We start from the raw sequence: 57243 nt of genomic DNA, 5'->3' as shown, positions 1-57243 counted from the left end.
AGTTCGCGCCTCATTCCGCCCGTGGGCGGCCGCGGGATGCGTGGCTCGCGCACGCCCCCGCCGCCCTCGCCCTCACCGAAGTCGAACCACACGTACACCACGGAGTCCGGCGGCACTTCGGCGCCGGGCTGCGGATACTGGCGCACGACGTAGTCGACCACCGTGTGCGCGAAGTCCGGGCGGTCCGGCGCGTTGAGGAACAGCCCCCGGGCCCGGGCCGTTTCGCGCGCGTCCATGGCCATGAGGCCGACCAGACGAGGAACGCGCGCTTCGGGTGTTTTGGGTGTTATATGCACAGATGTCACCCCCAGCGGTACTCGAAGGGTAACGCGGGCGCGAGTCCTCCGGAAGCGACATGTGTCTTTCTGTGACAGTTGGTTACTCTCGGTCACAGATCAAGTCGGAAGCAGTGCCCCTGGCGTGCCGAGGCCGGCGTCGTGAACGTCTCCGCGAGCCGCATGCCGAGCCGCCGGGTGACCGCGATGGAGCGTTCGTTGCGCGCGTCGACCATCGCCACCACCCGGTCCACCCCGGCCGCCCGCAGCCGGTCCAGCGTCTCCCCGGCGGCCGCCGTGGCGTACCCCCGCCCCCAGTGCGCCCGGCCCAGCCGCCAGCCGATCTCGATCTCGCCCGCGGGCCCCCAGGCGTGCGGCCACGGCTGCGCCCCGGTGAAGCCCACGACGCCGCCCTCGCCGTCCAGCACCGACCACAGGCAGAACCCCCGCTCCGCGTCGTGCCGGCGCTGGCGCGCGGTCAGCTCCTCGTACACCGAGACCTCGGCGGACCGGCCCCCGTGGAACTCCATGACGTCCGGGTCGTCGAAGACCCGGTGCCAGGAGAAGGCGTCCTCGTCGGTGGGCACACGCAGCCGTACAGCGGGGAGAGCTCGGTTCACGGGGCAGCCCTTCAGCCGGGTGATCGGTACCGCTGAATAGACTGCCCATGTCCAGTGCCGGTCGGCACGCAGATTTCGAACTCGGGGAGATCCCGCCGTGACCGTCGTGACTGAGCCCCTCTCCGAGAACACCGCCGATGTGATCGTCGTCGGCGCGGGACCGGCCGGCTCCACCACCGCGTACCACCTCGCCAAGGCCGGACTCGACGTCCTCCTGCTGGAGAAGACCGAGTTCCCGCGCGAGAAGGTCTGCGGCGACGGCCTCACCCCGCGCGCGGTCAAGCAGCTCGTGGCGATGGGCATCGACATCTCCGAGGAGGCCGGCTGGCTGCGCAACAAGGGCCTGCGCATCATCGGCGGCGGCAGTCGTCTCCAGCTCGACTGGCCCGACCTCGCCTCGTTCCCGGACTACGGCCTCGTCCGCAAGCGCGACGACTTCGACGAGCAGCTCGCCCGCAACGCCCAGAAGGCCGGTGCCCGCCTCTTCGAGCGCTGCAACGTCTCCGGCCCGGTCGTCGACGACCGCACCGGCCGCATCACCGGTGTGACCGCCAAGCTCGGTGAGGAGAAGCGCGAGGTCACCTTCCGCGCGCCGCTCGTCGTCGCCGCCGACGGCAACTCCACCCGGCTGTCCCTCGCGATGGGGCTGCACCGCCGCGAGGACCGCCCGATGGGCGTCGCGGTGCGCACCTACTTCACCTCCCCCCGCCACGACGACGACTACCTGGAGTCCTGGCTGGAGCTGTGGGACCGGCGCGGTGCCCAGGAGCGTCTGCTGCCCGGCTACGGCTGGATCTTCGGCATGGGCGACGGCACCTCCAACGTCGGCCTCGGCGTGCTGAACACCTCGGCCGCCTTCAAGGAGCTGGACTGGCGCGAGATCCTCAAGGCCTGGTGCGCGTCCATGCCCGAGGAATGGGGCTACACCCCCGAGAACATGACCGGCCCGATCCGAGGCGCCGCCCTGCCCATGGCCTTCAACCGCCAGCCGCACTACACGAAGGGGCTGCTGCTCGTCGGCGACGCGGGCGGCCTGGTGAACCCCTTCAACGGCGAGGGCATCGCCTACGCCATGGAGTCCGGCCAGATCGCCGCGGACGTCGTCGTGCAGGCCCACGCGCGCGCGACGCCCGCCCAGCGCGAGATCGCCCTGCAGCGCTACCCGCGCGTCCTGAAGGACACCTACGGCGGCTACTACAGCCTGGGTCGCGCCTTCGTGAAGCTCATCGGCAACCCGAAGGTCATGCAGATCGCCGCCCAGCGCGGTCTGACCCACCCCGTCCTGATGAAGTTCACCCTGAAGCTCCTGGCGAACCTCACCGACCCCACGGGCGGCGACGCGATGGACCGCATCATCAACGGCCTGAGCAGGGTCGCGCCGAAGGCGTGAGGGACCGCCCCGGGGACGTGACCGGGGCGCGAGAGGCGCGACGGCGGCCCGGCGGACGAGGTGTGTCCGCCGGGCCGCCGTCCCGCCTCCCGACGGTTCCCGTCGCGGGCCCCGCCTGCCGGGGATCGGCCCACCCGGGCCGGAAGGGCACCTCGGAGCAGCCGGAAGGGCCGCGGCCCCCGAGCGGCCGCGGCCCTTCCTCGCACGGATCGTGGTGCCGGTGTGCTCAGAGCACCCGGACCGCGCCGGTGGGCGGGTCGTACGACAGCGGCTTCTCCTGGACGCCGCTGGAGGGGTTCTGGGCACCGACGAACATACCGTCCCCGACGTACACCGCCACGTGGTACGCGCTGCCCGCGCTGCCCCAGTAGAGGATGTCGCCGGGCTGCAGGTTGCTCAGCGACACCTGGGTGCCGGCCGTCGACTGGTCCTGGGAGACGCGCGGGAGGCTGATGCCGACCTGCTTGAACGCCGTCTGCACCAGGCCGGAGCAGTCGTACGCGGAGGGGCCGGTGGCGCCGGAGACGTAGGCCTTGCCGACCTGTGCCTTCACGAAGGAGACGATGGCCGCCGCCGAACCGGTGGCGGTGGACGTGCTGGTGCTCGTGCTCGTGCTGGTGGAGGCGCCGGTGCTCGCCGTGGTGGAGAGCGTGGTGCGCTCGGCGCTGCGGGCGGCGCGCGCGGCGGCGGCCTTGCGGGCGGCCTCCTGCGCCTTCTTCTTGGCCTCCGCGGCCTTCTGCTTGGCCTCCGCGAGGTCCGACTTGGCCTGCTTCGCGGCGTTCGCGGCGGCCGCGTCGCGCTCGGCCTGCAGTTCGTAGTTGGCCGCGGCCTGCTGAGTGGCGTCCGCGGACTGGGCGACCTGGGCGGCCAGGTCGGCCGTCAGCGTGGGCAGTTCGAGGGTCTGCGTCACCGGCTCGGCAGCGTTCGCCGATCCGGACGCCCCGGCCACTGCCAGGGTGCTGAGGACGCCACCGGCAACTCCGGCCCGCATCGCGAGGGTCGACGCGCTGCGGCGGGGCTTCCGGTGGCTGCGTATGTGAGCGGTGTGGGACATGGGAACAACCGGTACCAGGGGCTCCTTCATATCTTCAAGAAACGTGTGGTGCGCCACAGTTGTTCAATGGGGGCCGTAAAAGCCCGGCGCGTCACTCTTTATTGACGCCGTAACGGACATTGTGGACGCCCGTGATCAAGCCCTTGATCACGGTCTTTGATCATTACGTCCGAATTGCCCTGCGCTTACCACTCGTTCGGGTCGTTGGCCAAGCCCCGTTCTCAGACACCTCTCATCAATGTGGCGGAGGTCACGGAACGGTTACCGGAAGGGTGGCGTCCCGCGCGGGCGGGAGGTGGGTGCGGGGCGGGCGGGAGTTCGTGAACGCGTGCACGCGCCCGGGTCCCGTCCACACCTCGCCCCGAACCTCCCTCCGATGTGTGAACGCGTTCCTCTATCAGGGCTCCGCGTCCAGAGCCAATTTGCATGCAGCGGAATGCTCTTGATATGGAGACGCCCCTCTTCACCTGCGACGACGAGCGAAAATGTCACTTCTGGTGACTGGCTGGACGCTTCGCGTACGAAGATCACTCATCATCCGGCTTCATGATCCTTCGTCAGGTGGTGGAGATCACAAAGGTTGTGGAATACCCCGTGTCGCAGATCACAGAGCGGCAGGCATAGGATGCGAGGCAGTTGGGCTTGTGACCTGCTTCACATGTTCTCGATCTTCGCTCGGGACGAGCGGGGTCCGTGGGACCGGTGGGGCGGACGTGGGCCCAGTGCAACCGCCAGCAGTCAGTGCCGACTGAGAGGAGCGAGGAGCGGTGAACGCGTATGCGCCCATCCTCGTACTGGGAGCCCTCGGGGCAGGCTTTGCGATCTTCTCCGTGGTCATGGCCACGCTGATCGGTCCGAAGCGGTACAACCGCGCCAAGCTCGAGGCCTACGAGTGCGGTATCGAGCCGACCCCCACGCCGGCCGGCGGCGGGCGCTTCCCCATCAAGTACTACCTGACGGCGATGCTCTTCATCGTCTTCGACATCGAGATCGTCTTCCTCTACCCCTGGGCCGTCACCTTCGACGCCCTGGGGATCTTCGGGCTCGTGGAGATGCTGCTCTTCGTGCTCACCGTCTTCGTCGCGTACGCGTACGTATGGCGGCGCGGCGGCCTGGAATGGGACTGAGGGGCCTTTAACGACATGGGACTCGAAGAAAAACTGCCGAGCGGCTTCCTGCTGACCACCGTCGAGCAGGCCGCGGGCTGGGTGCGCAAGGCGTCCGTCTTCCCGGCCACCTTCGGCCTCGCCTGCTGCGCCATCGAGATGATGACCACCGGCGCCGGACGCTACGACCTCGCGCGTTTCGGCATGGAGGTCTTCCGCGGCTCGCCGCGCCAGGCGGACCTGATGATCGTCGCCGGCCGGGTCAGCCAGAAGATGGCGCCGGTCCTGCGGCAGGTCTACGACCAGATGCCCAATCCCAAGTGGGTGATCTCCATGGGCGTCTGCGCCTCCTCGGGCGGGATGTTCAACAACTACGCGATCGTCCAGGGCGTCGACCACATCGTCCCGGTCGACATCTACCTCCCCGGCTGCCCGCCCCGGCCCGAGATGCTGATGGACGCGATCCTCAAGCTCCACCAGAAGATCCAGTCCGCCAAGCTCGGCGTGAACGCCGAGGAGGCGGCCCGCGAGGCGGAGGAGGCGGCGCTCAAGGCCCTGCCCACGATCGAGATGAAGGGGCTGCTGCGGTGAGCGACGCGAACGGCGCCAACGGCGTCAACGGTTCCTCGAACGGGGTGAACCCCGAGAAGGACCTCGCCGCCTCCAACCTCCCCGGCCAGCGCGGCCAGGGCGGCGAGGAGATCCGCGTCCAGCGCGGCATGTTCGGCGCCGACAACGGCGGCGACACCTCCGGCTACGGCGGCCTGGTCCGTTCGGTCCGCCTCCCGGGACCGGCGAACCGGCCCTACGGCGGCTGGTTCGACGAGGTGGCCGACGAACTCGAGGGCGCCCTGGAGGAGCAGGGCCTCCTCCCGGAGAACGCCATCGAGAAGACGGTCGTCGACCGCGGCGAGCTGACCTTCCACATCGAACGCGAGCACCTGGTCCGCGTCGCGCGCACCCTGCGCGACGACCCCGCCCTGCGCTTCGAGCTGTGCACCGGAGTCAGCGGCGTCCACTACCCGCACGACAGGGGCCGGGAGCTGCACGCCGTCTACCACCTGCGCTCGATCACCCACAACCGGCTGATCCGCCTGGAGGTGAGCGCCCCCGACGGCGACGCGCGCATCCCGTCCCTGGTCTCCGTGTACCCGACCAACGACTGGCACGAGCGCGAGGCCTGGGACTTCTTCGGGATCGTCTTCGACGGTCACCCAGCCCTGACCCGGATCATGATGCCGGACGACTGGCAGGGCCACCCGCAGCGCAAGGACTACCCCCTCGGCGGCATCGCCGTCGAGTACAAGGGCGCCCAGATCCCGGCTCCGGACCAGCGGAGGTCGTACTCGTGAGCACGCAGTCAGCATCGGCCCGCCCGTCGCCCGGCCACCACTCCTCGTCGGGTCCCTCCGGGACGGAGAGTTCCTCCCGGGAGACCACCGAGGGCACCGTCTACACGGTCACCGGTGGCGACTGGGACGAGGTCGTCCAGTCCGCGGCCCGCGCCGACGACGAGCGCATCGTCGTCAACATGGGGCCCCAGCACCCTTCCACCCACGGAGTGCTCCGGCTGATCCTCGAGATCGAGGGCGAGACGGTCACCGAGGCCCGCTGCGGCATCGGCTACCTCCACACCGGCATCGAGAAGAACCTCGAGTACCGGACCTGGACGCAGGGCACCACGTTCGTGACGCGCATGGACTACCTGACGTCCTTCTTCAACGAGACCGCCTACTGCCTCGCCGTCGAGAAGCTCCTCGGCATCGAGGACGAGATCACCGAGCGCGCCAAGATCATCCGGGTGCTCCTGATGGAGCTGAACCGGCTCTCCTCCCACCTGGTGTGCATCGCCACCGGCGGCATGGAGCTGGGCGCCACCACGATCATGATCTACGGATTCCGCGATCGTGAAATGATTCTCGACATCTACGAGCTCATCACGGGCCTGCGGATGAACCACGCGTACATCCGCCCCGGCGGACTCGCCCAGGACCTGCCGCCCGGCGCGGTGGACCAGATCCGCGAGTTCGTGAAGAAGATGAAGAAGAACCTCCCGGAGTACGACAAGCTCGCCACCGGGAACCCCATCTTCAAGGCCCGGATGCAGAACGTCGGCCACCTCGACCTGGCGGGCTGCATGGCCCTCGGCGCCACCGGCCCGATCCTGCGCTCCACCGGCCTGCCGCACGACCTGCGCAAGACACAGCCCTACTGCGGATACGAGACGTACGACTTCGACGTCCCGACCGCCGACTCCTGCGACTCCTACGGGCGCTTCCTGATCCGCCTGGAGGAGATGCGCCAGTCGCTCGGGATCGTCGAGCAGTGCCTGGACCGGCTCCAGCCCGGGCCGGTCATGGTCGCCGACAAGAAGATCGCCTGGCCCGCCCAGCTCGCCCTGGGACCGGACGGACTCGGCAACTCCCTCGACCACATCAAGAAGATCATGGGCACCTCCATGGAGGCCCTGATCCACCACTTCAAGCTGGTCACCGAGGGCTTCCGCGTACCGCCCGGGCAGGCGTACGCGGCCGTGGAGTCACCCAAGGGCGAACTCGGGGTCCACGCCGTCTCCGACGGCGGCACCCGCCCCTTCCGGGTCCACTTCCGCGACCCGTCCTTCACCAACCTGCAGGCCATGGCGGCGATGTGCGAGGGCGGCCAGGTCGCCGACGTCATCGTCGCCGTCGCGTCCATCGACCCCGTGATGGGAGGCGTCGACCGGTGACCACCAGTTCTTCGGAGCGGGGCGTCAGTCTGGGCATGCCCCAACTGCCCGCACCCGCGTACCCGGACGACGTCCGGGCCCGGCTGGAGACGGACGCGCGCGAGGTGATCGCGCGCTACCCCGACTCCCGGTCCGCCCTGCTGCCGCTGCTCCACCTCGTGCAGTCGGAGGAGGGCCACGTCACCCGCACCGGCATGCAGTTCTGCGCGGACATGCTGGACCTGACCACGGCCGAGGTCACCGCCGTGGCCACCTTCTACACGATGTACCGGCGCCGGCCCTCCGGCGACTACCAGGTGGGCGTCTGCACCAACACCCTGTGCGCGGTCATGGGCGGCGACGCGATCTTCGAGACCCTCCAGGAGCACCTGGGCGTCGGCAACGGCGAGACCACCGACGACGGCAAGGTCACCCTGGAGCACATCGAGTGCAACGCGGCCTGCGACTTCGCTCCGGTCGTGATGGTCAACTGGGAGTTCTTCGACAACCAGACCCCCGGCAGCGCCAAGCGCCTGGTCGACGACCTGCGTGAGGGGCAGCCCGTGCAGCCCACGCGCGGGGCGCGCCTGTGCACCTTCAAGGAGACCGCGCGGATTCTGGCCGGCTTCCCCGACGAGCGGCCCGGGGCCGTCGAGGAGGGCGGCAGCGCGGGACCCGCTTCCCTGGTGGGCCTTCGCCTGGCACGGGGAGAGACCGCACCCGCGCGCGTGGTCCATCCGCGCGACGGCGGTCCGCACGACGAACCGCAGCACCCGGCGCACCGGCCGCCGACGGCCGAGCACCCGAGTTCTCATGACGCGCCGCAGCAGACGTCGGCCTCCGACCCGGCCCACCCGGCAGGGCCCGCCGCCGAGGAGGGGGAGTGATGACCGTGGCACCCGAACTCAAGGACACCAGCCCCGAGAAGCTGCTCGCACCCGTGCTGTCGGCCTTCTGGGACGAGGACCGGTCCTGGTCCCTGGACGTCTACCGGAGGCACGAGGGGTACGAGGGGCTCCGCAGGGCGCTCGCCATGTCACCGGACGACCTGATCGCCTACGTCAAGGACTCCGGTCTGCGCGGCCGGGGCGGCGCGGGATTCCCGACGGGAATGAAATGGCAGTTCATTCCCCAGGGAGATGGAAAACCGCACTATCTGGTCGTCAACGCCGACGAATCGGAGCCGGGGACCTGCAAGGACATCCCGCTCCTCTTCGCGAACCCGCACAGCCTCATCGAGGGCATCGTCATCGCGTGCCACGCCATCCGGTCCTCGCATGCCTTCATCTACCTGCGTGGTGAGGTCGTTCCCGTTCTGCGGCGGCTGCACGAGGCCGTGCGCGAGGCCTACGCGGCGGGCTACCTCGGCGAGAACGTCCTGGGCAGCGGACTCGACCTCGACCTCACCGTGCACGCCGGCGCCGGCGCGTACATCTGCGGTGAGGAGACCGCACTGCTCGACTCGCTCGAGGGCCGCCGTGGCCAGCCGCGGCTCCGTCCCCCCTTCCCGGCCGTCGAAGGGCTCTACGCCTGCCCGACTGTGGTGAACAACGTCGAGTCGATCGCGTCGGTTCCCGCCATCCTGAAGAACGGGAAGGACTGGTTCAGGTCGATGGGCAGCGAGAAGTCCCCGGGCTTCACGCTCTACTCGCTCAGCGGCCACGTCGCGAGCCCCGGCCAGTACGAGGCGCCGCTCGGCGTCACGCTCCGCCAGCTCCTCGACATGAGCGGCGGAATGCGCCCAGGCCACCGCCTCAAGTTCTGGACCCCGGGCGGCTCCTCGACCCCGATGTTCACCGACGAGCACCTCGACGTCCCCCTCGACTACGAAGGGGTCGGCGCCGCGGGCTCCATGCTCGGCACCAAGGCCCTGCAGTGCTTCGACGAGACGACCTGCGTGGTGCGGGCGGTGACCCGCTGGACGGAGTTCTACGCCCACGAGTCCTGCGGCAAGTGCACACCCTGCCGCGAAGGAACGTACTGGCTGGTGCAGTTGATGCGGGACATCGAGGCCGGCAAGGGCGCGATGTCCGACCTCGACAAGCTCGCCGACATCGCCGACAACATCAACGGCAAGTCCTTCTGCGCCCTCGGCGACGGCGCCGCATCCCCGATCTTCTCCTCGCTGAAGTACTTCCGCGAGGAGTACGAGCAGCACATCACGGGCCGGGGCTGCCCCTTCGACCCGGCCAAGTCGACGGCCTGGGCGGACCGCCCGGAGGTGAACGCATGACCGTGACCACCAGTGCTCCCTCCGGAGGGGGAGAGGCGGCGGTCCCGCCGGAGGACCTCGTCACGCTGACGATCGACGGCGTGGAGATCAGCGTGCCCAAGGGCACCCTGGTCATCCGGGCCGCCGAGCAGCTCGGCATCGAGATCCCGCGGTTCTGCGACCACCCCCTGCTGGACCCGGCCGGCGCCTGCCGCCAGTGCATCGTCGAGGTCGAGGGCCAGCGCAAGCCCATGGCGTCCTGCACCATCACCTGCACGGACGGCATGGTGGTGAAGACCCAGCTCACCTCGCCGGTCGCCGAGAAGGCCCAGCACGGCGTGATGGAGCTGCTGCTCATCAACCACCCGCTGGACTGCCCGGTCTGCGACAAGGGCGGCGAGTGCCCGCTGCAGAACCAGGCCATGTCGCACGGCAACGCGGAGTCCCGCTTCGAGGGCCGCAAGCGGACCTACGAGAAGCCCGTGCCGATCTCCACGCAGGTGCTCCTCGACCGCGAGCGGTGCGTGCTGTGCGCCCGCTGCACCCGCTTCTCCAACCAGGTCGCGGGCGACCCGATGATCGAGCTGATCGAGCGGGGCGCGCTGCAGCAGGTCGGCACCGGTGAGGGCGACCCGTTCGAGTCGTACTTCTCCGGCAACACCATCCAGATCTGCCCGGTGGGCGCGCTCACCTCGGCGGCCTACCGGTTCCGGTCCCGCCCCTTCGACCTCATCTCCTCGCCGTCGGTGTGCGAACACTGCTCGGGCGGCTGCGCGACGCGTACCGACCACCGGCGCGGCAAGGTCATGCGGCGGCTCGCCGCCGACGACCCCGAGGTCAACGAGGAGTGGATCTGCGACAAGGGGCGCTTCGCCTTCCGGTACGCGCAGGCGAGGGACCGCCTCGACGTCCCGCTGGTGCGCAACGCCGAAGGCGTTCTGGAGCCCGCCTCCTGGCCGGAGGCGCTGGAGGCGGCCGCGCGCGGGCTGACCGCCGCCCGGTCCCGGGCCGGTGTCCTCACCGGCGGCCGGCTGACCGTCGAGGACGCCTACGCCTACAGCAAGTTCGCGCGCGTGGCCCTCGACACGAACGACATCGACTTCCGCGCGCGCGTGCACAGTGGTGAGGAGGCCGACTTCCTCGCGGCCCGGGTGGCGGGCCGCGGCCGTGACCTCGACGGCACCGGTGTCACCCACACCGCGCTGGAGAAGGCGCCCGCCGTCCTGCTCGCCGGGTTCGAGTCGGAGGAGGAGGCGCCCGGCGTCTTCCTGCGGCTGCGCAAGGCCTGGCGCAAGCACAGGCAGCGGGTGTTCGCCCTGGCCACCCACGCGACGCGCGGCCTGGAGAAGGCGGGCGGCACACTGCTGCCGGCCGCGCCCGGCACCGAGACCGAGTGGCTGGACGCCCTCGCGAGCGGCGTCGGCCTCGATGAGCCCGGTACGCAGGCCGCCGAGGCCCTGCGCGCCGACGGCGCGGTGATCGTCGTGGGGGAGCGGCTCGCCTCGGTGGCGGGCGGCCTCACCGCCGCCGTGCGTGCCGCCGCGGCCACCGGCGCCCAGCTCGTGTGGATCCCGAGGCGGGCGGGTGAGCGCGGCGCGGTCGAGGCCGGCGCGCTGCCGTCCCTGCTGCCGGGCGGCCGACCGGCGACCGACCCGCGCGCGCGGGAGGAGGTCGCCGCCGTCTGGGGGCCGGCCGAGCTGCCCGCCCGCCACGGCCGGGACACCCACCAGATGATCGAGGCGGCCGCCACCGGCGAACTGGCCGCGCTCGTGGTCGCCGGTGTGGAGGTCGACGACCTGCCCGACCCGGCACGCGCGCGGGAGGCGCTCGCGAACGTCGGCTTCCTGGTGTCGCTGGAACTGCGGACCAGCGAGGTCACCGGCCACGCCGACGTGGTCCTGCCGGTCGCGGCGGTCGCCGAGAAGGCGGGCACCTTCCTGAACTGGGAGGGCAGGGTGCGCTTCTTCGAGGCCGCGCTCAAGCCCGACCAGATGACCCGCCGCCTCGCCCCCACCGACGGGCGGGTGCTGCAGATGCTGGCCGACGCCATGGACGTCCACCTCGGCCTGCCGGACCTGCGTACCGCGCGCGCGGAGATCGACCGGCTCGGCCCCTGGGACGGCCCGCGGGCCACCGATCCCCTGGAGAGGGGCGGCGTCCTGCCCCGGCCCGCCGTCGGCGAGGCCGTGCTCGCCGGGCACCGGCTGCTGCTCGACCAGGGCGTCCTGCAGGAGGGCGACGAGGCTCTCGCCGGAACCCGGCACGCCGCACGTGCGCGCGTGTCGGCGGCGACGGCCGCCGAGGCCGGCGTCGCGAACGGCGGCGTCCTCGCCGTCACCGGTGCCTGCGGAACCGTCGAACTCCCGCTCCAGATCACCGAGATGCCCGACCGGGTGGTGTGGCTGCCGCTGAACTCCGCCGGCGCGGGCGTCGCCTCCGACACCGGTGCGCAGCCCGGCTCCCTCGTCCGTATCGGCCCGGCGGCACGCGCCGAACAGGCCCCCAAGGAGGTGGAGGCATGAGCCCGTACCTCGCGGCTGAAGACCTCTCGATGTTCGGCCGGGACCCCTGGTGGCTGGTCGTCGTCAAGGCCGTCTTCTGCTTCGCGTTCCTGATGGTGACCGTGCTGTTCTCCATCGTGTGGGAGCGCAAGGTGGTCGCCTGGATGCAGCTCCGCATCGGCCCGAACCGGCACGGCCCCTGGGGCATGCTCCAGTCGCTCGCCGACGGCATCAAGCTGATGCTCAAGGAGGACGTCGTCGTCAAGCGCGCGGACAAGGTGGTCTACGTCCTCGCACCGATCGTCGCGGCCATCCCGGCCTTCATGGCGATCGCGGTGATCCCGTTCGGCCCCGCCGACAACGAGATCTCGATCTTCGGCACACGGACCGCGATGCAGCTCACCGACCTGCCGATCGCGATGCTCTACATCCTCGCGGTCGCCTCGGTCGGCATCTACGGCATCGTGCTGGCGGGCTGGAGCTCCGGATCCACCTACCCGCTGCTCGGCGGCCTCCGCTCCTGCGCCCAGATGATCTCCTACGAGATCGCCATGGGTGCGGCGTTCGCCTCCGTGTTCCTCTACTCGGGGTCGATGTCGACGTCGACCATCGTCGAGCAGCAGCACGACCGCTGGTACATCCTGCTGCTGCCGGTCTCCTTCATCCTCTACGTCGTCACGATGGTCGGCGAGACCAACCGCGCCCCCTTCGACATGCCGGAGTCCGAGGGCGACCTGGTCGGCGGCTTCAACACCGAGTACTCGTCCATCAAGTTCGCGATGTTCATGCTCGCCGAGTACGTGAACATGGTGACGGTGTCGGCCGTCTCGACCACCCTGTTCCTCGGCGGCTGGCGGGCTCCCTGGCCGATCAGCGGCTTCTGGGAGGGCGCGAACCACGGCTGGTGGCCGCTGCTCTGGTTCGTCATCAAGGTCCAGCTGCTGCTGTTCTTCTTCATCTGGCTGCGCGGCACACTCCCCCGGGTCCGGTACGACCAGCTCATGAAGCTCGGCTGGAAGGTCCTCATCCCGGTCTCGGTGACCTGGCTGATGCTGGTCGCGACCGTGCGGGCGCTGCGCAACGAGAACTACGACTTCGCCGACATCGCCCTGTACGTCGGCGGCGGTGTCCTCGCCCTGCTGCTGCTCTCCTTCGTCGCCGACCTGTTCCGCGAGAAGGCGAGGACGGACGAGCCGGCCCCCGGCCCGCGGCCCGGCTTCGACCCGATGGCGGGCGGATTCCCGGTGCCGCCACTGCCGGGACAGGAGCTGCCGCCGGTACCCAGGCGCCGTCCGCGCCGCGAGCGGGAACTGATTGTCAGTGGTGGACCGGACACTGTCAGTGACGGATCTTCGGATGGAAAGGAGGCGTCCGATGGCTGAGGAGCCGACGGATTCCGGGCAGATCAAGCCCGGCTTCCAGAACCCGGTGGCCGGCTTCGGCGTGACCTTCAAGGCCATGTTCAAGAAGCGGCTCACCGAGCAGTACCCCGAGCAGCAGAAGACCACGGCTCCGCGGTTCCACGGACGGCACCAGCTCAACCGCCATCCGGACGGCCTGGAGAAGTGCGTCGGCTGCGAGTTGTGCGCCTGGGCCTGCCCCGCCGACGCCATCTACGTGGAGGGCGCCGACAACACCGACGAGGAGCGTTACTCGCCGGGTGAGCGCTACGGCCGCGTCTACCAGATCAACTACGCCCGCTGCATCCTGTGCGGGCTGTGCATCGAGGCGTGCCCCACGCGCGCGCTGACGATGACCAACGAGTTCGAACTGGCCGACTCCAGCCGCGCCAACCTCATCTACACCAAGGAGCAACTGCTCGCCGGTCTCGAGGAGGGCATGGTCGACACACCGCACGCGATCTTCCCGGGCACGGACGAACAGGACTACTACCGGGGCCTGGTGACGGAGGCCGCGCCGGGCACGGTGCGCCAGGCCGCCGTCTCCAAGGGCGAGGCGGCGCGGGAGGGCGACAGCCCCTCCGAAGAGAGCGCACCGGCGTCGGAGAAGGTGATCGGCCGATGAGCGCACTGCAGCTTGCCGCCTACACCACCTCCACCGGTGAGGCCTTCCAGTTCTGGGTCCTGGGCACGTTCGCGGTGATCGGCGCCCTGTGCACGGTGCTCATGAGGAAGGCCGTGCACAGCGCCCTCTGCCTCGCCGGCACCATGATCATCCTGGCGGTGTTCTACCTCGCCAACGGCGCCTACTTCCTGGGCATCGTGCAGATCGTCGTCTACACCGGCGCGATCATGATGCTGTTCCTGTTCGTGGTGATGCTCGTCGGCGTCACGGCGGCGGACTCGCTGAAGGAGACCATCAAGGGCCAGCGCTGGCTGGCCCTCGCCTGCGGGGTCGGCTTCGGCGTCCTGCTGTTCGCCGGCATCGGCAACGCCGCCCTGACCGAGTTCGCCGGCACCGGCCGGGCGAACGCGAACGGCAACGTGGAGGGGCTCGCGGCCCTCATCTTCACCAAGTACGTCTTCGCCTTCGAGGTCACCGGCGCACTGCTGATCACGGCCGCCGTCGGCGCGATGGTGCTCACCCACCGCGAGCGCACCGAGCGCGCCAGGACGCAGCGCGAGATGGCCGAGCAGCGCATCCGGGAGGGCCGGCACATCCCGCCGCTGCCCGCCCCGGGCGTCTACGCCCGGCACAACGCCGTGGACGTGGCGGGCCTGCTGCCCGACGGCACCCCCTCCGAGCTGACCGTCAACAAGACGCTGCGCGAACGCGGGCAGATCCGCGACGTGTCGGCGGAGGCGCTCAACGACCTGCGGGCCCTGGAACAGCGCGCCGCGGAGCGACTGGAGCGGACCGCGATCGAGCCGGCGACGTTCAAGCGGCCCGAGGAGGCGTCGAAGTGAACCCCGTCAACTACCTCTACCTCGCGGCCCTGCTGTTCACCATCGGTGCGACCGGGGTGCTGATCCGGCGCAACGCGATCGTCGTGTTCATGTGCGTCGAGCTGATGCTCAACGCCTGCAACCTCGCGTTCGTCGTCTTCTCCCGGATGCACGGCAACCTCGACGGCCAGATCATCGCCTTCTTCACGATGGTCGTCGCCGCCGCGGAGGTCGTGGTGGGTCTCGCGATCATCGTGTCGCTGTTCCGCACCCGCCACTCGGCCTCGGTCGACGACGCCAGCCTGATGAAGCTGTAAGGGGTCGGAAGAATCGTGGACAACCTGATCGCGCTGCTCATCGCGGCGCCCCTGCTCGGAGCGGCCGTCCTCCTGGTCGGCGGCCGGCGGCTGGACGCCGTGGGCCACTGGATCGGCACGCTCCTGTCGACCACCTCCTTCGTGCTCGGCCTGGTCCTCTTCGCCGGCCTGCTCGGCAAGGACGCCGAGAACCGCACCCTGACCCAGCACCTGTGGACGTGGATCCCGGTCGGCGGCTTCCAGGCGGACGTCACCTTCCGCCTGGACCAGTTGTCGATGACGTTCGTGCTGCTGATCACGGGCGTCGGCTCGCTCATCCACCTCTACTCGGTCGGGTACATGGAGCACGACGAGCGGCGCCGCCGCTTCTTCGGCTACCTGAACCTGTTCCTCGCGGCGATGCTGCTGCTGGTCCTCGCCGACAACTACCTGCTGCTGTACGTCGGCTGGGAGGGCGTCGGCCTCGCCTCGTACCTGCTCATCGGCTTCTGGCAGCACAAGCCCAGCGCCGCGACGGCCGCGAAGAAGGCCTTCCTGGTCAACCGGGTCGGCGACATGGGCCTGTCGATCGCGATCATGCTGATGTTCACCACCTTCGGCAGCTTCGCCTTCGGTCCCGTCCTCAGCCACACCGGTGACACCTCCGAGGGCAGGCTCACCGCGATCGGCCTGATGCTGCTGCTCGCCGCGTGCGGCAAGTCGGCCCAGGTCCCGCTGCAGTCCTGGCTCGGGGACGCGATGGAGGGCCCGACCCCGGTCTCGGCCCTGATCCACGCCGCGACCATGGTGACCGCGGGCGTCTACCTGATCGTCCGCTCCGGCGCCATCTTCAACGCGGCGCCCGACGCCCAGCTCGCCGTCACCGTGGTCGGCGCCGTGACGCTCATCTTCGGTGCGATCGTCGGTTGCGCCAAGGACGACATCAAGAAGGCGCTGGCCGGTTCGACCATGTCGCAGATCGGCTACATGGTGCTGGCCGCGGGCCTCGGCCCCATCGGCTACGTCTTCGCGATCATGCACCTGGTCACCCACGGCTTCTTCAAGGCCGGGCTGTTCCTGGGCGCCGGTTCGGTCATGCACGGCATGAACGACGAGGTCGACATGCGCAAGTACGGCGCCCTGCGCACGTACATGCCGATCACCTTCGTCACCTTCGGACTGGGATACCTCGCGATCATCGGCTTCCCGTTCCTGTCCGGCTTCTACTCCAAGGACGCGATCATCGAGGCGGCCTTCGCCAAGGGCGGCACCCAGGGCTGGATCCTCGGGGGCGTGGCCCTGCTCGGCGCGGCCATCACCGCCTTCTACATGACGCGCGTGATGCTGATGACGTTCTTCGGGGAGAAGCGCTGGCAGCCGGACGCCCAGGGCCACGAGCCGCACCCGCACGAGTCCCCGAAGACCATGACGATCCCCATGATCGTGCTGGCCGTGGGCTCGGTCTTCGCCGGCTTCTTCTTCCACCTCGGCGACCGCTTCCTGCACTGGCTGGAGCCGGTCACCGGCCACAGTGAGGGCGACTCGCCGATCGGTGCCACGACGATCACCGGTGCGACCTTGGTCTGCCTGGTCGTCGGCGTCGGCATCGCCTGGGCGCGGTACGGCCGCAAGCCCGTCCCGGTGGTCGCCCCGCGCGGCTCGCTGCTCACCCGGGCCGCCCGGCGCGACCTGCTGCAGGACGACTTCAACCATGTCGTCCTGGTGCGCGGCGGCGAACACCTCACGCGCTCCCTGGTGTACGTCGACCACACCCTGGTCGACGGCGTCGTCAACGGCACGGCGGCCGGCGTCGGAGGCCTGTCCGGACGGCTGCGCCGGGTCCAGAACGGCTTCGCCCGCTCCTACGCGGTCTCGATGTTCGGCGGCGCGGCACTCCTGGTCGCCGCGACCCTGCTGATGAGGGCGGTCTGATACCGATGTCCTTTCCCCTGCTGACAGCGACGGCGGCGCTCCCCGCCCTCGGGGCGGTCGCCACGGCCGCCGTGCCGGCCGCGAGGCGCACCGCCGCGAAATGGCTGGCGCTGGTCGTCTCGCTCGCCACGCTCGCCCTGGCGATCACCGTCCTGATCCGCTTCGACCCGGGCGGCGACCGCTACCAGCTCACCGAGTCCCACGCCTGGATCGCGGACTTCGGGGTCAGGTACGAGCTGGGCGTGGACGGCATCGCGGTGGCGCTGCTCGCCCTGACCGCACTGCTGATCCCGTTCATCATCCTGGCCGGCTGGAACGACGCCGATCCGCTGGAGACCGGGAGCCGCCGCTGGCGGCCCACCCAGGGCTTCTTCGCGCTGATCCTCGCCGTCGAGGCCATGGTGGTCATCTCCTTCGAGGCCACCGACGTCTTCCTCTTCTACATCTTCTTCGAAGCCATGCTCATCCCGATGTACTTCCTCATCGGCGGCTTCGGGGACCGGGCCCACGAGCACGGCGAGGCGGCGGCCTCCACCCAGCGGTCCTACGCGGCCGTGAAGTTCCTGCTCTACAACCTGGTCGGCGGCCTGATCATGCTGGCCGCGGTGATCGGCCTCTACGTGGTCGCCGGGAACTTCAGCCTCCAGGAGATCGCGCAGGCGCGGGCGAACGGCTCGCTGCACATGGTGACCGGCACCGAGCGCTGGCTGTTCCTCGGCTTCTTCTTCGCCTTCGCGGTGAAGGCGCCGCTGTGGCCGCTGCACACCTGGCTGCCCAACGCCATGCAGGAGTCCACCGCCCCGGTCGCCGTGCTCATCACGGCGGTCGTCGACAAGGTGGGCACCTTCGCGATGCTCCGCTTCTGCCTCCAGCTCTTCCCGGAGGCCAGCAAGTGGGCGACGCCCGTCATCCTCGTACTGGCGCTGATCAGCATCGTCTACGGCGCGCTGCTCGCCGTCGGCCAGCGGGACATCAAGCGGCTGGTGGCCTACGCGTCGATCTCGCACTTCGGCTTCATCGTCATGGGCATCTTCGCGATGACCAGCCAGGGTCAGTCCGGCGCGACGCTCTACATGGTCAACCACGGCATCTCCACGGCCGCCCTGATGCTGGTCGCCGGCTTCCTGATCTCCCGGCGCGGCTCGCGGCTCATCGCCGACTACGGGGGTGTGCAGAAGGTCGCCCCGGTGCTCGCCGGCACCTTCCTGATCGGCGGCCTCGCCACCCTCTCGCTGCCCGGCCTCGCGCCGTTCGTGAGCGAGTTCCTGGTCCTGGTCGGCACCTTCACGCGCTATCCGGTGATCGGCGTCATCGCCACCTTCGGCATCGTCCTCGCCGCGCTCTACACCCTCGTCCTGTACCAGCGGACGATGACGGGCCCGGTGAAGCCCGAGGTGTCGGCGATGCCCGACCTGCGCGTGCGCGAACTGGTGGTCGTCGGACCGCTGATCGTGCTGCTGATCCTTCTCGGCGTCTACCCGAAGCCCGTCACGGACATCGTCGACCCGGCGGTCAGACAGACCATGTCCGACGTACACACGACCGACCCCAAGCCCGAGGTGGAGGCGGCCAAGTGAGCGCAACAGCCGTCCACAGCCTGTGGACAACCGCGGCCGACCCGATCTCGAAGATCGACACGCCGAAGATCGAATACGGACAGCTCGCGCCGACCCTGATCGTGCTCGGCGCGGCACTGGCAGGGGTGCTCGTCGAGGCGTTCGTCCCGCGCAGGTCCCGCTACTACGCGCAGGTGTTCGTCTCCGTCGTGTCGCTGTGCGCCGCGTTCGCCGCGGTCGTCGCGCTCGCGGCGAACGGCTACGGCACCACCAAGGCGCACATCGCGGCGATGGGGGCGATCGCGGTCGACGGACCGTCCCTGTTCCTGCAGGGCACGATCCTGCTGGCCGGCCTGGTCGGCCTGTTCACCTTCGCCGAGCGGCGCCTGGACCCGGAGGCGCACGGCAACCGGGTCGACTCCTTCGCCGCGCAGGCCGCCTCCGTGCCCGGCAGCGACAGCGAGAAGGCCGCGGTGCGGGCCGGGTTCACCACCACCGAGGTCTTCCCGCTGCTGCTCTTCGCCATCGCGGGCATGCTGGTGTTCCCCTCGGCCAACGACCTGCTGACGCTGTTCGTGGCCCTGGAGGTCTTCTCCCTGCCGCTGTACCTGCTGTGCGCGCTGGCCCGCCGCAAGCGGCTGATGTCGCAGGAGGCCGCGGTCAAGTACTTCCTGCTCGGCGCGTTCGCCTCCGCGTTCACCCTGTTCGGCATCGCCCTGCTCTACGGCTACGCGGGCTCGATGTCGTACGGGCGCATCGCACAGGTCGTCGACGGCACGGTCACCGGCGTCGACCCGGCGCTGGCCGGCACCATGGGCAACGACGCGCTGCTGCTGATCGGCAGCGCCATGATCGTGATGGGGCTGCTGTTCAAGGTCGGCGCCGTGCCGTTCCACATGTGGACGCCCGACGTCTACCAGGGCGCGCCCACCCCGGTGACCGGCTTCATGGCGGCGGCCACCAAGGTCGCGGCGTTCGGCGCGCTGCTGCGCCTGCTGTACGTCGTCCTGCCCGGCCTGCGCTGGGACTGGCGGCCGGTCATGTGGGCGGTGGCCGTCATCACCATGCTGGGCGGCGCGATCGTCGCGATCACGCAGACCGACATCAAGCGGCTGCTGGCGTACTCGTCCATCGCGCACGCCGGGTTCATCCTCGCCGGTGTCATCGCCACCTCGAAGGACGGGGTGTCGTCCGTCCTGTTCTACCTGGCCGGGTACTCGTTCGTGACGATCGGCGCCTTCGCGGTGGTGACCCTCGTGCGCGACGCCGGTGGCGAGGCCACCCACCTGTCCAAGTGGGCCGGGCTCGGCCGCCGCTCACCGCTGGTGGCGGCCGTGTTCGCGGTGTTCCTGCTGGCCTTCGCGGGCATCCCGCTGACCTCCGGGTTCGCCGGCAAGTTCGCCGTGTTCAAGGCGGCGGCGGACGGCGGCGCGGCCCCGCTGGTCGTGGTCGGTGTGATCTCCTCGGCGATCGCCGCCTTCTTCTACATCCGGGTGATCGTGCTGATGTTCTTCAGCGAGCCCAGGCCCGAGGGGCCGACCGTGGCCGTGCCCTCGCCGCTGACCATGGCGGCGATCGGCGTGGGCGTGGCGGTCACGCTGGTGCTCGGTGTGGCGCCCCAGTACTTCCTGGACCTGGCGAACCAGGCGAGCGTGTTCGTGCGCTGACGCCCGCCACGCCCGTCGCCGGGGCCCGGTCCTCACGCGGACCGGGCCCCGGCGCGTGCGGGCGGCGCCGGCCGGCGGACCGCGGCCGGCGAGCGGGACGGTGCACGATCCGCTTGTGGACAACCGCGGAGGTGTCGGTGCGGGCGCCTATCGTGGACGCAGTGGTCGAAGGACCACGCACGGGGGACAGGACACGGGGACCGGGCGATGGGCGCGACGGGCGGGATCAGGGAGATGCCACACATGACCGAGGGGCCGGGCACGGCCGACAGCGAGGCGCTGGCCACACTGCACCGGGTCTTCGGGTACGGGGCCTTCCGGGGCGAGCAGGAAGCGGTCATCGAGCATGTGGTGGCGGGCGGCGACGCCGTCGTGCTCATGCCGACCGGCGGCGGCAAGTCGCTGTGCTACCAGATCCCGTCCCTGGTCAGACCAGGTACGGGCGTGGTGGTGTCGCCGCTGATCGCGCTGATGCAGGACCAGGTGGACGCCCTGCGCGCGCTCGGCGTGCGAGCGGGCTTCATCAACTCCACCCAGGACTTCGACGAGCGGCGCGTGGTAGAGGCCGAGTTCCTCGCGGGTGAGCTGGACCTGCTGTACCTGGCACCGGAGCGGCTGCGCGTGGCGGCCACGCTCGATCTGCTCTCCCGCGGCAAGATCTCCGTCTTCGCGATCGACGAGGCGCACTGCGTCTCCCAGTGGGGCCACGACTTCCGCCCCGACTACCTGGCCCTGGCGATGCTCGGTGAGCGCTGGCCGGACGTTCCGCGGATCGCCCTCACGGCCACGGCCGCGCACGCGACCCACCAGGAGATCACCCAGCGCCTGGGCATGCCGGACGCCCGCCACTTCGTGGCGAGCTTCGACCGGCCCAACATCCAGTACCGGATCGTGCCCAAGGCCGATCCCAAGAAGCAGTTGCTCGGCTTCCTGCGGGAGGAGCACCCGGGCGACGCCGGCATCGTCTACTGCCTCTCCCGCAATTCGGTGGAGCGCACCGCCGAGTTCCTGAGCGGCAACGGAATCGAGGCGGTCCCGTACCACGCGGGCCTGGACGCCGCCACGCGCGCGGCCCACCAGTCCCGGTTCCTGCGCGAGGAGGGCCTGGTCGTGGTCGCGACCATCGCCTTCGGCATGGGCATCGACAAGCCGGACGTGCGCTTCGTCGCCCACCTCGACCTGCCCAAGTCCGTCGAGGGCTACTACCAGGAGACGGGCCGCGCGGGCCGCGACGGACTGCCCTCCACCGCCTGGATGGCCTACGGCCTCAACGACGTCATACAGCAGCGCAAGCTGATCCAGTCCGGTGAGGGCGACGAGGCGTTCCGCCGCCGGGCCGCCGCCCACCTCGACGCGATGCTCGCCCTGTGCGAGACCGCCCAGTGCCGGCGCGGCCAGCTCCTGGCCTACTTCGGGCAGGAGCCCGGCACCGCGGGATGCGGCAACTGCGACACCTGCCTCACCCCGCCCGAGACCTGGGACGGCACGGTCGCCGCGCAGAAGGTGCTCTCCACGGTGGTGCGGCTGCAGCGGGAGCGCGGGCAGAAGTTCGGTGCCGTGCAGATCGTGGACATCCTGCTCGGCAAGAGAACCGGCAAGGTCATCCAGTTCGACCACGACCAGCTCTCCGTCTTCGGCATCGGCGAGGACCTCACCGACGGCGAATGGCGGGGCGTCATCCGGCAGTTGCTCGCCCAGGGACTGCTCGCGGTCGAGGGGGAGTACGGCACGCTCGTCCTCACCGGGGCCAGCGGATCCGTGCTGCGCCGCGAGCGGGAGGTGCCGCTGCGCAAGGAGCCGAAGAAGCCGGCCGCCTCACGCGGGGGCTCCTCCTCGGGCCGGGGTGAGCGCAAGGCCAAGGCCGCCGCGGCCGAGCTGCCGGGCGAGCTCCTCCCCGCCTTCGAGGCCCTGCGCGCCTGGCGCGCCGAACGGGCCCGGGAGCAGGGCGTCCCGGCGTACGTCATCTTCCACGACGCCACACTGCGGGAGATCGTCACCTGCCGGCCCGGCTCGGTGCGGGAACTGGGCACGGTGGGCGGCGTCGGCGAGAAGAAGCTGGCGACCTACGGGGAGGGCGTGCTGGAGGTGCTGAACTCCCTGCGGGAGCCCGGCTCGGCGGGTACCTCCGCGGCGGCCGCCGTCCCCTCCGCCGCGGCCGAGGAGGCCCCCGAGGACGACTGGGCGGAGCGGGCGGAGGAGCCGGAGCCCGACGACTGGGCGTAGGGCGCACCGGGTGCGGCGGCCGTCGTACCGCGGCGCGTCCCCGGACCCCGCGTCCGGGGACGCCGGCCGCTGGTGCGCCGGACACCTTGTGCCGCCGCTGTTCCGCTCCGGTGCGGCCACGGGTCCGCCGCGGTCAGGACAGCGCCGTCAGTCCCGGGGCGAAGGTGATGAGCAGCGGCAGCAACGGCACCAGCGCGGCCACCGTGGTGGTCAGCGCCCGGTGCCGGCGCAGCAGCCGCGGCGGGGGTTCCAGGAGCCGGTCCACCCGCTCGCCGAGGAGCCGGTGGCTGGAGGCGCAGGACAGCACGCCGCGGTGCTGGTTCAGCTCGATCAGGGCGAGGGCGGTGGTGAGGTGCCCGCAGCGGCGGGAGGCGGTGTCGTCGGCGGCCAGTTCGACCAGGCGGTGCGTCTGGTCGCAGAAGTGGGCGAAGAGCGGGACGCCCGGGAAGCCCGCGGCCAGCGCGGTGGACAGGTGGAGCAGCCAGTCGTGGTGGGCGCGGGCGTGGCCGCGCTCGTGGGTCAGGACGGCGTCCAGTTGCCGGCCGGTGAGGCGGCGCAGCGCCCCGGTGGTGACGACGAGCTGGGGCGGGTGTCCGGGCATCCACCAGGCGTCCGGGTACTCGTCCTCCAGCACCAGCATCGGGCCGCGGGTCGCCGGCAGCCCCGCGGGCAGATCGGGCGCGCGTTCCCGCAGGTGCGCCCGGGCCTGGCCGCGGCGCCTGCGGGCCTCGGCGAGTTCCCGGGCGAGCATCGCCGTCGTCCAGGCGGCCCCGCAGGCCAGCAGCAGCGTGAGGGCCACGGCCCAGACCGGCGCGGTGGACAGGTCGTAGGCGGCGGTGACGGCGGGCGGCGCGGGGGCGAACACATGGTCGCGGACGGTGTGGAAGACGGCCGCCGCGCCCAGGACCAGCGCGGTCAGGCAGCACAGCAGGACCGTGGCGACCAGGCACTGCCACACCCACAGGGCGACCACGGGCTCCCGCTCGGTCCAGTCGGCCCGGGTCAGCGCACGCGGTGCCGGTACGGCGGCCGTCAGGGCGACGACGCTCAGCAGGAGCAGGCAGACCGTCATGCCGGGGCTCCGGTTCGTCTCGGAGAGATGCGGGTGTCGGGTGGCGCCGGGGACGTGCCCGGGGCGCCTCGGGTGAAGCCGTGTCCCCGCCAGTATGACGGGGACACGGGGTTCTGGTCAGGTGTCCGGCGGGGATCGCCTCCGGCGGGTCCAGTTGGCCCCGTTCCCGCGGGCACGTGGTCCCGCCGGCCCCCGCGGGCCGTGCCTCAGCCCGACACGATCCGCCCGGCGACCTCACCGAGCCCGACCCGGCCGCCGTCCGGACCCGGCGCCCACGCCGAGAGGGTCACCACGTCCCCGTCCTCCAGGAAGGCGCGCTTGCCCTCGGGGAGTTCGAGCGGTTCGCGGCCGTTCCAGGTCAGCTCGAGCAGCGAGCCGCGCTGGTCCTGCGCCGGGCCGCTCACCGTGCCCGAGCCGTACAGGTCGCCGGTGCGCAGCGAAGCGCCGTTCACCGTCATGTGCGCGAGCTGCTGGGCGGCGGTCCAGTACATGGTGGAGAACGGCGGCTCGGACACCGCGTGACCGTTGATCGTGACGGTGATCCGCAGGTCGTAGCCGCCGGGTTCGATGCCGGGTGCGGCGTCGTCCAGGTAGGGCAGCAGGGGGTGCGTGCGCTCGGGGGGCGTCACGCGGGCGTGCTCCAGCGCCTCCAGGGGGGTGATCCACGCCGACACCGAGGTGGCGAAGGACTTGCCGAGGAAGGGGCCGAGCGGGACGTACTCCCAGGCCTGGATGTCACGCGCCGACCAGTCGTTGAGCAGGCACAGACCGAAGACGTGCTCCTGGAAGTCGCCGAGTGCGACGGGCGTGCCTTGTTCGGAGGGCGTGCCCACCACGAAGCCGACCTCGGCCTCGATGTCCAGCCGGACCGAGGGCCCGAAGACCGGCGCCGGGTCGCCGGGGCCCTTGCGCTGCCCCGACGGGCGGACGACGTCCGTGCCGGAGACGACCACCGTGCCGGAGCGGCCGTGGTAGCCGATCGGCAGGTGCTTCCAGTTGGGGGTCAGGGAGTCCTCGGCGTCCGGGCGGAAGATCTGGCCGACGTTCCGGGCGTGGTTCTCCGAGGCGTAGAAGTCGACGTAGTCCGCGACCTCGAAGGGCAGGTGGAGGGTCACCGACGACAGGGGGTGGAACAGCGGCTCGATCGTCGACCGGTGCGAGGGGACGGTCACCCACGCCGTCAGCGCGCGCCGCACGTCCGACCAGGCCGTGCGGCCGGCGGCCAGCAGCGGGTTGAGGGTGGCCTGCGCGAGCAGGGAGACGTACGGCGAACCGAGGGCGGCGGCCGCGGCGCCCGCGTCGAGGACGTGGTCACCGAGCCGGACACCGACCCTGCGCTCCGTGCTGCCGGAGGGTGAGAACACACCGTAGGGAAGGTTGTGCGGGCCGAAGGGGTCGCCCTCGGGGACGTCGAAGGGGGGCATGGGGTGCTGCCTCACTCTCATCCGGGCCATGCGTGGCGATGCGTTCCATGTGATCGCGCCACACGTTACGGCCGGGACGGGTGTCTTGGGCAGTGCCGCAGGGGGTGTCCGTCCGATGTCCGAAGAGTTCGCAATGCCCGCATGCCCCTGTCGAGGGTGGCGCTCACGGCGCGGTGCCCTTCGGGTGACGCGGGCGGGGCCCGAAGGAGAGGCACCCGGCCGCGGCTCGCGGCCGGGACCCGAGGAACGGTCACCGCCGGGGGGTGGCGCCCCGGGAGGGGGCGCCAAGTCCCGCGGGAACCGGGTGAGTCGGCGAGGAGCGCGGTCCGTATTCTCTGATCATGGCCGCACCTCCCGCATACGCACTGATCGCCACCGACCTGGACGGGACGCTGCTGCGCGGCGACGACAGCGTCTCCGACCGGTCGCTGGCGGCGCTGGAGCGGGTGGCGCGGGCCGGTGCCCGGCACCTGGTGGTGACGGGCCGCCCGGCCCCCCGGGTGCGGCCGCTCCTGGCCGCCCTCGGCTGCACGGGGCTCGCGGTGTGCGGCCAGGGAGCGCAGGTGTACGACGCCGGCACCGGTCGCCTGCTGTGGTCGGTGCGGCTGGACCGGGAACTCGCGGAGGCCGCGATCGGCAAGATCGAGGCCGAGGTGGGGCAGGTCTTCGCGGCCGTGGACCAGGACGGCGTGGACGGGCTCACCCTGATCGAACCCGGGTACCTGATGCCGCACCCGACCCTGCCCGCCGTACGGGTAGGCCGGCGCGACGACCTGTGGCGCGAGCCCATCAGCAAGGTGCTGCTGCGCCATCACGCCCTGTCCGACGACGAGTTGGCCGCGACCGCGCGCGCGGCGGTCGGCTCGCTGGCCACGGTCACCATGTCGGGGCCGGGCACGGTGGAACTCCAGCCCTGCGGGGTCACCAAGGCGACCGGTCTCGCACTGGCCGCCGGGCATCTGGGGATCGCCGCCGAACGGGCCCTGGCCTTCGGTGACATGCCCAATGACATCCCCATGTTCGAGTGGGCGGGCCGGGGGGTCGCCATGGCCGACGCGCATCCCGCGCTCAAGGCGGTCGCGGACGAGGTCACGACGTCGAACGAGGACGACGGCGTCGCCGTCGTCCTCGAAGGACTGTTCCCGGCCGGCCGACCGGGACACGGGTAGCGGCCCGCGGCGGGCGCCGGTCAGGTGGCGCCCGCCGCGGGTGCCGGTCAGTAGGCGCCGAAGACGTTGTCGATCGATCCGTAGCGGGCGGCCGCGTAGTTGCAGGCGGCCGTGATGTTGGCGACCGGGTCGTAGGGGTCGAACGCCGTCCCGGCCACGTGGTACGTGTTGAAGGTCGGGTCGATCACCTGGAGCAGGCCCTTGGACGGGGTGCCCTTGGCCGCGTTGGAGTCCCACAGGTTGATGGCGCGCGGGTTGCCCGAGGACTCGCGGATGATGTTGCGGTGGATGCCGTTGTAGGTGCCCGGGATGTGCTTCTCCGCCATGATCGCGAGGGACTCGCGGATCCAGCCGTCGAGGTTGTTCGGGTATCCGGCCAGCGTGGTGCCGGTCGAGCCGGTGGAGTCGGCCGCGGAGGCGCTGGTCGCGCCGACCACGGGAAGGGCGAGCACGGCGGCACCGGTGCCGAGGACGGCGAGCTTGCGGACGAGGCGGCTGGTGCGGACGCGGCGGGGCAGGGCGAAGGCAGGCATGGGGACGTTCCTCTCCGTCGCCTGCGAGGTGAGCTGTCGGGTTCGGGCGGGGAGGTGCCCGGCCGTGCCGCCCCCGAGGCGGCACGACTTCACCCCTTGCCGTTCCGGTGACGACATGGGTCGTCCGGTCCGGCGAACTTACCTGGGTCCCCCGCTCCTGCCGTACGAATTGGTTCGTCGATGGGTGGTGCCGGGCGGCGGCAGGATTCGGCGTTCCGCTCGGCTGGCCGGGAACGTATGCGAGAGCACATGTCCGGAACAAGTGTCGGATTCACGTAAAGGCCAAGTTGACCTTGTTCTGTTCCGTTTTGGGTGCTTGATCCTTTGCTACTGCCAACGCTCAACTCGCCCATGGGGCAAGGGGAGGTGGGGGGAGGTCGGGCCCTGTGCGCCGACCGGGGCGCGTGACCCAATTCACGAAATAGCAAAGTATTCCAAATCAGACATGAGGGATTTGGGGGCGGGAGGGGGAAACGGGGGCGGGGTGCCTCGCGAGATGCCGTATGGCCGATTTGCTACGCGTCGTAAAAGGAATATTAAGGGGCCTAATGTCCGTATTATCGGGTGGTCGGCGGTGTGCCGACCTCGGTCCGATGCCCTCCGTGCCGGACCGGTGGGCGCCCTCGGTGATCGAAACAGGACCGGATACGCTGACTTGAGTGAGGGCAGCGACCTATCGACAAACCGTGTAACCGCCATCAGACAGCAGCAGACAGGAGACCCCTCGTGACCGTCGTCGGGCCGTTCGGGCTGAGCGTGCGGGACCAGGCTCTGGAAGCCGATGTCCAGGCCGGATTGACGGCTGTCGAGGAAGGCTTGCTCGAGGCCACCAAGAGCGAGGTCCCGTTCATCACGGAGGCCGCGCAGCACCTCGTACGGGCCGGCGGGAAGCGGTTCCGGCCGCTCCTCGTGATGCTCGCCGCGCAGTTCGGGGACCCCTACGCGCCCGGCGTGGTGCCGTCGGCCGTGGTCGTGGAGCTGACCCACCTGGCCACGCTGTACCACGACGACGTCATGGACGAGGCCTCCGTGCGGCGCGGGGTGGACAGCGCCAACACGCGCTGGGGCAACTCCGTCGCGGTCCTCACCGGCGACTTCCTCTTCGCCCGCGCCTCCCAGATCCTCGCCGACCTCGGCCCCGAGGCGGTCCGGGTCCAGGCCCTCGCGTTCGAACGGCTGGTCACCGGCCAGATCCTGGAGACCGCGGGCCCCTCGGACGGCCGCGACCCGGTCGAGCACTACCTGGACGTGCTGGGCGGCAAGACCGGCTCCCTGGTGGCGGTGTCCTGCCGGTTCGGCGCCATGATGTCCGGCGCCGACGAGAGGGTCGTCGACGTGCTCACCCAGTACGGCGAGCGGCTCGGGGTCGCCTTCCAGCTCGCGGACGACGTCCTGGACATCGCCTCCGACGCGCGCGAGTCCGGCAAGACCCCGGGAACCGACCTGCGCGAGGGCATCCCGACGCTGCCCGTGCTCCGCCTGCGCGAGCGCGCGGCCCGACGGGGGCTGCCCGAGGACACCGCGCTGTGCGAACTGCTCGACTCCGACCTCGGCGACGACGCGCGGCTCGAGGAGGCGTTGGCCGCGCTCCGCGCCCACCCCGCGCTGGAGCAGGCCCGCCGCGACACCGTCCGTTACGCGGAGGAGGCGCGCGCCGCGCTGGCCCCGCTGCCGGAGTGCGACGCCAAGGCGGCGCTGCTCGAACTGTGCGACGCGGTGGTGCACCGGGCCGGCTGAGCCCCTGACCGCGGCCGAGGGCGGTGCCTCCCCCGACCCCTACGGGTCGGGGGAGGCACCGCCCTCGGGTGTCATACCCCAGGCGTACACGGACTTGGTGCCACGGTCTGACGCTTCCTCACGGCCGATTTGGTCATATGGAAACCACGGAAATCACCACTCCTCACCGATTCGGGTGAGAATGGCGGCTCAGGTGGACCAGTGTGGGGACAGCCGCCGCCGACGACGGAGGTAAGGCACAGATGGCACCGTACGAATCCGACGACGCGATGGGCGCCGCACGTGACGAGGACCTGCCCACCGGACGCCGCAAGGCCGCCCGGTACGTGGTCCCGGTCGCGGTGGTGGGGGTCGCGGCGGCCACGATCGGGCTGGTCCCGGCGCTCGCCGACTCCGGTGACCCCGATCTTCCGAAGATCACCGCGCAGCAGCTCGTCGACAGGATCGCCAAGTCGGACGTGCAGCGGTTCTCCGGCACGGTGAAGGTCAGCACCGACCTCGGGCTGCCGAACCTCGGCGGCCTGGCGAACGGGCTGGCGTCCGGCGCGGCCGGAGGCGGCGACGGCTCCTCCGCCGACCCGCGGTCCAAGCTCACCGAGCTGGTATCGGGCACGCACACGCTGCGCGTGGCCGCCGACGGACCGGACCGGCAGAAGCTGTCGCTGCTGGAGAGCGGCTCCGAGTACAGCCTCATCCACGACGGCAGGGACGTCTGGGGCTACGACAGCAAGAGCAACGAGGTCCACCACTCCACGACCGCCGGCTCCCGCGGGCAGCACCGGGCGGAGCGGCCGCCGGCCACGCCCGAGGACTTCGCCGCCGAGGCACTGAAGGCGGTCGACGACACCACCTCCGTGACCGTGGACGGCACCGCGCAGGTAGCCGGACGCGACGCCTACAAGCTGCTGATCAAGCCCCGGCAGTCCGGCACCACGGTCGGCGCCGTCAGCATCGCCGTGGACGCGAGGACGGGCATGCCGCTGAAGTTCACGCTCACTCCGAGGAGCGGTGGCGCCGCCGTGCTCGACGCGGGCTTCACCCAGGTCTCCTTCGCCAGGCCGGCCGCCTCCACCTTCGACTTCACCCCGCCCGAGGGCGCGAAGGTCACCGAGGAGAAGGGGCACGGAAGGGCACCGGAGCACGCCCCCGAGGGCGGTGGCGACCTCGCCGACGGCCTGGGCGGGGCCACCGTGCTCGGCGAGGGCTGGACGTCCATCGCCCGCTTCGACACGGGCGGCCGGGGCGGCGCGCCGTCCGGCGACCGGGGCGGTGCCCTCGGCGGCTTCCTCGACTCGCTCGGCGACCAGGTCTCCGGCAAGTTCGGCAAGGGCACGGTGTTCTCCACCCGCCTGGTCAACGCCCTGATCACCGACGACGGCAAGGTCTACGCCGGCGCGGTGACCAAGGACGCGCTGGTGAAGGCGGCGAACGCGGGCAAGTGATCCTCCCGGGCACGGGCGGGCAGGAGCGGGCACGGGAGACCGAGAGGGAGCCGATGGGCGAACAGTCCGCCGCGGGGCGTCCCGCCGGGGACGCGCCGGAGCAGGTCATCGCCACGCACGGCCTCACCAAGCGCTACCGCGGCGGACAGCTCGCCGTCGACGGTCTCGACCTGACCGTCCCGGCGGGCAGCGTCTTCGGCTTCCTCGGTCCGAACGGCTCCGGCAAGACCACCACCATCCGGATGCTGCTGGGCCTGATCGAGCCGACCTCGGGCACGGCCCGCGTCCTGGGCCGGCCCATGCCCCGGTCCGCCCGCACCGTGCTGCCCCGGGTCGGCGCGCTGATCGAGGGCCCGGCGCTGTACGGCTTCCTCTCGGGCCGGGACAACCTGCTGCGCTACGACGCCGCGGACCCGACGGCCGACCCGCGCACCCGGCGCGCCCGCGTCGCGGCCGCCCTGGACCGGGTGGGTCTGACGGCCGTGGCCGGCAAGAGGGCGAGGGCGTACTCGCTGGGCATGAAGCAACGCCTCGGCCTGGCGGCCGCCCTGCTCCGGCCGCGCGGACTGCTCGTGCTGGACGAACCCACCAACGGGCTCGACCCGCAGGGCATGCGGGAGATCCGCGCCCTGGTGAAGGAACTGGCGTCCGACGGTACGACCGTGTTCCTGTCCTCCCACCTCCTCGACGAGATCGAGCAGGTCTGCACGCACGCGGCGGTGATGGCGCAGGGCCGCCTGATCATCCAGGGCGCGGTCGCCGACCTGGCCGCCGGGGCGCGCGGCCGGCTGGCGGTGAGCACCCCCGATCCCGCCGAGGCGGCCCGGGTGCTGAAGGAGCAGGGCGTCGCGGCCGTGGTCGCCGACGGCGACCGGGTGACCGGCGAGCCGCCCGAGCGGGACCTCGCCGAGGTGAACGCCGCCCTGGTGGCCGCGGGCGTCCGGGTGCGGGGCTTCACCCTCGAACGGGCCTCGCTCGAGGACGCGTTCGTGGCACTGACCGGGGAGGGATTCGATGTCGCGGGCTGAGGCCCCCGGGGCGCCGGCGCGGCGTGGACCGGGTCCGCTGTGGAGCGTCGGACTCCTGCGCAGCGAACTGGTCACCACCCTGCGCCGCTGGCGCACGCTCGCGCTGCTCGCGGTGCTGGCGGCGGTGCCGGTACTGGTCGGGATCGCGGTGCGGATCGAGACGCGGGGCGGTCCGGGGGCGGACGGCGGGGGCGGCGAGGGGCCGGCGTTCATGGCCCAGATCACCAACAACGGCCTGTTCCTGGTGTTCACGGCGCTGGCCGCGACCCTGCCCTTCTTCCTGCCGATGGCGGTCGGCGTCGTCGCGGGCGACTCGATCGCCGGTGAGGCCGGTGCCGGCACCCTGCGCTACCTGCTGGTCGCCCCGGCCGGCCGCACCCGGCTGCTGCTCGTCAAGTACGCGACCGTCCTGGCCTTCTGCCTGCTGGCCACCCTGGTCGTGGCCGTGTCCGCGCTGGCCGTCGGAGCGCTGCTGTTCCCGCTCGGTGACCTCACGACCATCTCCGGCACGAGCATCACCTTCGCCGAGGGCCTCGGCCGGGCGCTGCTGATCGCGCTGGTCGTCGCCGCCTCACTGGTCGGTGTCGCGGCGCTCGGCCTGTTCGTGTCCACCCTCACCAACAGCGGCATCGCGGCGATGGCGACCACCGTGGGCCTGCTCATCACCGTTCAGATCCTCGACCAGATACCCCAGCTCCACGCGGTGCGGCCGTACCTCTTCCCGCACTACTGGCTGTCCTTCGCCGACCTGGTGCGCGACCCCGTCTACTGGGACGACCTGGTGAGGAACCTCGGCCTCCAGGCGCTGTACGCGGCCGTGTTCGGCTCGGCGGCCTGGGCGCGGTTCACGACGAAGGACATCAGCGTCTAGTGCGGTGTCGGCCAGGATCCGCCCCCGGGCGCCGCGGCGGGTCGAACCCCGGCCGATGCGGCACCAGCCGTGTTCGGCGGGGGTCCGCCCCCTCGCGCGGACCGCGACCGACGCGGCACCGGCTTTCCTCGGCCGGCTCAGGCCTGCTGATAGGGGAAGCGGGCGAGGGGGGCCTCCCGTGCGAAGAAGGTCTTGGCGCGGGTGAGCGCTTCGGCGTCCCCGGCCACGTCCCCGGGCGCGCTGCCGTTGCCGAGCAGCACACCGCCGAAGCGCATCCCCAGGTAGGCGGCCGAGTTGTTGAGCGTGCCGACGAGCGGGTCGGCGACCGACGGCTCACGGTCCGCCCGGGCCGAGACGCCCCACAGGGTGCGCCCGGCCATCGTCGCCCTGAAGTCGATCCCCGGAGTGCGCAGCCAGGCCGACCAGTGGTCCAGATAGCGCTTGGTGTGACCGGAGACCGAGTACCAGTACAGCGGGGAGGCGATCACCAGGTCGGTGGCCCCCAGGGTGGCGTCCAGCAGCAGACCGGCCGGGGTGTCCGGGGCCGGCCGTACGTGCGCGGTGTCGTGCCGCAGGTCCGTGAAGTCGGGCAGCGGGCGGTCGATGAGGCGGATCCAGCGCTGCTCGACGTCGTCGGGGAGCTGCTCGGCGGCCGCACGGGCCAGCAGCTCGGTGTTGCCGTCGGGCCGGGCACTGCCCAGGACGAAGAGGAAGCGGCGGCTCATGGATCCCCCGTGATGGCTGATGTCGGACCGCGAATAAGGGCGTGTGCATTTTATGCATACGCAAGCAGTTGGTTTCAAGAGCCGGTTCCGGGGTTCCGGGCCGCGGCTGGTGCGAGGCTGTGACGCCGTGGTGACGCGGGAGCCGGGCCGAACGGACACACTGGTCGGCAGGACGCGTACGGACCGGATCGTGGCGCCGGGGGAGTGAGGGAACCGATGTCTCGACTCAGCTTCGAGAAGAGGCGGGCGCAGCAGCCCGTGGCACACCCCGCGGCGGTGGCCGTCCGGGTGTCCGGCACGGGCAGTGCCTCCGTGGGCGGGACGGCGGTCGTCGCGGAGCCCGGTCAGGAGATCCAGCAGGCCGTGCTGAACCACCTCCAGCGCCTCGCCATCAGCCTGGGCACCCCGATACGCGCCACGATCCACAACGACCGGGCCGGCTGCGTGGTCCCGCTCGAAGTCTCGGCGGACGGCTCCAGCCGCGTCGCGGGGGACCCCGTGCGCATCGCCGCGGGGACCGGCGCCGACGGCCCCGGTGCCGGGGTGGCCGGCCCGGTCGTGGTGGCCCCCGCTCCGGCGCGGGCTCCGCAGGGCCGGTTCGGACCGCCGCCGGTCATGGGTGCCGTACCCGGCGCGCGGACCGCGTCCGGAACCCGGGCACCGGCTCCCGTCCCCCCGTACGGGCCCCAGACCATGCCGCCTGCGCCTGCGCCTGCGCCCGTGTCCGTGCCCGCGCCTGCTTCCGAGCCCGCGCAGCGCCCCGAGCAGGCGGACCCGGCATCCGCGCGGCACCCCGGGGGAGTGCTCGCCGTATCCGCGCCTCACTCCGGGCCGGCCGGGTCACGGCCCGTCCGGGCGCTCCTGCCCGCGGCGGCGACCGGGTCCGTCCCGGCGGCGCCCGCGCACGACCCCGAGTCCGCCCCGGCCTCGTCCCCCACCCCCACCCCCACCCCCGCCCGCGGCTTCGACGCCGTGGCCGAGGAGGTGCTCGGGGACACGCCCGTGACCGAGACCGCGGAGGGGGCCGAACTGCTCACCGAGCCGATGGCGCGGATCAACGAGGCCGTACGGGAAGGCCGTATCGAGGCGGCCGCGGAGCTCGCCGACCGCACGGTCGCCGAGGCCTCCGCGGTACTGGGCCCCCACCACCCCGAGGTGCTGCACCTGGGCGAGCTGACCGCCTACATCGCCTATCTCGCGGGCGACCCGGTGCGCTCCTTCCAGCTCTCCCTGGACCTCGCGCGGCTGCGCCGGCAGGCGTACGACGCGGAGGCGGCCTACGGCAACGTGCGCAGCGCGGCCACCGCCTGGCGCGCGGTGCGCGACCCCGAGGCTGGGCTGCGGCTGGGCCGCGACCTCATCGGCCTGTGGACGGACCTCACCACGGAGCCCGGACCCGCGTCCGGCGACCCGGAGCCGCTGGAGTCGGCGCGCTCGCGCATGGTCCGCCTGGCCGACCGCGCGGCCGGGGCGGCGCGGGCCTAGTCGCGACGCCCGGAGGACACTGTCGCCGCACCGGACGAGAGCCCGAGTGCACCCGGTACGAGGGCTTCCGGCCGGCACGCCGGGAGAGCGCCCACCGGACACCGCTCCTCGACGGGCTGACCCCGGCCTACGCGGCTGGACGGCCGCCCGGACCGACGGCGGCTAAGCGACGCAGAACTCGTTGTCCTCCGGGTCGGCCAGCACGACCCACTCGCCGGCGGGCTCCTTCACCTCGCGGAGCACCCGCGCGCCCAGGGCCTCCAGTCGGGCGACCTCGTCCGCCCGGCGCCCGTCAGCGGCGTGGACGTCGATGTGCAGCCGGTTCTTGACCGTCTTCGCCTCCGGGACACGCTGGAAGAGCAGCCGCCGGCCCTTCCCGATGCCGGTGTCCGGGTCGTAGGGGTCCTCGGGGTGCCGTACGGCGATCAGGTCCCGGAAGGCGGGCCGGCCGTGGTATTCGACGGTGGCCGCGCCGGGCAGCGCGCCGAGGGCCAGCAGGCGTTCGACGAGCGCGCTGTTGTCCTCGGCCTCGTAGTGCAGCGCGGCGGCCCAGAAGTCCGCCTGGGTGTGCGGGTCGGCGGCGTCGATGACGAGCTTCCAGTGCAGCGGGGCCGGAGCGGGTGCGGATGCGCGCGTGTCTGTGGACATGCCCACCACTTATAGCCGCCCGCGCGGGCCCGCACCGGTGATCGGCCTCAACCGACGCGGGGGACGTCCACCCGAGCGGGGTCGGCGGCCTCGACGAGCGGCGACACGGCGACCACCCGGGACCTCCGGGCGGTGTGCAGGGCGTCCCAGGTGAGCAGGCCCAGCGCCAGCCACACCAGGGCGAAGCCGGCCCAGCGCTCGGGCGGCATCGCCTCGTGGAAGTAGAGGATGCCGAGCAGGAACTGGAAGACCGGGGCCAGGTACTGCAGCAGTCCCAGCGTGGACAGCGGCACCCGGATCGCCGCCGCGCCGAAGCAGACCAGTGGCAGCGCGGTGACGACGCCGGTCGAGGCGAGCAGCAGGGAGTGGCCGGCGCCGGCGGTCGTGAAGGTGGACCCGCCGTTCGCACCGAGCCAGACCAGGTAGCCGAGCGCGGGCACGAACTGGACGGCGGTCTCGGCGGCCAGCGACTCGACGCCGCCGAGGGCCACCTTCTTCTTCACCAGCCCGTAGGTGGCGAACGAGAACGCCAGGCAGAGCGAGATCCACGGCGGCCGGCCGTAGCCGACGGTCAGGACCACGACGGCGGCGAGGCCGACCCCGACCGCGGCCCACTGCGCGGGCCGCAGCCGCTCCTTGAGGAGCAGCACGCCCATCGCGATGGTCACCAGGGGATTGATGAAGTACCCGAGGGACGCCTCGACCACGTGGCCGGAGTTCACGGCCCATATGTAGACGCCCCAGTTCACGGTGATGACGGCGGCGGCCACCACGACCAGCGCCAGCCGCCGGGGCTGCCGCAGCAACTGACCGGCCCAGGCCCAGCGGCGCACGGCGAGCAGGGCGGCGCCGACGAGGACGAGGGACCACACCATGCGGTGGGCCAGGATCTCCATGGCTCCGGCGGGCTTCAGCAACGGCCAGAACAGGGGGACCAGGCCCCACATCCCGTACGCGGCGAAACCGTTCACCAGGCCTGTCCGGTGCTCTCCGCTGGACGTCCCGGCCATGGGCCCCTCCTTCTCGCCTCAGCCACGTGTGCGAGGAAGAAGGTAGCGCCGGGCGGGCCCGTCTGTCATGCCCGTATCGCCATACGGTCATGACAGACGGGCGCGCCGGTCTCGTGGGGATGCGTGCGGCGGGGTTCAGGCCGCCAGAGCGGCGGCGACGGCCTCGGCGAGCGGGGTGGTCGGACGACCCGTCAGGCGGGAGAGGTCGCCGGTGGGGACGACCAGTTCGCCCTTCTCGATCGAGGCGTCCACCCCGGCCAGCATCGCGGCCAGCGGCCCGGGCACCCCGGCGCCGGCCAGGACGGACTCCAGCGTCTGCACCGGAACCGGGGTGTAGCCGATCTCCCGGCCGGTCTGCCGGCTCAGCTCGGCCGCGTACTCGGCGAAGCTCCACGCCTCGTCGCCGCCCAGCTCGTAGGTGGAGTTCTCGTGCCCTTCGCCGGTCAGCACCGCCACCGCGGCGGCCGCGTAGTCGGCACGGGAGGCCGAGGAGACCCGGCCGTCGCCGGCGGCCTGGACGACCACGCCGTGCTCCAGCACCGGGGCGAGGTTCTCGGTGTAGTTCTCGTGGTACCAGCCGTTGCGCAGCAGGCTGTAGGGCAGGCCGGAGGCGAGCAGCGCCGCCTCGGTGGCGCGGTGGTCGTCGGCGAGCGCCGCCGAGAGGGTGCCCGGGGCGCTGGTGTACGCCAGCAGCGCGACGCCGGCGGTCCGGGCGGCGTCGATGACGACCTGGTGCTGCCGGGCCCGGCCCCGGTCGAACTCGGTGCCGGAGACCAGCAGGACCCGGTCGCCGGCCTGGAACAGGCCGTCGAAGGTCTCGGGTGCGTTGTAGTCGGCCACGGCGAGCCGGACCCCGCGGCCGGCGAGGCCGGCGGCCCTCGCCTCGTCGCGCACGACGGCGGTGATGTCCGCGGCGGGAACCCTCTCCAGCAACTGCTCCACGACGTGGCGGCCGAGGTGTCCGGTGGCTCCGGTGACGACGATGCTCATGGTGTGCGGTCTCCTTGTGGGTGCGTCCGTCGGTGACTCCGTATGTCTGCCACTAACCCTAAGAAAGGCGCTAACCAAGCGAAAGTACCCACTTTGGAGTAAGGTACTGGCATGGGAGTAAGTGAGAGGGTGGCCGCCGCGGAGGCCGAGGCCCAGTGCCCGTACCGCCTCGTCCTCGAGCACCTCACCAGCCGCTGGGGAGTTCTCGTGCTGATCGAGCTGCTGGAGCGGCCGTACCGCTTCGGCGAGCTGCGCCGGGCGATCGGGCGCTACGGCGGCCGGGGGGTGAGCGAGAAGATGCTGACCCAGACCCTGCAGACCCTGGAGCGCGACGGACTCGTCCACCGGGACGCCAAGCCGGTGATCCCGCCCCGTGTGGACTACTCGCTCACCGGTCTCGGACAGGAGGCGGCGCGGCAGGTCCGTTCCCTCGCCCGGTGGACGCACGAGCGCATGGACGAGGTGGAGCGGGCCCGGCTGGCATACGACGAGGCCCGGGACCTCGGGTCCCGGGCCTCCTAGTGCCCGAACGGGACGCTCGTCACCCGACGACCGTCCAGGTGTCACCGCCGGCCAGCAGGGCGGACAGGTCGCCCTTGCCGTGCTGCTCGATCGCCGAGTCGAGCTGGTCGGCCATCTCGGTGTCGTAGACCGGCCGCTCGACCGAGCGGAACACGCCGATCGGGGTGTGGTGCAGGGTGTCGGGGTCGGCGAGCCGGGAGAGGGCGAAGGCGGTGGTGGGGGACGCGGAGTGGGCGTCGTGCACCAGGACGTCCGCCTCGTTCTGCGCGGTCACCGTCACCACCTTCAGATCGCCGGTCTGCCCGTCGCGCACGACCCCGCGCGACCCGTCGGCGCCGAAGCGGATCTGCTGCCCGTGCTCCAGGCGGATCAGGGCCTCCTCGGCCCGCTGCCGGTCCTTCAGGGCGTCGAAGGCGCCGTCGTTGAAGATGTTGCAGTTCTGGTAGATCTCGATCAGGGCCGTGCCCGGGTGGTCGGCGGCCGCACGCAGCACCTCGGTGAGGTGCTTGCGGTCGGAGTCGATGGTCCGGGCGACGAAGGACGCCTCCGCGCCGATCGCCAGGGAGACGGGGTTGAACGGGGCGTCCAGCGAGCCCATCGGCGTCGACTTGGTGATCTTGCCGATCTCGGAGGTCGGGCTGTACTGGCCCTTGGTCAGGCCGTAGATCCGGTTGTTGAACAGCAGGATCTTCAGGTTGACGTTGCGGCGCAGGGCGTGGATGAGGTGGTTGCCGCCGATCGAGAGGGCGTCGCCGTCACCGGTGACCACCCACACGCTCAGGTCGCGGCGGGACGCGGCGAGGCCGGTGGCGATCGCCGGGGCGCGGCCGTGGATGGAGTGCATCCCGTAGGTGTTCATGTAGTACGGGAAACGGGAGGAGCAGCCGATGCCGGAGACGAAGACGATGTTCTCCCTGGCCAGCCCGAGTTCGGGCATGAAGCCCTGGACCGCGGCCAGGATCGCGTAGTCGCCGCAGCCCGGGCACCAGCGCACCTCCTGGTCGGACTTGAAGTCCTTCATCGACTGCCGCGCCTCGGCCTTGGGGACCAACTGCAGCAGTCCGTTGGTGGCGTCAGTCATCGATGGCCTCCTTCAGCGCGGCGGCGAGCTGTTCCGCCTTGAACGGCATGCCGTTGACCTGGTTGTACGAGTGGGCGTCGACCAGGTACTTCGCCCGGACCAGGGTGGCGAGCTGTCCGAGGTTCATCTCGGGGATCACCACCTTGTCGTAGCGTTCGAGCACCTCGCCCAGGTTGCGCGGGAAGGGGTTGAGGTGGCGCAGGTGGGCCTGCGCCACGGCCTCGCCGGCGGTGCGCAGTCTGCGCACCGCCGCCGTGATGGGCCCGTAGGTGGACCCCCAGCCGAGGACCAGGGTGCGAGCCCCGTCCGGGTCGTCGACCTCGATGTCCGGGACGTCGATGCCGTCGATCTTGGCCTGGCGGGTGCGGACCATGAAGTCGTGGTTGGCCGGGTCGTAGGAGATGTTGCCGGTGCCGTCCTGCTTCTCGATGCCGCCGATGCGGTGCTCCAGGCCCGGTGTGCCCGGGATCGCCCACGGCCGGGCGAGGGTCTGCGGGTCGCGCTGGTACGGCCAGAACACCTCGGTGCCGTCGTCCAGGGTGTGGTTCGGGCCGGTGGCGAACCGGACCCGGAGGTCGGGCAGTTCGTCCAGGTCCGGGATGCGCCAGGGCTCGGAGCCGTTGGCGAGGTAGCCGTCGGAGAGCAGGATCACCGGCGTGCGGTAGGTGAGCGCGATCCGGGCCGCGTCCAGGGCCGCGTCGAAGCAGTCCGCGGGGGTCTTCGGCGCGACCACGGGAACCGGGGCCTCGCCGTTGCGGCCGTACATCGCCTGCAGCAGGTCGGCCTGCTCGGTCTTGGTCGGCAGGCCGGTCGACGGGCCGCCGCGCTGGATGTCGACCACCAGCAGCGGCAGTTCCAGCGACACGGCGAGACCGATCGTCTCGCTCTTGAGGGCGACCCCGGGACCGGACGTGGTCGTCACGGCCAGCGAGCCGCCGAAGGCCGCGCCCAGCGCCGCGCCGATGCCCGCGATCTCGTCCTCGGCCTGGAAGGTCCGGACACCGAAGTTCTTGTGCTTGCTCAGCTCGTGCAGGATGTCCGAGGCCGGGGTGATCGGGTACGAGCCCAGGAACAGCGGCAGATCCGCCTGCTGGGAGGCGGCGACCAGGCCGTAGGCCAGGGCCAGGTTCCCGGAGATGTTGCGGTAGGTGCCGACCGGGAACGCCTTGGTGGCCGGGGCGACCTCGTAGGAGACCGCGAAGTCCTCGGTCGTCTCGCCGAAGTTCCAGCCGGCCCGGAAGGCGGCGATGTTCGCGGCGGCGATGTCCGGCTTCCTGGCGAACTTGCTGTTCAGGAACTTCTCGGTGCCCTCGGTCGGCCGGTGGTACATCCAGGACAGCAGGCCCAGGGCGAACATGTTCTTGCTGCGCTCGGCCTCCTTGCGGGAGAGGTCGAACTCCTTGAGCGCCTCGACCGTGAGCGTCGTCAGCGGCACGGGGTGCAGGTGGTAGCCGTCGAGCGAGCCGTCCTCCAGCGGGGAGGCGGCGTAGCCGACCTTCTGCAGGGCGCGCTTGGTGAACTCGTCCGTGTTGACGATGATCTCGGCACCGCGCGGCAGGTCGCCGATGTTGGCCTTCAGGGCCGCCGGGTTCATCGCGACCAGCACGTTCGGCGCGTCGCCCGGGGTGAGGATGTCGTGGTCGGCGAAGTGGAGCTGGAAGGAGGAGACGCCGGGCAGGGTGCCCGCGGGGGCGCGGATCTCGGCGGGGAAGTTGGGGAGGGTGGAGAGGTCGTTGCCGAAGGACGCGGTCTCCGAGGTGAAGCGGTCACCGGTGAGCTGCATGCCGTCACCCGAGTCCCCCGCGAACCGGATGATCACCCGGTCCAGGCGCCGCACGTCCTTCGCTCCGCCCGGTTTGCGCTGCTCTCCCACGACGGCCGCGTCGGCCTGCTCCGCTGGGCTGCTGACCTGGCTGGTCACTGAACTGGACCTCCTTCGAGGCGGCTGTCCGGGGAATGGTCGTCCCACGGACCATCCCAGAATCAACCCTACGTCGCTCAGGGTCGCCCTCCGGCGGCCATCCGCATGATGGACGGCGTTTCAAGACGTCCCGTCGCGCTGGATTCTCATGGTTCCTCGCGCCGCTCAAGCAACGGTCAACCGGCTCGCCCGTGCCTGTGCGCCTTTCGGGTTCCTTCCTTCGGCCCTCCTCCACCCGGGTACCGACTCCACAGAAGCCGGACCGACTGACACCCTGCTGACAAGTGTCGGTCCGTCACGAGTTCAGATAGGTCAGAACGGCCAGAACACGCCGGTGGTCGCCGTCGCTCGGGGACAGCCCGAGCTTCAGGAAGATGTTGCTGACGTGCTTCTCCACGGCCCCGTCGCTGACCACGAGCTGCCTTGCGACGGCCGAGTTCGTCCGGCCCTCCGCCATCAGGCCCAGCACCTCGCGTTCCCGCGGGGTGAGCCCGGCGAGCACGTCCTGCTTGCGGCTGCGCCCGAGCAACTGCGCGACGACCTCCGGATCCAGCGCCGTACCGCCGCCGGCGACCCGCACCACCGCGTCGACGAACTCCCGCACCTCGGCGACCCGGTCCTTGAGCAGGTAGCCGACGCCCCGGCTGGAGCCGGCCAGCAGTTCGGTGGCGTACCGCTCCTCCACGTACTGCGACAGCACCAGCACACCGAGCCCCGGATGCGTCCTGCGCAGCCGAACGGCCGCCCGCACCCCCTCGTCGGTGTGGGTCGGCGGCATCCGTACGTCCGCCACGACCACATCGGGCAGGTCACCCTGCGCGTCCAGGTCGGCGATGGTCTTGAGCAGCGCCTCCGCGTCCCCGACGCCGGCCACGACGTCGTGCCCGCGGTCGGTCAGCAACCGGGTCAGGCCCTCCCTGAGCAGCACCGAGTCCTCGGCGATGACCACCCGCACCCTGTTCTCCACGATCTCCCGGCCCCCCACAGCCCGACCTTCCGACGGCGTCTCGTTCGGGGGTCAAGCATTCCAGCTTTCGGGGCGGCGCGCCCAGGAGCGGGGCGAACAGCCCTGCGCCGCGCGGTCGCCGCCCCGCCCGCGTCCACAGCGCCCCCGCGTCCACGGCGCCCGTCCCGCCCGGAGCGACCTCCTTCGCCCGGCCCGGCCGTGACCGCCTTCGCCGGGCCGCCCGCTCCCGCCGGGCCGCCCGCTCCCGCGCGGCCGGGCCGCGACCGCTCAGCCGCGCCAGGGCAGCTCGGCGATCACCCGGGTGGGGCCGCCCACCGGTGAGTCCACGACCAGGACACCGTCCACCGCGTCCAGGCGGCCCGCCAGTCCGGCCAGTCCCGAGCCCCGGACCGCGTCGGCGCCGCCGACGCCGTCGTCCCGGACCTGGACGAGGAGCCGGTCCTCGGCCCGCCAGACGTCGACCGAGGCGGAGCGGGCCCGGCTGTGCTTGCTGATGTTCTGCAGCAGCTCGGAGACGGTGAAGTAGGCGATGCCCTCGATGGCCGGGGCGGGCCGGGTCGGCAGGTCGACCTCCACCCGCACCGGGACCGTGCAGCGGGAGGCGACGGCGGACAGGGCCGCGTCCAGGCCGCGGTCGGTCAGCACCGCGGGGTGGATGCCCCGGGCCAGGTCGCGCAGCTCCTGCAGGGCCGTCTTCACCTCGCCGTGCGCCTCGTCCACCATGCGGGCCGCCTCCCGCGGGTCCTCCCGCAGCTTCTCCTTCGCCAGCCCCAGGTCCATCGCGAGGCTGACCAGCCGGGCCTGCGCCCCGTCGTGCAGGTCGCGCTCGATGCGGCGCAGGTCGGCGGCCGCGGTGTCGACCACGACCCCCCGGTCCGACTCCAGCTCCACGACCCGCGCCGACAGCCGCGACGGCCCCAGCAGCCCGCGCACCAGCAACCCGTCCACCGTCACGAGGCCCCGCACGATCCACGGCGTGGTCAGGGTGAGCACCAGACCCACCAGGGCCGTCACGATGATCTCGAAAGCGTTGTCGAGGTAGACGCTGTGGTGCGCGTCGCCGTAGAGCTGGAGGCCGCCCTGCCCGGCGTACATCGGGAACACCCAGAACCACAGCGGATACGTCAGCAGCGCCCAGCCCGCCGTCCAGAGGGGCAGCGCCACGACGAACGAGAACACCGCCCAGGGGAACTGCAGCAGCGCGTACAGCAGGTGGCGCCACGACGCACCGCTCTTCAGCACCGCGCCCATCCACGCGAACGCCCCCGGACCGGCCGCCCGCAGCGGCCCCGGGTCGGCCACCTCCAGCCCCAGCAGCGCACGCGCGCGCGTGCGTTCCAGGACACCGAAGCCGCGGCAGCCGGCGAGCGCCGCCGCCAGCACCGGGACCCCGAGGAAGGTGATGAGCAGGCCCGCGCCGAGCGACACCATGGTGACAGCCCAGGAGAACAACACGATCGCGATCGGCAGGCTCAGCAGCACGTAGCCGAACTCGCACCGGCTCCGCGCCTCGACGGGCGCCCGCAGAGCGGCGGGCAGCCGGTGGCGCCGCTCCCCGTCGTGGGCGGGGAAGCCGGATCCGGCGGGGTGCCCGTGTCCCCGCCCGTACCCCTGTCCGTACTCCGTGGCCATCGGTGTCGTCCGTTCTCCTCGTCCTGGCGGCGCTGCTGCGACCGTGTGTCCACAGTGACGGGCCGCGGCCCCGGGGACCATGCGGGCCGTCGGCGTCTCGAACCGGGGGTTTTCCCCACCACGCCGCGCGGGTGCGGGCCCGGCGGGGCGCCGCGGCACGGCACGGCGGTCGGGACGTGGCGGCTATTCCTCGCGGTCCCGCCAGGGCAGCTCCGCGGTGACCACCGTCGGGCCGCCGGCGGGGGAGTCGACCACGAACAGGCCGTCCACCGCGCCCAGCCGCCCCGCCAGCCCCCGCATGCCGCTGCCCCTCTCCAGCCGGGCGCCGCCGACGCCGTCGTCCCGGACCTGGACGAGGAGCCGGTCCTCGGCCCGCCAGACGTCGACCGAGGCGGAGCGGGCCCGGCTGTGCTTGCTGATGTTCTGCAGCAGCTCGGAGACGGTGAAGTAGGCGATGCCCTCGATGGCCGGGGCGGGCCGGGTCGGCAGGTCGGCCGTCACCTTGACCGGGACCGTGCAGCGGGAGGCGACGGCGGACAGGGCCGCGTCCAGGCCGCGGTCGGTCAGCACCGCGGGGTGGATGCCCCGGGCCAGGTCGCGCAGCTCCTGCAGCGCGAGCTTCACCTCGCCGTGCGCCTCGTCCACCATCGCGGCCGCCGAGTCGGGATCCTCCAGCAGCTTCTCCTTCGCCAGACCCAGGCCCATGGCGAGGTTGACCAGCCGGGCCTGCGCCCCGTCGTGCAGGTCGCGCTCGATGCGGCGCAGGTCGGCGGCCGCGGTGTCGACCACGACCCCGCGGTCCGACTCCAGCTCGGCGATGCGCCGCTCCAGCTCGTCCGAGGGCGACAGCAGTCCCCGCACCATCGCCCGGTCCACGTTGGTCAGCCACCGCGCGACGAACGGCAGCACCGGCCACAGCACGAACAGCGAGGGCAGCACGGCGCAGAAGGTGAGGATGCCCCAGGGCAGCCGGATGAGGTCGTACAGCAGCGTCCGCCAGCCCACCGGGTCCTTCAGCGCCAGCCACAGCCGCTGGAACATCCCTCCGCCCCGGCCGAGCGGCAGCGGCGACGGCTCGTCCACCCGCACCCCGAGCAGCGCCCGGGCCCGGCTCCGTTCCAGCTTGCCGAGCTGCCGGGCCCCCAGCAGGCAGACGGCCAGCAGCGGCAGCCCGACCACCGTGAGGGTGAGGACTCCACTGACGAGCACCACCGTGAACACGTACGTGAAGCCGAACAGCGCCACCGGCAGGTTCAGCAGGAGGTGCGCGACCTCCTTCCAGGTGCGCGCGTCGAGGGCGACACGGGCGGGCGGCAGGCGGTCGGACGCAGGCCGGCCGGAACCTTCGGTCCGGTCGGTGGCGGAGGCGGAAACGGTCATGCCGGCCAGCCTGCCGTGCCGGGCATCCCTCGTGCCATGCGGTCCACCGCCCCCGTTCCCTGGGGAAAACCCCACCTCCCCGCCCGGTCCCCGGGTCCCATACCGTGACGGGCTGCTTACCGTGTCTTTATCAGGGCCTAGACTCCCGTGCGTACAGATCCTCGAATCAGGTCGCGGCGCAGGGGTGCACTGCACCGGGTTCACCAAGGTCATGAGGTCAGGGAGCGAGGCGGACGGTGCGGGAGACGTTGGGGGACTCGACGGTCGCCGCGGCGGACGTCGCGGCCGGCTACTTCCGGTCCTACTCGGTCGTGGGACTGCTCGCGCTCATCGGCGTGCTCTTCGTCGCGGTCGCCTTCGGCGCCGGCCGGCTGCTGCGCCCGGTGGTGCCCACCCCGGAGAAGCTGCTCACCTACGAGTGCGGCGTCGACCCCGTCGGCGAGGGCTGGGCCCACACCCAGGTCCGCTACTACGTCTACGCCTTCCTCTACGTGATCTTCGCGGTCGACTCGATCTTCCTGTTCCCGTGGGCGACGATCTTCGCCGCCCCCGGCTACGGCGCGACCACCCTCGTGGAGATGTTCATCTTCCTCGGCTTCCTGGCCGTCGGCCTGCTGTACGCCTACAAGAAGGGGGTGCTGGCATGGACGTGAACCCGTCCGCCACGGAGAACCCGACCGCCGCGGAGCCCGTCCTGCTTCCGGAGCCCAAGCGGCTGGGCGCCCTCGCCCGGCTCGCCCCCGAGCCGATGAAGGTGGTCCTGAACTGGGGCCGCCGCTACTCGCTGTGGGTGTTCAACTTCGGCCTCGCCTGCTGCGCGATCGAGTTCATCGCCGCGTCGATGGCCCGCCACGACTTCATCCGCCTCGGTGTCATCCCCTTCGCGCCGGGCCCCCGCCAGGCCGACCTGATGGTCGTCTCGGGAACGGTGACGGACAAGATGGCCCCCGCCGTGAAGCGCCTCTACGAGCAGATGCCGGAGCCGAAGTACGTCATCTCCTTCGGTGCCTGCTCCAACTGCGGCGGCCCCTACTGGGACTCCTACTCCGTCACCAAGGGCGTCGACCAGATCATCCCGGTCGACGTGTACGTACCGGGCTGCCCGCCGCGCCCCGAGGCGCTGCTCCAGGGCATCCTCAAGCTCCAGGAGAAGATCGCCCGCGAGTCGCTCGAGCACCGGTACGGGACCCCCCGGCCGTCCGCGGCCGCGCTGGGCAGCGACCTGGTGAAGCCCCCGGCGCCCGCCCTGGAAGGGGACGCGCGATGAGCACGGCCGGCTGGCTGCCTGCATCCGCCGGGGACCTCTTCGGCCCCGACGCCACGGCCGAGGAGTCGTACGCGGTCCTGACGGTGGACGTACCGCCGTCCTCCTGGCTCGACGCCCTGGAGACCGCCCGCACCACCCTCCAGTGCACCTACTTCGACTGGCTGAGCGCGGTCGACGAACCGGGGGCGGGCTTCCGCGTCTCCGCCCACCTCGTGGCCCTCCACCCGGTCCGCCGCCTCCTGGTCCGCACGACCGTGCCGCACGAGGCGCCGGCGCTGCCGTCCGCCGTCGGCGTCTACGCGGGCGCGGCGTGGCACGAGCGCGAGACGCACGAGATGTTCGGGGTCGTCTTCGAGGGCCACCCGGGCCTGGAGCACCTGCTCCTGCCGGAGACCTTCGAGGGGCACCCCCTGCGCAAGGACTTCGTCCTCGCCGCCCGGGTGGCCAAGGCCTGGCCCGGCGCCAAGGAGCCGGGGGAGTCCGAACACGGCGGCCCCAAGCGCCGCCAGATGCTGCCGCCGGGCGTCCCCGACCCGAACGAGTGGGGCCCGCTGAAGGGCCGGCTCCCGGCCGCCCCGGAGCGCCCGGCCCGGGGCGCGGGGCGCGCGGCGGGCGAGCGTCCGGCACGCGCGGCGGGCGAGCGCCCGGTGCGCCGGACCCGCACGGCGTCGGAGGGTTCCGCCAGCCAGGCGGGCGAGGCTGCCGCCGGAGCCGCCGGAGCCGCCGGAGCCGCCGGAGCCGCTGGGGCCGCTGGGGCCGCTGGGGCCGCCGGAGCTGCCGGAGCTGCCGGAGCTGCTGGGGCCGTTGGGGCCGCTGGAGCTGCCGGAGCTGCCGGAGCTGCCGGAGCTGCCGGAGCCGCCGGAGCCGGGGCGCGGCCGCGTCGGACGCGGACCGCCGGCCAGGGCTCGGTGAGCCAGTCGGCGGCGCCGGCCGGGACCGCGGCCGTGCACGAGCAGGGCGCGGCGGAGGGCGACGCCGTGCAGACGGGCGACGCCGCGCGTACGGGGGCGGGGCCGGCCTCTCAGGCCCCGGCGGACGCGGTGGCGCACGAGCCCGCGACGGCGCCGGCCCGGCCGCGCCGTGCGCGCAGCGCGTCGGCAGGCTCGGCCTCACAGCGGACCCCGGCACCGGCCGAACGGGTGGAACCGGCGGCACCGGCCGAACCGGCGGACCCTGGAAGCTCCGCCCCCCGAGGCACGGCTCCGCGCAGCTCGGACGCCCCGTGGCACCACGCGCGCCCGGCCTTCGACGACCGGTCCCAGGCCGCCCGGGAACCGGAGCGGGCCCATGAGGAGGCGGCGGCCGAACCGACCCCGGCGGCCGGGCCGGCCCGGGAAGCCGGAGCCGAGCCCGCCCCGGAACCCCAGGACGCCCCCGACGCCCAGCCCGCCCGGGACACCCAGGACGCTCCCGACGCAGAGCCGGCCCGGGACCCGCGGGAAGCTCGGGACCCCGAGCCCCGCAGCCCGCGAGTACCCCCCACCCCCGAAGACCCCACAGGAGGCCCGCGGTGAACGACGCGCTGGACGTCGTCCTGCGACTCCTCGTCGTGTTCGGCGTCTTCCTCACCTTCCCCCTGATCGTCGGCCAGACCGAGCACAAGGTGATGGCCCACATGCAGGGCCGCCTCGGCCCGATGTACGCGGGCGGCTTCCACGGCTGGGCCCAGCTCATCGCCGACGGCGTGAAGTTCGCCCAGAAGGAGGACGTGGTCCCGGCCGGCGCCGACCGCCGCGTCTTCCAGCTCGCCCCGGCCGTGGCCCTGCTGCCCTACCTGCTCGTCCTGCTCGCCATCCCGATCGGGCCGGGCGAGGGGGCCGTCGGGCAGGTGCTGGACGCGGGGGTCTTCTTCGTGCTCGCCGTGATGGGCGTCGGTGTGCTCGGCTCGCTCATGGCGGGCTGGGCCAGCGCCAACAAGTTCTCGCTGCTCGGCGGCCTGCGCACGGCGGCCCAGCTCCTCGCCTACGAGCTTCCCATGCTGCTCGCCGCGGCCTCCGTCGCCATGGCGGCCGGCACGGTCTCCCTCCCGGGCATCGTGCACGCCTTCCACTGGTGGTGGCTGCCCTGGCAGATCGTCGGCGCGATCGTGTTCTTCGTGGCCGGCCTCGCCGAGCTGCAGCGCCCGCCCTTCGACATGCCCGTCGCCGACTCGGAGATCATCTTCGGCGCGTACACGGAGTACACCGGTCTGCGGTTCGCGCTGTTCCTCCTCGCCGAGTACGCCGGCATCGTCGTCCTGTGCGGTCTGACCACCGTCCTCTTCCTGGGCGGCTGGCACGGCCCCTGGGGCGCCGACGGCCTGGGCTGGCTGTGGACCCTGCTGAAGACCGCCGTCCTCGCCTTCGTCGTCATCTGGCTCCGGGTGACCTACCCCCGCCTGCGCGAGGACCAGCTCCAGAAGCTCTCCTGGACCCTCCTCGTCCCCCTCTCCCTCGCCCAGATCGCCCTCACCGGCATCGTCAAGGTGGTGATCCGGTAACCATGGCTCCGATTCCCGGCAGCGGCCTGGCCAAGGGCCTGGCCGTCACCCTGCGCACGATGACGAGGAAGACCGTCACCGAGCAGTACCCGGACGCACTGCCCGAACTGCCGCCCCGCACGCGCGGTGTCATCGCCCTGTTCGAGGAGAACTGCACGGTCTGCATGCTGTGCGCCCGCGAGTGCCCGGACTGGTGCATCTACATCGACTCGCACAAGGAGACGGTCCCGGCGGCCGCCCCCGGCGGACGCGAGCGCAGCCGCAACGTCCTCGACCGGTTCGCCATCGACTTCTCCCTGTGCATGTACTGCGGTATCTGCATCGAGGTATGTCCCTTCGACGCCCTGTTCTGGTCCCCGGAGTTCGAGTACGCCGAGACGGACATCCGTGACCTCACCCACGAGCGCGACAAGCTCCGCGAGTGGATGTGGACCGTGCCGGCCCCGCCCGCCCTCGACCCGGGCGCGGAGGAGCCGAAGGAGATCGCCGCGGCCCGCAAGGCCGCCGACAAGCTCGCCGCCCAGCAGGCCGCCGGGCAGGGGGAGGAGCGCCCATGAGCCTCGCCGCAGCCCAGCACGGCTTCCTCTCCCCGACCGGAGTGGAGATCGCCTTCCTCCTGGTCGGCCTGGTCACCCTCGGTGCCGCGCTCGTCACCGTCACCACCCGGCAGCTCGTGCACGCCGCCCTGTGGCTCGTGGTGGCGCTCGGCGGCCTGGCCGTCGAGTACCTCCTGCTCACCGCCGAGTTCATCGCCTGGGTACAGGTCCTCATCTACGTCGGCTCCGTCGTCGTCCTCCTCCTCTTCGGCCTGATGCTCACCAGGGCCCCCATCGGCCGCTCACCGGACGCCGACTCCGGCAACCGCTGGGCCGCCCTGGCCGTCGCGGCCGCCGCTGCGGCGGCCCTGGTGTGGGTGGTCGTCGACGCCTTCCGCACCACCTGGATCGACCTGGACGGCCCGGCGGCCGGCACCACCCGCGTCACCGGCCAGAGCCTGTTCCAGAACTGGGTGCTGCCCTTCGAGGCGCTGTCCGTCCTGCTCCTCGCGGCCCTGGTCGGCGCGATCGTCCTGTCCCGCAAGGCGGCGGCGGACCCGCCGCCCGGCGCCGCTCCCGCGGCCCGCACCTCCGGCGAGAAGGAAGGCGCCCGCTGATGCACCTCGCCTATCCCGCCGTACTCTCCGCCCTCCTGTTCTGCACCGGGCTGTACGGCGTCCTCGCCCGCCGCAACGCGATCCTCGTCCTGATGTCCGTCGAGCTGATGCTCAACGCCGTCAACCTCAACCTGGTCGCCTTCGACGTCTGGCTCAGCCGGGCCGCCGAGGAGACCCTGCACTCCGGCCAGGCGCTCACCCTGTTCACCATCGCCGTGGCCGCCGCCGAGATCGGCATCGGACTGGCGATCGTGCTCGCCGTGTACCGCAACCGCGGCACCTCCGACATCGACAGGCTCCGTGACACCGCCGAGGGCCACGGCGACGACACCGAAGGCCCCGACACCGACGCCCCCGCGGCCGAGAAGGCTGAGGCCACCGCGTGACCACGACCACCCTCGCCGTCCTCGTCCCCCTCCTGCCCTTCCTGGCAGCCGCCGCCGGACTGCTGCTCGGCCGCACCACCCCCGGTCTCGTCCGCCCGCTCGCCGTACTGCCCACCCTCGCCGCCCTCGTGCTGGCCGCGCTGGTCGCCGTACGGCAGGGCGGCGGCCGGGCCCTCGAGGCCCACACCGAGCTGACACCCACCGGCTCGGTCCCGATCGACCTCGCCCTGGACATCGACGGCTTCGCCGCGCTCGTCGCCGTCCTGGTCGCCTTCGTGGCGACCTGCGTGCAGATCTACTCGACCGGCTATCTGCGCGACGACCCGCGCTACCCCTCCTACGCGGCCCTCGTCTCCCTGTTCACCTCCGCGATGCTGCTGGTCGTCTACTCCGGCGACCTGATCGTGCTGCTGGTCGGCTGGGAAGTCATGGGCATCTGCTCCTACTTCCTGGTCGGCCACTACTGGGAGACCCCCGAGGCCCGCGCCGCCTCCCTGAAGGCCTTCCTGGTCACCAAGCTCGGCGACGTGCCGTTCCTCATCGGCCTGTTCGCCCTGGGCACCGACGCCGGATCGTTCGACATCCGCCGTGTCCTCGGCGCCGTGGCCGACGGCGGCATCGGCCACCCGACGGTCATCGCCCTGCTGCTGCTCGCGGGCGTCGCCGGCAAGTCGGCGCAGTTCCCGCTGCACACCTGGCTGCCGGACGCCATGGCGGGCCCCACACCCGTCTCGGCGCTCATCCACGCCGCGACGATGGTCGCCGCCGGTGTCTACTTCGTCGCCCGTCTCCTCCCGCTCTTCGAGGCCTCACGGGCCGCGATGGTGGTCCTCGCCGTCATGGCCGCCGTCACCATGACCGGCTCCGGTCTCGCGGCCCTCGCCCAGGACGACATCAAGCGCGTCCTCGCCTACTCGACGATCGGCCAGCTCGGCTACATGACCGGCGCCCTCGCTGTCGGCGACCGCGGCGCCGCCGTCTTCCACCTCCTGTCGCACGGCGCGTTCAAAGCGCTGCTGTTCCTCGCCGCCGGCGTGATCATCCACGCCGCCGGCACCAACTCCCTGGCCGCCATGTCCCGGATGGGACACCTGCGCGAACGCGTCCCCGACGCCTACTGGACGATGACCGTGGCCCTGCTCGCGCTCGCCGCGGTCCCGCCCTTCAGCGGCTTCTTCTCCAAGGAGTCCGTCCTCGGCGCCGCCGAGCACGTCGCCACCGGCCACACCGCCCAGGCCCCCGGCGCCGCCGGCTGGCTCGTGCTCGTCGCCGGGCTGCTCACCGCCCTGCTCACCGCCGCCTACGCCACCCGGCTGTGGCTGCTCGCCTTCCGCGGCCGGGGCGCCGAGGCACCCGACCACGGCCGCCAGCCGCTGACGATGACCGTGGTGCTGTGGGTCCTCGCCGTGCCGTCCCTGGCCTTCGGCGGGCTCGCCTACCGCGTGCTGCCCGGCTGGCTCGACGGACGCGACCTGACCCCGACCGCGCTCACCTCCATCCTCGGCACCGGCCTCGCCGTGGTCGGCGGACTCCTCACCTACGGCGCCTGGCAGCGCACCACCGCGCTCGCCGCCCGGGTCCCGCTGGGCGCCGTCGCCGCCCACCCCGAGGGCGACGCCGGGCTGGTCGAGGCCGAGGCCATCGCCAGCCACGAACCCGCCTACGGCGACATCGCGCGGGCGCCCGACCCGGCGGACCCCGGACGGCTGCTGCTCGGCCCGCTGCACCGGCACGCGGCCGCCGGCTTCCACCTGGACGCCGCGTACTCGGCGCTGTTCGTCCGCCCGGTCGAGGCCGGCGCACGTCTCGTCCGGTTCCTCGACCGCGAGGTCGTCGACACCTACGTGCGCGGCGCGGCCGCCCTGCCCCGGCTGCTCGGGGCCGCCGTACGGCGGGCGCAGACCGGAAACGTGCAGACCTATGTGAGCGCGCTGCTCGCCGGCACCGTCGTCCTGGCGGTCGCCGTCCTCCTCGTCGCCACGGGAGCGTGAGCAGGCGTGATCGATATCAACGAGTCCGTGATGCGTATTCTCCTGGCGCTCGTCGTCGCCGGCCCCCTCCTCGGCGCCGCCACCGCCCTCCTTCCGGCCCCGCCCGGACTGCGGGGCAGGTCGCCCGCGCAGGCCGTACTGCGGCACGGCGTCACCGTGACCGGCGTGATCCTGGTCGCCGCCGTCGCCCTCGCGCTCGGCTTCGACCACGACCATCCGTCGAAGATGCAGGCCACCACCGACATCAGCTGGATCCCCGCACTCGACGTGCGGATCCACCTCGGCATCGACGGCATCTCCCTCCCCCTTCTGGTCCTGACCGCGCTGCTGGCCTTCCTCTGCGCGCTCTACTCCTACTTCAAGCCGCCGTCGGGCCCGTCCCCGAAGGCGTTCGTCGCCCTGCTGCTCCTGCTCGAGACCGGCACCCTCGCGACCTTCGCCGTCCTCGACCTGGTGCTGTTCTTCCTCGCGTTCGAGACGGTGCTCATCCCGATGTACTTCCTCATCGCCCGCTGGGGCGGCGAGGACCGTACCCGGGCCGCGTGGAAGTTCATCCTCTTCACCCTGCTCGGCTCCGTGGTCATGCTGCTCGGCCTGCTCCTGATCGGAATCAAGGCGGGCACGTTCGACATGGTGGCACTCGCCACTGACAACGGCCGGTCGCTCACCACGTCCGTGCAGGTCATCGCCGTTCTGGCGATCGGCGTCGGGCTCGCGGTCAAGACGCCGATGTGGCCGCTGCACAGCTGGCTCCCCGACGCCCACACCGCCGCCCCGACCGTCGGCTCGGTACTGCTGGCCGGCGTCCTGCTGAAGATGGGCACGTACGGGTTCGTCCGCATCCTGCTGCCGGTCGCGCCGGACGGCTTCCGCACCTTCGCGCCGTACCTCGCCGCCTTCGCGGTGGTCGGGATCGTCTACGGGTCCCTGGCCTGCCTGGCCCTGGCCAAGCAGGGCGCGAAGGGCGACCTCAAACGGCTCATCGCCTACTCCTCCGTCGGCCACATGGGCTTCGTCCTGCTCGGCATCGCCACCATGACCCCGACCGGCGTCAACGGCGCCCTGTTCGCCAACATCGCCCACGGCCTCATCACCGGTCTGCTCTTCTTCCTGGTCGGCGCGCTGAAGGACCGCACCGGCACCACCGACCTCGACACCCTCTGCCTCCCGTCGCCCGACCACCGCCCCGCGCCGAGCGGGACCGCGGCGCCGACCGCGTCCCTGGCCGGCGCCGCCCTCTACGCCAGGGCCCCCCGCCTCGGCGGCCTGCTCGCCTTCGGCGCCGTCGCCTCGCTCGGCCTGCCGGGCCTCGCCGGATTCTGGGGCGAGATGCTGGCCCTCTTCGGCTCGTTCAGCCCCGCCGCCGGCCTCAGCCGGCCCGCGTTCCTCACGTACATGGCGATCGGCGCGTTCGGCACCCTGCTGACCGCCGCGTACATGCTGATCGTGGTCCGCCGGGTCTGCATGGGCGCCGTACCGCAGCAAACCCCGACCACCCTCGCCGACGTGCACGGCTACGAGTTCGCGGCCTGGACCCCGCTCGTCACCCTCACCGTCCTCGCCGGACTGTGGCCCCGGGCCCTGCTCGGCCTGACCGACCCGGCCGTCCAGCAGCTCCTCGCAGGAGGCACCCGATGAGCGCCCCGGCCCAGCCCCTGGCCCAGTCGCTGGTCCAGTCCGTCGACTGGCTCGCGATCGCGCCGCCCACCATCGCCGCGGTCGCGGCGCTCGCGGTCCTCGTCGCCGACCTGTTCCTCCCCGAGTCCCGCAAGCCCCTCCTCGGCTGGACCTCCGTGGCCGGCCTGACCGCGGCCGCACTGATGCTGCTGCCGCTGCTGGACGGCGACCGCAGCACCTTCTGCCTGCCCGCCCCCGCGCGCGCGTGCAGCTACACCGCCGACCACTTCACCCTCGTCGTCCAGTTCCTCGTCCTCGGCGGCGCCCTGCTGACGGCCCTGCTGTCGATGACCAGCCTCGGCGACGAGCGGCGGCGCATCCCGGCCGGGGAGTACTGGTTCCTGCTGCTGTCCTCGGCGGCCGGCGCCGCCCTGCTGCCCGCCTCCCGTGACCTGGCCACCCTCGTCGTCGCCCTGGAGGTCGCCTCCCTGCCGGCCTTCGCGCTCGTCGGCATCCGGCACGGCGACAGGCGGTCCTCCGAGGCCGCCCTGAAGTTCTTCCTGTCCTCCGTCACCGCCACCGCGGTCACCCTGCTGGGCATCAGCTTCGTCTACGCGTCCACCGGCACCCTCTACCTCACCCAGGTCGCCCAGCGCGTCCAGCACGTCGACGGGCAGCTCCACACCCTCGCCCAGACCGGCGTCGTCCTCACCCTGGTCGGCTTCGCCTTCAAGACCGCCGCCGTCCCCTTCCACTTCTGGGTGCCCGACACCTACGTGGGCGCGCCGCTGCCCATCGCCGCCTACCTGTCGGTCGTCGGCAAGGCCGTCGGCTTCTCCGGCCTGATCCTCGTCACCGTCGTCGCCTTCCCGTCGTACGCCGACGCGTGGGGACCCGCGCTCGCCGCACTGGCCGCCCTCACCATGACCGTCGGCAACGCCGGCGCCCTGCGCCAGCGGGCCACGCGCGCGTACAGCGCCGTACGGCTGCTCGCCTGGTCCTCCGTCGGCCAGGCCGGCTACCTCCTGGTACCGATCGCCGCCGCCGGATACTCCGAGGACCCGCGCAAGGCGATCGGCTCCACCGTGGCCTACGCCCTGATGTACGCCGCCGTGAACCTCGGCGCGTTCGCGGTGGCCGCGCTGGTGGGACGCACGAAGTCCCTCAACCGGCTCAGCGACTACCGGGGCCTGTACGGCACCAACCCGGTCACCGCCCTGCTGCTGGCGTTCTTCCTGCTGTGCCTGGCGGGGCTGCCGCCGGGCGTCATCGGCCTGTTCGCCAAGGTCACCGTGTTCTCCGCGGCCGTCGACGCCGGCCTGGGCTGGCTCGCCGTCGTCATGGCCGTCAACGTGGTGATCGCCCTCTTCTACTACCTGCAGTGGACGGCCCTGCTGTTCCGCGCCCCCGAGGGCGCCCCCGCCCGGCACCGCCTCCCGGCCCCCCTCACCGCCGCCCTCGCCCTCACCGGCGCCCTCGGCGTGGTGCTCTCCGGCGCACCCCAGCTCGTGCTGCGCTTCGCCGCCACCGGACTGTTCTGAGGACCCGGCGCACGCGCGTGGGGCTCCGGCGGCCCCACGCGCGCCGGAGGCCGTAGGCGCACGTCACCCGTACGGCCGACGCGCGCCGCCGTCCGCACCAGGGAACTCGCGACCGCCGCCTGGCGTTGACCAGAGCGGGAGGGTCCACTGGACCAAAGCGTTCCCCTGCAGCACGACTTGGAGGGCGTACCGTGCACCGCCGGCACAACGGGCTAAGGACCGCAGTACTCCTCGGGGGACTGTCCGCGCTCATCATCGTCATCGGCAGCTTCTTCGGCCGTACGGGACTGATCGTGGCCGTCCTGATCGCGCTGGGCACGAACGCGTACGCGTACTGGAACAGCGACAAGCTGGCACTTCGCGCGATGCGGGCCCGCCCGGTCAGCGAGTTCGAGGCCCCCGCGCTGTACCGGATGGTCCGCGAGCTGTCCACGCAGGCACGGCAGCCCATGCCCCGCCTGTACATCTCGCCCACGGAGGCGCCCAACGCCTTCGCGACCGGGCGCAACCCGCGCAACGCGGCGGTGTGCTGCACGGAGGGCATCCTGCGCCTGCTCGACGAACGCGAACTGCGCGGCGTCATCGGCCACGAACTGAGCCACGTCTACAACCGCGACATCCTCATCTCGTCGGTCGCCGGCGCCCTCGCCTCGGTGATCATGTTCCTGGTCAACTTCGCCTGGCTGATCCCCATCGGCCGCTCCGACGACGACGAAGGCCCCGGGCTGCTCGGCCTGCTGCTGATCATGATCCTCGGCCCGCTCGCCGCCTCCCTCATCCAGTTGGCCATCAGCCGCTCCAGGGAGTACGAGGCGGACGCCTCGGGCGCCCAGCTCACCGGCGACCCAATGGCCCTGGCCAGTGCCCTGCGCAAGCTGGAGCTCGGCACCCAGCAGCTTCCGCTGCCCCCCGAACCCCGGATCGAGACCGCGAGCCACATGATGATCGCGAATCCCTTCCGGCCGGGCCAGGGACTGGCCAGGATGTTCTCCACGCACCCGCCGATGGCGGACCGAATCTCCCGGCTCGAGAAGATGGCAGGGCGTCCACAGTGAAGATCATCCTCAATGTCATCTGGCTCATCCTGAGCGGCTTCTGGCTGTTCCTCGGATACCTGCTCGCGGGCCTGCTGCTCTGCGTCACGATCATCGGCATCCCGTTCGGCATCGCCGCCTTCCGTATCGGCGTCTACGCCCTGTGGCCCTTCGGGTACACCACGGTCGAACGGCGCGACGCGGGTGCCCCCTCGTGCGTCGGGAACGTCCTGTGGCTGCTGCTGGCCGGCTGGTGGCTGACCCTCGCCCACATCACGACGGGCATCGCCCTGTGCCTGACGATCATCGGCATCCCGTTCGGCATCGCCAACTTCAAGCTGATCCCGGTGTCGCTGTTCCCGCTGGGGCGCGAGATCGTGCCCACGGACCAGCCGTTCGCGACCCGCTGAGGCGCTTCCGAAGGCCCCGAGCACCCGTCGGGCGAGGAACGGGGCCGCGCCGGGTCGCGGGTCACGCCCCCTGCCGGGGCTCCCGGCGGCCGCGGCCGGCCCACCACCGCCGCGCCCCGTAGGCCGCCGCGCCGACGGCGAGCACCCCGGCCCCCACGGCGACCGAGCGGGCGGGCAGGGCGAACGCCAGCGTCGCGCACCCCAGCAGCCCCAGCGCCGGCACCACCCGTGCCCGGGGCGCCGGACTCAGCGTCCAGGCCGAGGCGTTGGCCACGGCGTAGTAGACCAGGACGCCGAACGAGGAGAAGCCGATCGCGCCCCGCACGTCCACCGTGGCGGCCAGTACGGCGACCACCGCGCCCACGGCCGACTCCGCCCGGTGCGGCACCCGGAACCGCGGATGCACGGCGGCCAGCACACGGGGCAGATGACCGTCCCGGGCCATGGCGAGCGTCGTCCGGGACACCCCGAGGATCAGCGCGAGCAGCGATCCCAGCGCGGCCACCGCGGCCCCCACCCGGACCACCGGCACGAGCCCCGGCACCCCGGCCGCCCGGACCGCGTCGGCCAGCGGCGCCGCCGCGAGTCCCAGGCGCCCCGCGCCGAGCACGCCCAGAACGGCCGCCGCGACCGCCGCGTACACCACCAGGGTGAGCCCCAGAGCCACCGGAATCGCGCGCGGAATGGTGCGCGCCGGATCCCGTACCTCCTCACCGAGCGTGGCGATCCGCGCGTACCCGGCGAACGCGAAGAACAGCAGCCCGGCCGCCTGGAGCACACCGCCGACCCCCGCCGCCGGCCCGGGGACGAGCCGCCCGGCGTCCATGCGCCCGGAGGCGAGGCACACGACCACCACAGCGGCGAGGACGGCCAGCACCACGGCCACGACGACCCGCGTCAGCCACGCCGACTTCTGGACGCCGCCGTAGTTCACGGCGGTCAGGGCCAGCACGGCCGCCACCGCCACCGCGTGCGCCTGCCCCGGCCACAGGTACGCCCCCACGGTGAGCGCCATCGCCGCGCAGGAGGCCGTCTTGCCGACCACGAACGCCCAGCCGGCCAGATAGCCCCAGAACGCGCCCAGCCGCTCCCTGCCGTACACGTACGTCCCGCCCGACGCCGGATGGCGGGCGGCCAGGCGGGCCGAGGACATGGCGTTGCAGTAGGCGACGCCGGCCGCGACGGCCAGTCCCGGCAGCAGCCCCCGCCCGGCGGCCCGTGCCGCCGGGCCCAAGGCGGAGAACACGCCGGCCCCGAGCATCGAGCCGAGGCCGACGACCACGGCGTCGCGCAGGCCCAGCGTGCGTCGCAGCGAGGTTCCGGAAGCTGTCATGGGCCGCACC

Annotated in this window: 51 protein-coding genes and 1 riboswitch (1 of these 52 only partly in view); of the genes, 35 read left to right on the top strand and 16 right to left on the bottom strand. The window is 72.0% G+C overall.

Going from position 1 to position 57243, the window contains the following annotated elements; translation table 11 throughout:
• Together MXD57_RS14900 and MXD57_RS14895 are read right to left on the bottom strand one after the other, a co-directional pair.
• Window positions 1-296: the 5' portion of a PASTA domain-containing protein gene (locus MXD57_RS14900; protein ID WP_308290763.1), read on the bottom strand. Its footprint begins 40 nt before the window's first position; only the first 296 of its 336 coding nucleotides appear in the window; the start codon lies at window positions 294-296; the stop codon falls past the left edge of the window.
• A 92-nt stretch (window positions 297-388) separates the two neighbouring features.
• Window positions 389-895 (bottom strand): GNAT family N-acetyltransferase, encoded by a 507-nt coding sequence (locus tag MXD57_RS14895; protein ID WP_250401897.1) that lies wholly within the window; start codon window positions 893-895, stop codon window positions 389-391.
• Between the two features lie 97 nt (window positions 896-992).
• On the opposite strand from MXD57_RS14895, the gene MXD57_RS14890 reads away from it, so the two are divergent.
• Complete coding sequence (locus tag MXD57_RS14890; protein ID WP_250401896.1) at window positions 993-2285, top strand: geranylgeranyl reductase family protein; 1293 nt, start codon at window positions 993-995, stop codon at window positions 2283-2285.
• Window positions 2286-2511: 226 nt separating this feature from the next.
• Here MXD57_RS14890 and MXD57_RS14885 read toward each other — a convergent pair whose 3' ends face one another.
• On the bottom strand, window positions 2512-3339 hold the full coding sequence (locus MXD57_RS14885; protein WP_250401895.1) for a C40 family peptidase: 828 nt from the start codon (window positions 3337-3339) through the stop codon (window positions 2512-2514).
• A 767-nt stretch (window positions 3340-4106) separates the two neighbouring features.
• On the opposite strand from MXD57_RS14885, the gene MXD57_RS14880 reads away from it, so the two are divergent.
• The 15 genes from MXD57_RS14880 to recQ all read left to right on the top strand — a co-directional run bounded on the left by MXD57_RS14880 (window position 4107) and on the right by recQ (window position 22385).
• Window positions 4107-4466, top strand: a complete 360-nt coding sequence (locus MXD57_RS14880) for an NADH-quinone oxidoreductase subunit A (RefSeq protein WP_003992243.1) — start codon at window positions 4107-4109, stop codon at window positions 4464-4466.
• Between the two features lie 15 nt (window positions 4467-4481).
• Complete coding sequence (locus MXD57_RS14875) at window positions 4482-5036, top strand: NuoB/complex I 20 kDa subunit family protein (RefSeq protein ID WP_143628055.1); 555 nt, start codon at window positions 4482-4484, stop codon at window positions 5034-5036.
• Window positions 5033-5797: an NADH-quinone oxidoreductase subunit C gene (locus MXD57_RS14870; protein ID WP_250401894.1), complete on the top strand. Its 765-nt coding sequence runs from the start codon at window positions 5033-5035 to the stop codon at window positions 5795-5797. The genes MXD57_RS14875 and MXD57_RS14870 overlap by 4 nt, the downstream gene beginning before the upstream one ends.
• Window positions 5794-7173 (top strand): NADH-quinone oxidoreductase subunit D, encoded by a 1380-nt coding sequence (locus MXD57_RS14865; protein ID WP_250401893.1) that lies wholly within the window; start codon window positions 5794-5796, stop codon window positions 7171-7173. Before MXD57_RS14870 ends, MXD57_RS14865 begins: the two co-directional genes overlap by 4 nt.
• Window positions 7170-8039 (top strand): NADH-quinone oxidoreductase subunit NuoE, encoded by an 870-nt coding sequence (gene nuoE / locus MXD57_RS14860; protein WP_250401892.1) that lies wholly within the window; start codon window positions 7170-7172, stop codon window positions 8037-8039. The genes MXD57_RS14865 and nuoE overlap by 4 nt, the downstream gene beginning before the upstream one ends.
• Entirely contained in the window at window positions 8036-9385 is a 1350-nt protein-coding gene (gene nuoF / locus MXD57_RS14855) for an NADH-quinone oxidoreductase subunit NuoF (protein WP_250401891.1), read from the top strand. Before nuoE ends, nuoF begins: the two co-directional genes overlap by 4 nt.
• Window positions 9382-11886, top strand: coding sequence for an NADH-quinone oxidoreductase subunit G (locus MXD57_RS14850; RefSeq protein WP_250401890.1), 2505 nt, complete (start codon window positions 9382-9384; stop codon window positions 11884-11886). The genes nuoF and MXD57_RS14850 overlap by 4 nt, the downstream gene beginning before the upstream one ends.
• On the top strand, window positions 11883-13247 hold the full coding sequence (gene nuoH, locus MXD57_RS14845; protein ID WP_250401889.1) for an NADH-quinone oxidoreductase subunit NuoH: 1365 nt from the start codon (window positions 11883-11885) through the stop codon (window positions 13245-13247). Before MXD57_RS14850 ends, nuoH begins: the two co-directional genes overlap by 4 nt.
• The gene (gene nuoI, locus MXD57_RS14840) at window positions 13240-13890 is read left to right on the top strand and encodes an NADH-quinone oxidoreductase subunit NuoI (RefSeq protein WP_250401888.1); all 651 of its coding nucleotides are present in this window, start codon (window positions 13240-13242) and stop codon (window positions 13888-13890) included. The genes nuoH and nuoI overlap by 8 nt, the downstream gene beginning before the upstream one ends.
• Window positions 13887-14732: an NADH-quinone oxidoreductase subunit J gene (locus MXD57_RS14835; protein ID WP_250401887.1), complete on the top strand. Its 846-nt coding sequence runs from the start codon at window positions 13887-13889 to the stop codon at window positions 14730-14732. The genes nuoI and MXD57_RS14835 overlap by 4 nt, the downstream gene beginning before the upstream one ends.
• Window positions 14729-15028 (top strand): NADH-quinone oxidoreductase subunit NuoK, encoded by a 300-nt coding sequence (gene nuoK / locus MXD57_RS14830; protein WP_121787439.1) that lies wholly within the window; start codon window positions 14729-14731, stop codon window positions 15026-15028. The genes MXD57_RS14835 and nuoK (MXD57_RS14830) overlap by 4 nt, the downstream gene beginning before the upstream one ends.
• Before the next feature lie 15 nt (window positions 15029-15043).
• On the top strand, window positions 15044-16939 hold the full coding sequence (gene nuoL, locus MXD57_RS14825) for an NADH-quinone oxidoreductase subunit L (protein ID WP_250401886.1): 1896 nt from the start codon (window positions 15044-15046) through the stop codon (window positions 16937-16939).
• Window positions 16940-16944: 5 nt separating this feature from the next.
• Window positions 16945-18516: an NADH-quinone oxidoreductase subunit M gene (locus tag MXD57_RS14820; protein WP_250401885.1), complete on the top strand. Its 1572-nt coding sequence runs from the start codon at window positions 16945-16947 to the stop codon at window positions 18514-18516.
• Window positions 18513-20162, top strand: coding sequence for an NADH-quinone oxidoreductase subunit NuoN (gene nuoN, locus MXD57_RS14815; protein WP_250401884.1), 1650 nt, complete (start codon window positions 18513-18515; stop codon window positions 20160-20162). The genes MXD57_RS14820 and nuoN overlap by 4 nt, the downstream gene beginning before the upstream one ends.
• A 207-nt stretch (window positions 20163-20369) precedes the next feature.
• Window positions 20370-22385, top strand: a complete 2016-nt coding sequence (gene recQ / locus MXD57_RS14810; protein ID WP_374114696.1) for a DNA helicase RecQ — start codon at window positions 20370-20372, stop codon at window positions 22383-22385.
• A gap of 133 nt (window positions 22386-22518) precedes the next feature.
• Here the strand turns inward: recQ and MXD57_RS14805 are convergent, their stop codons facing one another.
• Together MXD57_RS14805 and fahA are read right to left on the bottom strand one after the other, a co-directional pair.
• Window positions 22519-23457, bottom strand: coding sequence for a M56 family metallopeptidase (locus tag MXD57_RS14805; protein ID WP_250401882.1), 939 nt, complete (start codon window positions 23455-23457; stop codon window positions 22519-22521).
• A 206-nt stretch (window positions 23458-23663) separates the two neighbouring features.
• A complete protein-coding gene (gene fahA, locus MXD57_RS14800) occupies window positions 23664-24881 on the bottom strand; it encodes a fumarylacetoacetase (protein ID WP_250401881.1) in 1218 nt (405 codons plus the stop codon).
• 341 nt (window positions 24882-25222) lie between these two features.
• Here fahA and MXD57_RS14795 point away from each other — a divergent pair, with 341 nt between their 5' ends.
• Window positions 25223-26050 carry an HAD family hydrolase gene (locus tag MXD57_RS14795; RefSeq protein ID WP_250401880.1) on the top strand — a complete coding sequence of 276 codons (828 nt, stop codon included), beginning with the start codon at window positions 25223-25225 and terminating at the stop codon, window positions 26048-26050.
• A gap of 47 nt (window positions 26051-26097) precedes the next feature.
• On the opposite strand, the gene MXD57_RS14790 is transcribed toward MXD57_RS14795, so the two are convergent.
• Window positions 26098-26583: a transglycosylase SLT domain-containing protein gene (locus tag MXD57_RS14790; RefSeq protein WP_250401879.1), complete on the bottom strand. Its 486-nt coding sequence runs from the start codon at window positions 26581-26583 to the stop codon at window positions 26098-26100.
• Between the two features lie 3 nt (window positions 26584-26586).
• Window positions 26587-26773: riboswitch (cyclic di-AMP (ydaO/yuaA leader) on the bottom strand.
• Between the two features lie 536 nt (window positions 26774-27309).
• On the opposite strand from MXD57_RS14790, the gene MXD57_RS14785 reads away from it, so the two are divergent.
• The 4 genes from MXD57_RS14785 (at window position 27310) to MXD57_RS14770 (ending at window position 31661) form a co-directional block, all read left to right on the top strand.
• Window positions 27310-28320, top strand: coding sequence for a polyprenyl synthetase family protein (locus MXD57_RS14785; protein WP_250401878.1), 1011 nt, complete (start codon window positions 27310-27312; stop codon window positions 28318-28320).
• Window positions 28321-28562: 242 nt separating this feature from the next.
• Window positions 28563-29762 carry a LolA family protein gene (locus MXD57_RS14780; protein WP_250401877.1) on the top strand — a complete coding sequence of 400 codons (1200 nt, stop codon included), beginning with the start codon at window positions 28563-28565 and terminating at the stop codon, window positions 29760-29762.
• A gap of 53 nt (window positions 29763-29815) precedes the next feature.
• The gene (locus MXD57_RS14775; protein WP_250401876.1) at window positions 29816-30790 is read left to right on the top strand and encodes an ABC transporter ATP-binding protein; all 975 of its coding nucleotides are present in this window, start codon (window positions 29816-29818) and stop codon (window positions 30788-30790) included.
• Window positions 30777-31661 (top strand): ABC transporter permease, encoded by an 885-nt coding sequence (locus MXD57_RS14770; RefSeq protein WP_250401875.1) that lies wholly within the window; start codon window positions 30777-30779, stop codon window positions 31659-31661. Before MXD57_RS14775 ends, MXD57_RS14770 begins: the two co-directional genes overlap by 14 nt.
• A 137-nt stretch (window positions 31662-31798) precedes the next feature.
• Here the strand turns inward: MXD57_RS14770 and MXD57_RS14765 are convergent, their stop codons facing one another.
• The gene (locus tag MXD57_RS14765) at window positions 31799-32386 is read right to left on the bottom strand and encodes a flavodoxin family protein (RefSeq protein WP_250401874.1); all 588 of its coding nucleotides are present in this window, start codon (window positions 32384-32386) and stop codon (window positions 31799-31801) included.
• Window positions 32387-32602: 216 nt separating this feature from the next.
• Between MXD57_RS14765 and MXD57_RS14760 the strand changes: the two genes are divergently transcribed.
• A complete protein-coding gene (locus MXD57_RS14760; RefSeq protein ID WP_250401873.1) occupies window positions 32603-33871 on the top strand; it encodes a tetratricopeptide repeat protein in 1269 nt (422 codons plus the stop codon).
• A 162-nt stretch (window positions 33872-34033) separates the two neighbouring features.
• Here the strand turns inward: MXD57_RS14760 and MXD57_RS14755 are convergent, their stop codons facing one another.
• The 3 genes from MXD57_RS14755 to MXD57_RS14745 all read right to left on the bottom strand — a co-directional run bounded on the left by MXD57_RS14755 (window position 34034) and on the right by MXD57_RS14745 (window position 36519).
• Window positions 34034-34519 carry a VOC family protein gene (locus tag MXD57_RS14755; protein WP_250401872.1) on the bottom strand — a complete coding sequence of 162 codons (486 nt, stop codon included), beginning with the start codon at window positions 34517-34519 and terminating at the stop codon, window positions 34034-34036.
• Window positions 34520-34566: 47 nt separating this feature from the next.
• Window positions 34567-35529: an EamA family transporter RarD gene (gene rarD, locus MXD57_RS14750; RefSeq protein WP_250401871.1), complete on the bottom strand. Its 963-nt coding sequence runs from the start codon at window positions 35527-35529 to the stop codon at window positions 34567-34569.
• 135 nt (window positions 35530-35664) lie between these two features.
• A complete protein-coding gene (locus MXD57_RS14745; protein ID WP_250401870.1) occupies window positions 35665-36519 on the bottom strand; it encodes an SDR family oxidoreductase in 855 nt (284 codons plus the stop codon).
• A 111-nt stretch (window positions 36520-36630) separates the two neighbouring features.
• Between MXD57_RS14745 and MXD57_RS14740 the strand changes: the two genes are divergently transcribed.
• Entirely contained in the window at window positions 36631-37041 is a 411-nt protein-coding gene (locus tag MXD57_RS14740) for a winged helix-turn-helix transcriptional regulator (protein ID WP_250401869.1), read from the top strand.
• A 19-nt stretch (window positions 37042-37060) separates the two neighbouring features.
• On the opposite strand, the gene MXD57_RS14735 is transcribed toward MXD57_RS14740, so the two are convergent.
• The 5 genes from MXD57_RS14735 to MXD57_RS14715 form a co-directional block, all read right to left on the bottom strand.
• The gene (locus MXD57_RS14735; RefSeq protein WP_250401868.1) at window positions 37061-38122 is read right to left on the bottom strand and encodes a 2-oxoacid:ferredoxin oxidoreductase subunit beta; all 1062 of its coding nucleotides are present in this window, start codon (window positions 38120-38122) and stop codon (window positions 37061-37063) included.
• Window positions 38115-40043 (bottom strand): 2-oxoacid:acceptor oxidoreductase subunit alpha, encoded by a 1929-nt coding sequence (locus MXD57_RS14730; RefSeq protein WP_250401867.1) that lies wholly within the window; start codon window positions 40041-40043, stop codon window positions 38115-38117. Before MXD57_RS14730 ends, MXD57_RS14735 begins: the two co-directional genes overlap by 8 nt.
• 295 nt (window positions 40044-40338) lie before the next feature.
• On the bottom strand, window positions 40339-40998 hold the full coding sequence (locus MXD57_RS14725) for a response regulator transcription factor (RefSeq protein ID WP_308290770.1): 660 nt from the start codon (window positions 40996-40998) through the stop codon (window positions 40339-40341).
• A 279-nt stretch (window positions 40999-41277) separates the two neighbouring features.
• Entirely contained in the window at window positions 41278-42642 is a 1365-nt protein-coding gene (locus MXD57_RS14720) for a sensor histidine kinase (protein WP_250401866.1), read from the bottom strand.
• A 183-nt stretch (window positions 42643-42825) separates the two neighbouring features.
• Window positions 42826-44022 (bottom strand): sensor histidine kinase, encoded by a 1197-nt coding sequence (locus MXD57_RS14715; protein ID WP_250401865.1) that lies wholly within the window; start codon window positions 44020-44022, stop codon window positions 42826-42828.
• Window positions 44023-44258: 236 nt separating this feature from the next.
• On the opposite strand from MXD57_RS14715, the gene MXD57_RS14710 reads away from it, so the two are divergent.
• From MXD57_RS14710 to MXD57_RS14655, 12 genes are all read left to right on the top strand, one after another.
• Complete coding sequence (locus MXD57_RS14710) at window positions 44259-44675, top strand: NADH-quinone oxidoreductase subunit A (RefSeq protein WP_250401864.1); 417 nt, start codon at window positions 44259-44261, stop codon at window positions 44673-44675.
• Window positions 44666-45289: an NADH-quinone oxidoreductase subunit B gene (locus MXD57_RS14705; protein WP_250401863.1), complete on the top strand. Its 624-nt coding sequence runs from the start codon at window positions 44666-44668 to the stop codon at window positions 45287-45289. Before MXD57_RS14710 ends, MXD57_RS14705 begins: the two co-directional genes overlap by 10 nt.
• On the top strand, window positions 45286-46803 hold the full coding sequence (locus tag MXD57_RS14700; RefSeq protein WP_250401862.1) for an NADH-quinone oxidoreductase subunit C: 1518 nt from the start codon (window positions 45286-45288) through the stop codon (window positions 46801-46803). Before MXD57_RS14705 ends, MXD57_RS14700 begins: the two co-directional genes overlap by 4 nt.
• On the top strand, window positions 46800-47768 hold the full coding sequence (locus tag MXD57_RS14695; RefSeq protein WP_250401861.1) for a complex I subunit 1/NuoH family protein: 969 nt from the start codon (window positions 46800-46802) through the stop codon (window positions 47766-47768). Before MXD57_RS14700 ends, MXD57_RS14695 begins: the two co-directional genes overlap by 4 nt.
• 2 nt (window positions 47769-47770) lie before the next feature.
• Complete coding sequence (locus tag MXD57_RS14690; RefSeq protein WP_250401860.1) at window positions 47771-48325, top strand: NuoI/complex I 23 kDa subunit family protein; 555 nt, start codon at window positions 47771-47773, stop codon at window positions 48323-48325.
• Window positions 48322-48921, top strand: coding sequence for an NADH-quinone oxidoreductase subunit J family protein (locus MXD57_RS14685; protein WP_250401859.1), 600 nt, complete (start codon window positions 48322-48324; stop codon window positions 48919-48921). The genes MXD57_RS14690 and MXD57_RS14685 overlap by 4 nt, the downstream gene beginning before the upstream one ends.
• Complete coding sequence (gene nuoK / locus MXD57_RS14680) at window positions 48921-49307, top strand: NADH-quinone oxidoreductase subunit NuoK (RefSeq protein WP_250401858.1); 387 nt, start codon at window positions 48921-48923, stop codon at window positions 49305-49307. Before MXD57_RS14685 ends, nuoK (MXD57_RS14680) begins: the two co-directional genes overlap by 1 nt.
• Complete coding sequence (locus tag MXD57_RS14675) at window positions 49304-51298, top strand: NADH-quinone oxidoreductase subunit 5 family protein (RefSeq protein ID WP_250401857.1); 1995 nt, start codon at window positions 49304-49306, stop codon at window positions 51296-51298. Before nuoK (MXD57_RS14680) ends, MXD57_RS14675 begins: the two co-directional genes overlap by 4 nt.
• Window positions 51299-51304: 6 nt before the next feature.
• A complete protein-coding gene (locus MXD57_RS14670) occupies window positions 51305-52936 on the top strand; it encodes an NADH-quinone oxidoreductase subunit M (protein ID WP_250401856.1) in 1632 nt (543 codons plus the stop codon).
• Window positions 52933-54456, top strand: a complete 1524-nt coding sequence (locus tag MXD57_RS14665) for an NADH-quinone oxidoreductase subunit N (protein ID WP_250401855.1) — start codon at window positions 52933-52935, stop codon at window positions 54454-54456. The genes MXD57_RS14670 and MXD57_RS14665 overlap by 4 nt, the downstream gene beginning before the upstream one ends.
• A 191-nt stretch (window positions 54457-54647) precedes the next feature.
• Window positions 54648-55511, top strand: coding sequence for a zinc metalloprotease HtpX (htpX, locus tag MXD57_RS14660; protein ID WP_250401854.1), 864 nt, complete (start codon window positions 54648-54650; stop codon window positions 55509-55511).
• Window positions 55508-55900: a YccF domain-containing protein gene (locus MXD57_RS14655; protein WP_250401853.1), complete on the top strand. Its 393-nt coding sequence runs from the start codon at window positions 55508-55510 to the stop codon at window positions 55898-55900. Before htpX ends, MXD57_RS14655 begins: the two co-directional genes overlap by 4 nt.
• A 61-nt stretch (window positions 55901-55961) precedes the next feature.
• On the opposite strand, the gene MXD57_RS14650 is transcribed toward MXD57_RS14655, so the two are convergent.
• Window positions 55962-57233: an APC family permease gene (locus MXD57_RS14650; RefSeq protein WP_250401952.1), complete on the bottom strand. Its 1272-nt coding sequence runs from the start codon at window positions 57231-57233 to the stop codon at window positions 55962-55964.
• Window positions 57234-57243 lie beyond the last annotated feature (10 nt).

The sequence above is a fragment of the Streptomyces cellostaticus genome (genome assembly GCF_023630175.1).
GTDB lineage: Bacteria > Actinomycetota > Actinomycetes > Streptomycetales > Streptomycetaceae > Streptomyces > Streptomyces cellostaticus_A.
Note: the sequence above shows the minus strand (reverse complement) of the source record. Positions and strands in the feature narration are given on the sequence as shown.

Coding starts and splice junctions, on each gene's coding strand:
- MXD57_RS14885 (WP_250401895.1), bottom strand. CDS start 3,339: ATGTCCCACACCGCTCACATACGCAGCCACCGGAAGCCCCGCCGCAGC.
- MXD57_RS14875 (WP_143628055.1), top strand. CDS start 4,482: ATGGGACTCGAAGAAAAACTGCCGAGCGGCTTCCTGCTGACCACCGTC.
- MXD57_RS14850 (WP_250401890.1), top strand. CDS start 9,382: ATGACCGTGACCACCAGTGCTCCCTCCGGAGGGGGAGAGGCGGCGGTC.
- nuoH (WP_250401889.1), top strand. CDS start 11,883: ATGAGCCCGTACCTCGCGGCTGAAGACCTCTCGATGTTCGGCCGGGAC.
- nuoI (WP_250401888.1), top strand. CDS start 13,240: ATGGCTGAGGAGCCGACGGATTCCGGGCAGATCAAGCCCGGCTTCCAG.
- MXD57_RS14835 (WP_250401887.1), top strand. CDS start 13,887: ATGAGCGCACTGCAGCTTGCCGCCTACACCACCTCCACCGGTGAGGCC.
- MXD57_RS14820 (WP_250401885.1), top strand. CDS start 16,945: ATGTCCTTTCCCCTGCTGACAGCGACGGCGGCGCTCCCCGCCCTCGGG.
- recQ (WP_374114696.1), top strand. CDS start 20,370: ATGGGCGCGACGGGCGGGATCAGGGAGATGCCACACATGACCGAGGGG.
- MXD57_RS14805 (WP_250401882.1), bottom strand. CDS start 23,457: ATGACGGTCTGCCTGCTCCTGCTGAGCGTCGTCGCCCTGACGGCCGCC.
- fahA (WP_250401881.1), bottom strand. CDS start 24,881: ATGCCCCCCTTCGACGTCCCCGAGGGCGACCCCTTCGGCCCGCACAAC.
- MXD57_RS14795 (WP_250401880.1), top strand. CDS start 25,223: ATGGCCGCACCTCCCGCATACGCACTGATCGCCACCGACCTGGACGGG.
- MXD57_RS14790 (WP_250401879.1), bottom strand. CDS start 26,583: ATGCCTGCCTTCGCCCTGCCCCGCCGCGTCCGCACCAGCCGCCTCGTC.
- MXD57_RS14780 (WP_250401877.1), top strand. CDS start 28,563: ATGGCACCGTACGAATCCGACGACGCGATGGGCGCCGCACGTGACGAG.
- MXD57_RS14775 (WP_250401876.1), top strand. CDS start 29,816: ATGGGCGAACAGTCCGCCGCGGGGCGTCCCGCCGGGGACGCGCCGGAG.
- MXD57_RS14770 (WP_250401875.1), top strand. CDS start 30,777: ATGTCGCGGGCTGAGGCCCCCGGGGCGCCGGCGCGGCGTGGACCGGGT.
- MXD57_RS14765 (WP_250401874.1), bottom strand. CDS start 32,386: ATGAGCCGCCGCTTCCTCTTCGTCCTGGGCAGTGCCCGGCCCGACGGC.
- MXD57_RS14760 (WP_250401873.1), top strand. CDS start 32,603: ATGTCTCGACTCAGCTTCGAGAAGAGGCGGGCGCAGCAGCCCGTGGCA.
- MXD57_RS14755 (WP_250401872.1), bottom strand. CDS start 34,519: ATGTCCACAGACACGCGCGCATCCGCACCCGCTCCGGCCCCGCTGCAC.
- rarD (WP_250401871.1), bottom strand. CDS start 35,529: ATGGCCGGGACGTCCAGCGGAGAGCACCGGACAGGCCTGGTGAACGGT.
- MXD57_RS14745 (WP_250401870.1), bottom strand. CDS start 36,519: ATGAGCATCGTCGTCACCGGAGCCACCGGACACCTCGGCCGCCACGTC.
- MXD57_RS14740 (WP_250401869.1), top strand. CDS start 36,631: ATGGGAGTAAGTGAGAGGGTGGCCGCCGCGGAGGCCGAGGCCCAGTGC.
- MXD57_RS14735 (WP_250401868.1), bottom strand. CDS start 38,122: ATGACTGACGCCACCAACGGACTGCTGCAGTTGGTCCCCAAGGCCGAG.
- MXD57_RS14720 (WP_250401866.1), bottom strand. CDS start 42,642: ATGGCCACGGAGTACGGACAGGGGTACGGGCGGGGACACGGGCACCCC.
- MXD57_RS14715 (WP_250401865.1), bottom strand. CDS start 44,022: ATGACCGTTTCCGCCTCCGCCACCGACCGGACCGAAGGTTCCGGCCGG.
- MXD57_RS14705 (WP_250401863.1), top strand. CDS start 44,666: ATGGACGTGAACCCGTCCGCCACGGAGAACCCGACCGCCGCGGAGCCC.
- MXD57_RS14700 (WP_250401862.1), top strand. CDS start 45,286: ATGAGCACGGCCGGCTGGCTGCCTGCATCCGCCGGGGACCTCTTCGGC.
- MXD57_RS14690 (WP_250401860.1), top strand. CDS start 47,771: ATGGCTCCGATTCCCGGCAGCGGCCTGGCCAAGGGCCTGGCCGTCACC.
- MXD57_RS14685 (WP_250401859.1), top strand. CDS start 48,322: ATGAGCCTCGCCGCAGCCCAGCACGGCTTCCTCTCCCCGACCGGAGTG.
- nuoK (WP_250401858.1), top strand. CDS start 48,921: ATGCACCTCGCCTATCCCGCCGTACTCTCCGCCCTCCTGTTCTGCACC.
- MXD57_RS14665 (WP_250401855.1), top strand. CDS start 52,933: ATGAGCGCCCCGGCCCAGCCCCTGGCCCAGTCGCTGGTCCAGTCCGTC.
- MXD57_RS14650 (WP_250401952.1), bottom strand. CDS start 57,233: ATGACAGCTTCCGGAACCTCGCTGCGACGCACGCTGGGCCTGCGCGAC.